Source organism: Acinetobacter sp. YH16032 (assembly GCF_013417345.1).
GTDB lineage: Bacteria > Pseudomonadota > Gammaproteobacteria > Pseudomonadales > Moraxellaceae > Acinetobacter.
Genome location: NZ_VPEE01000004.1, coordinates 57,672 through 115,342, shown reverse-complemented (window position 1 = coordinate 115,342; position 57,671 = coordinate 57,672). Strand labels below are relative to the sequence as shown.

52 protein-coding genes and 9 tRNA genes (1 of these 61 only partly in view) are annotated in these 57,671 nt (G+C 38.9%); 26 read left to right on the top strand and 35 right to left on the bottom strand.

Annotation, left to right across the window (positions count from 1 at the left end):
* Positions 1-124: 124 nt before the first annotated feature.
* Positions 125-1,312 (bottom strand): 2-methylaconitate cis-trans isomerase PrpF, encoded by a 1,188-nt coding sequence (prpF, locus tag FTV32_RS04920; protein WP_180028094.1) that lies wholly within the window; start codon positions 1,310-1,312, stop codon positions 125-127.
* Positions 1,313-1,634: 322 nt separating this feature from the next.
* Between prpF and FTV32_RS04915 the strand changes: the two genes are divergently transcribed.
* The 5 genes from FTV32_RS04915 (at position 1,635) to FTV32_RS04895 (ending at position 7,818) form a co-directional block, all read left to right on the top strand.
* Positions 1,635-2,984: an amino acid permease gene (locus FTV32_RS04915; protein ID WP_180028093.1), complete on the top strand. Its 1,350-nt coding sequence runs from the start codon at positions 1,635-1,637 to the stop codon at positions 2,982-2,984.
* 70 nt (positions 2,985-3,054) lie between these two features.
* A tRNA-Arg gene (locus tag FTV32_RS04910) sits at positions 3,055-3,130 on the top strand.
* A gap of 218 nt (positions 3,131-3,348) precedes the next feature.
* The gene (locus FTV32_RS04905; protein WP_179998572.1) at positions 3,349-4,635 is read left to right on the top strand and encodes an OmpP1/FadL family transporter; all 1,287 of its coding nucleotides are present in this window, start codon (positions 3,349-3,351) and stop codon (positions 4,633-4,635) included.
* A gap of 335 nt (positions 4,636-4,970) precedes the next feature.
* Positions 4,971-6,335, top strand: a complete 1,365-nt coding sequence (locus FTV32_RS04900; RefSeq protein ID WP_092767002.1) for an OmpP1/FadL family transporter — start codon at positions 4,971-4,973, stop codon at positions 6,333-6,335.
* Between the two features lie 295 nt (positions 6,336-6,630).
* Positions 6,631-7,818 (top strand): OmpP1/FadL family transporter, encoded by a 1,188-nt coding sequence (locus tag FTV32_RS04895; protein WP_180028092.1) that lies wholly within the window; start codon positions 6,631-6,633, stop codon positions 7,816-7,818.
* Positions 7,819-7,870: 52 nt separating this feature from the next.
* Here the strand turns inward: FTV32_RS04895 and thrH are convergent, their stop codons facing one another.
* A complete protein-coding gene (gene thrH / locus FTV32_RS04890; protein WP_035269809.1) occupies positions 7,871-8,488 on the bottom strand; it encodes a bifunctional phosphoserine phosphatase/homoserine phosphotransferase ThrH in 618 nt (205 codons plus the stop codon).
* Positions 8,489-8,686: 198 nt separating this feature from the next.
* Between thrH and FTV32_RS04885 the strand changes: the two genes are divergently transcribed.
* Entirely contained in the window at positions 8,687-9,421 is a 735-nt protein-coding gene (locus FTV32_RS04885) for a phosphoadenylyl-sulfate reductase (RefSeq protein ID WP_035269807.1), read from the top strand.
* A gap of 166 nt (positions 9,422-9,587) precedes the next feature.
* A complete protein-coding gene (locus FTV32_RS04880) occupies positions 9,588-11,042 on the top strand; it encodes a wax ester/triacylglycerol synthase family O-acyltransferase (RefSeq protein WP_180028091.1) in 1,455 nt (484 codons plus the stop codon).
* A gap of 52 nt (positions 11,043-11,094) precedes the next feature.
* Here the strand turns inward: FTV32_RS04880 and FTV32_RS04875 are convergent, their stop codons facing one another.
* From FTV32_RS04875 to FTV32_RS04850, 6 genes are all read right to left on the bottom strand, one after another.
* Positions 11,095-11,262, bottom strand: coding sequence for a PA1571 family protein (locus tag FTV32_RS04875; protein ID WP_171076802.1), 168 nt, complete (start codon positions 11,260-11,262; stop codon positions 11,095-11,097).
* A 136-nt stretch (positions 11,263-11,398) separates the two neighbouring features.
* On the bottom strand, positions 11,399-12,853 hold the full coding sequence (rng, locus tag FTV32_RS04870) for a ribonuclease G (protein WP_035269804.1): 1,455 nt from the start codon (positions 12,851-12,853) through the stop codon (positions 11,399-11,401).
* A gap of 51 nt (positions 12,854-12,904) precedes the next feature.
* Complete coding sequence (locus tag FTV32_RS04865; protein WP_180028090.1) at positions 12,905-13,471, bottom strand: Maf family nucleotide pyrophosphatase; 567 nt, start codon at positions 13,469-13,471, stop codon at positions 12,905-12,907.
* Positions 13,459-13,953 carry a rod shape-determining protein MreD gene (mreD, locus tag FTV32_RS04860; RefSeq protein WP_092766998.1) on the bottom strand — a complete coding sequence of 165 codons (495 nt, stop codon included), beginning with the start codon at positions 13,951-13,953 and terminating at the stop codon, positions 13,459-13,461. Before mreD ends, FTV32_RS04865 begins: the two co-directional genes overlap by 13 nt.
* On the bottom strand, positions 13,940-14,797 hold the full coding sequence (mreC, locus tag FTV32_RS04855) for a rod shape-determining protein MreC (RefSeq protein WP_180028089.1): 858 nt from the start codon (positions 14,795-14,797) through the stop codon (positions 13,940-13,942). Before mreC ends, mreD begins: the two co-directional genes overlap by 14 nt.
* A gap of 30 nt (positions 14,798-14,827) precedes the next feature.
* A complete protein-coding gene (locus FTV32_RS04850) occupies positions 14,828-15,874 on the bottom strand; it encodes a rod shape-determining protein (protein ID WP_035269793.1) in 1,047 nt (348 codons plus the stop codon).
* A gap of 133 nt (positions 15,875-16,007) precedes the next feature.
* Here FTV32_RS04850 and gatC point away from each other — a divergent pair, with 133 nt between their 5' ends.
* From gatC to gatB, 3 genes are read left to right on the top strand one after another with little or no spacing between them, the layout of a single operon-like run.
* Positions 16,008-16,322, top strand: coding sequence for an Asp-tRNA(Asn)/Glu-tRNA(Gln) amidotransferase subunit GatC (gene gatC, locus FTV32_RS04845; RefSeq protein ID WP_180028088.1), 315 nt, complete (start codon positions 16,008-16,010; stop codon positions 16,320-16,322).
* 45 nt (positions 16,323-16,367) lie between these two features.
* Entirely contained in the window at positions 16,368-17,846 is a 1,479-nt protein-coding gene (gene gatA / locus FTV32_RS04840) for an Asp-tRNA(Asn)/Glu-tRNA(Gln) amidotransferase subunit GatA (RefSeq protein ID WP_180028087.1), read from the top strand.
* Positions 17,846-19,321, top strand: a complete 1,476-nt coding sequence (gene gatB, locus FTV32_RS04835; protein ID WP_180028086.1) for an Asp-tRNA(Asn)/Glu-tRNA(Gln) amidotransferase subunit GatB — start codon at positions 17,846-17,848, stop codon at positions 19,319-19,321. The genes gatA and gatB overlap by 1 nt, the downstream gene beginning before the upstream one ends.
* A 42-nt stretch (positions 19,322-19,363) precedes the next feature.
* On the opposite strand, the gene FTV32_RS04830 is transcribed toward gatB, so the two are convergent.
* On the bottom strand, positions 19,364-20,113 hold the full coding sequence (locus FTV32_RS04830; protein ID WP_180028085.1) for a hypothetical protein: 750 nt from the start codon (positions 20,111-20,113) through the stop codon (positions 19,364-19,366).
* A gap of 370 nt (positions 20,114-20,483) precedes the next feature.
* On the opposite strand from FTV32_RS04830, the gene FTV32_RS04825 reads away from it, so the two are divergent.
* Complete coding sequence (locus FTV32_RS04825; RefSeq protein ID WP_180028084.1) at positions 20,484-21,383, top strand: NADP-dependent oxidoreductase; 900 nt, start codon at positions 20,484-20,486, stop codon at positions 21,381-21,383.
* Positions 21,384-21,520: 137 nt separating this feature from the next.
* Here the strand turns inward: FTV32_RS04825 and FTV32_RS04820 are convergent, their stop codons facing one another.
* Positions 21,521-22,006 carry a hypothetical protein gene (locus FTV32_RS04820; protein ID WP_257227585.1) on the bottom strand — a complete coding sequence of 162 codons (486 nt, stop codon included), beginning with the start codon at positions 22,004-22,006 and terminating at the stop codon, positions 21,521-21,523.
* 307 nt (positions 22,007-22,313) lie between these two features.
* Between FTV32_RS04820 and salA the strand changes: the two genes are divergently transcribed.
* From salA to FTV32_RS04805, 3 genes are all read left to right on the top strand, one after another.
* Positions 22,314-23,621 (top strand): salicylate 1-monooxygenase, encoded by a 1,308-nt coding sequence (gene salA / locus FTV32_RS04815; RefSeq protein WP_180028083.1) that lies wholly within the window; start codon positions 22,314-22,316, stop codon positions 23,619-23,621.
* A 61-nt stretch (positions 23,622-23,682) separates the two neighbouring features.
* Positions 23,683-25,047: an MFS transporter gene (locus tag FTV32_RS04810; protein ID WP_180028082.1), complete on the top strand. Its 1,365-nt coding sequence runs from the start codon at positions 23,683-23,685 to the stop codon at positions 25,045-25,047.
* Between the two features lie 123 nt (positions 25,048-25,170).
* On the top strand, positions 25,171-26,061 hold the full coding sequence (locus tag FTV32_RS04805; RefSeq protein WP_373683302.1) for a LysR substrate-binding domain-containing protein: 891 nt from the start codon (positions 25,171-25,173) through the stop codon (positions 26,059-26,061).
* A 69-nt stretch (positions 26,062-26,130) separates the two neighbouring features.
* Here the strand turns inward: FTV32_RS04805 and sbmA are convergent, their stop codons facing one another.
* The 4 genes from sbmA to FTV32_RS04785 form a co-directional block, all read right to left on the bottom strand.
* Positions 26,131-27,330 carry a peptide antibiotic transporter SbmA gene (gene sbmA / locus FTV32_RS04800; protein WP_180028080.1) on the bottom strand — a complete coding sequence of 400 codons (1,200 nt, stop codon included), beginning with the start codon at positions 27,328-27,330 and terminating at the stop codon, positions 26,131-26,133.
* Between the two features lie 165 nt (positions 27,331-27,495).
* Positions 27,496-27,834 carry an FKBP-type peptidyl-prolyl cis-trans isomerase gene (locus tag FTV32_RS04795; RefSeq protein ID WP_180028079.1) on the bottom strand — a complete coding sequence of 113 codons (339 nt, stop codon included), beginning with the start codon at positions 27,832-27,834 and terminating at the stop codon, positions 27,496-27,498.
* 38 nt (positions 27,835-27,872) lie between these two features.
* Positions 27,873-28,403 carry a YaeQ family protein gene (locus FTV32_RS04790; protein ID WP_035268360.1) on the bottom strand — a complete coding sequence of 177 codons (531 nt, stop codon included), beginning with the start codon at positions 28,401-28,403 and terminating at the stop codon, positions 27,873-27,875.
* Positions 28,404-28,505: 102 nt separating this feature from the next.
* Positions 28,506-29,507: a GTP-binding protein gene (locus FTV32_RS04785; protein WP_180028078.1), complete on the bottom strand. Its 1,002-nt coding sequence runs from the start codon at positions 29,505-29,507 to the stop codon at positions 28,506-28,508.
* 581 nt (positions 29,508-30,088) lie between these two features.
* Between FTV32_RS04785 and FTV32_RS04780 the strand changes: the two genes are divergently transcribed.
* Together FTV32_RS04780 and FTV32_RS04775 are read left to right on the top strand one after the other, a co-directional pair.
* Positions 30,089-30,319 carry a hypothetical protein gene (locus tag FTV32_RS04780; protein ID WP_035268355.1) on the top strand — a complete coding sequence of 77 codons (231 nt, stop codon included), beginning with the start codon at positions 30,089-30,091 and terminating at the stop codon, positions 30,317-30,319.
* 354 nt (positions 30,320-30,673) lie between these two features.
* Positions 30,674-30,898, top strand: a complete 225-nt coding sequence (locus FTV32_RS04775) for a hypothetical protein (protein WP_180028077.1) — start codon at positions 30,674-30,676, stop codon at positions 30,896-30,898.
* 31 nt (positions 30,899-30,929) lie between these two features.
* Here FTV32_RS04775 and FTV32_RS04770 read toward each other — a convergent pair whose 3' ends face one another.
* The 5 genes from FTV32_RS04770 to FTV32_RS04750 all read right to left on the bottom strand — a co-directional run bounded on the left by FTV32_RS04770 (position 30,930) and on the right by FTV32_RS04750 (position 36,096).
* Positions 30,930-31,445 carry an acyl-CoA thioesterase gene (locus FTV32_RS04770; protein WP_179998589.1) on the bottom strand — a complete coding sequence of 172 codons (516 nt, stop codon included), beginning with the start codon at positions 31,443-31,445 and terminating at the stop codon, positions 30,930-30,932.
* A 170-nt stretch (positions 31,446-31,615) separates the two neighbouring features.
* Positions 31,616-31,795, bottom strand: coding sequence for a hypothetical protein (locus FTV32_RS04765; protein WP_035268348.1), 180 nt, complete (start codon positions 31,793-31,795; stop codon positions 31,616-31,618).
* A gap of 153 nt (positions 31,796-31,948) precedes the next feature.
* Positions 31,949-32,944: a patatin-like phospholipase family protein gene (locus tag FTV32_RS04760; RefSeq protein WP_180028076.1), complete on the bottom strand. Its 996-nt coding sequence runs from the start codon at positions 32,942-32,944 to the stop codon at positions 31,949-31,951.
* Between the two features lie 131 nt (positions 32,945-33,075).
* A complete protein-coding gene (gene gltS, locus FTV32_RS04755; protein ID WP_180028146.1) occupies positions 33,076-34,323 on the bottom strand; it encodes a sodium/glutamate symporter in 1,248 nt (415 codons plus the stop codon).
* A 510-nt stretch (positions 34,324-34,833) separates the two neighbouring features.
* Positions 34,834-36,096, bottom strand: a complete 1,263-nt coding sequence (locus FTV32_RS04750) for a DcaP family trimeric outer membrane transporter (RefSeq protein WP_180028075.1) — start codon at positions 36,094-36,096, stop codon at positions 34,834-34,836.
* A 376-nt stretch (positions 36,097-36,472) separates the two neighbouring features.
* On the opposite strand from FTV32_RS04750, the gene FTV32_RS04745 reads away from it, so the two are divergent.
* The 5 genes from FTV32_RS04745 (at position 36,473) to FTV32_RS04725 (ending at position 43,772) form a co-directional block, all read left to right on the top strand.
* A complete protein-coding gene (locus FTV32_RS04745; RefSeq protein ID WP_180028074.1) occupies positions 36,473-37,180 on the top strand; it encodes a nitroreductase in 708 nt (235 codons plus the stop codon).
* Between the two features lie 146 nt (positions 37,181-37,326).
* Positions 37,327-39,501: a YccS family putative transporter gene (gene yccS, locus FTV32_RS04740; protein WP_180028073.1), complete on the top strand. Its 2,175-nt coding sequence runs from the start codon at positions 37,327-37,329 to the stop codon at positions 39,499-39,501.
* A gap of 101 nt (positions 39,502-39,602) precedes the next feature.
* Positions 39,603-40,163 carry a YcxB family protein gene (locus tag FTV32_RS04735; protein WP_035268336.1) on the top strand — a complete coding sequence of 187 codons (561 nt, stop codon included), beginning with the start codon at positions 39,603-39,605 and terminating at the stop codon, positions 40,161-40,163.
* A gap of 155 nt (positions 40,164-40,318) precedes the next feature.
* On the top strand, positions 40,319-42,889 hold the full coding sequence (locus tag FTV32_RS04730; RefSeq protein WP_180028072.1) for a PepSY domain-containing protein: 2,571 nt from the start codon (positions 40,319-40,321) through the stop codon (positions 42,887-42,889).
* Positions 42,890-43,061: 172 nt separating this feature from the next.
* Positions 43,062-43,772: a YdcF family protein gene (locus tag FTV32_RS04725; protein WP_373683298.1), complete on the top strand. Its 711-nt coding sequence runs from the start codon at positions 43,062-43,064 to the stop codon at positions 43,770-43,772.
* 5 nt (positions 43,773-43,777) lie between these two features.
* On the opposite strand, the gene FTV32_RS04720 is transcribed toward FTV32_RS04725, so the two are convergent.
* The 11 genes from FTV32_RS04720 to FTV32_RS04670 all read right to left on the bottom strand — a co-directional run bounded on the left by FTV32_RS04720 (position 43,778) and on the right by FTV32_RS04670 (position 46,353).
* Entirely contained in the window at positions 43,778-44,248 is a 471-nt protein-coding gene (locus FTV32_RS04720) for a DUF2750 domain-containing protein (protein ID WP_035268330.1), read from the bottom strand.
* A gap of 76 nt (positions 44,249-44,324) precedes the next feature.
* Positions 44,325-44,400: transfer RNA gene (locus tag FTV32_RS04715), tRNA-Val, on the bottom strand.
* A gap of 92 nt (positions 44,401-44,492) precedes the next feature.
* Positions 44,493-44,569, bottom strand: a tRNA-Asp gene (locus tag FTV32_RS04710).
* Between the two features lie 51 nt (positions 44,570-44,620).
* Positions 44,621-44,696 (bottom strand) — tRNA-Val (locus FTV32_RS04705).
* Positions 44,697-44,719: 23 nt separating this feature from the next.
* Positions 44,720-44,796: transfer RNA gene (locus tag FTV32_RS04700), tRNA-Asp, on the bottom strand.
* 13 nt (positions 44,797-44,809) lie between these two features.
* Positions 44,810-44,885: transfer RNA gene (locus tag FTV32_RS04695), tRNA-Val, on the bottom strand.
* A 22-nt stretch (positions 44,886-44,907) separates the two neighbouring features.
* A tRNA-Asp gene (locus tag FTV32_RS04690) sits at positions 44,908-44,984 on the bottom strand.
* Between the two features lie 49 nt (positions 44,985-45,033).
* Positions 45,034-45,110 (bottom strand) — tRNA-Asp (locus FTV32_RS04685).
* A gap of 22 nt (positions 45,111-45,132) precedes the next feature.
* Positions 45,133-45,208, bottom strand: a tRNA-Val gene (locus tag FTV32_RS04680).
* 212 nt (positions 45,209-45,420) lie between these two features.
* Positions 45,421-45,948 (bottom strand): cell wall-recycling L,D-carboxypeptidase ElsL, encoded by a 528-nt coding sequence (gene elsL / locus FTV32_RS04675; protein ID WP_180028070.1) that lies wholly within the window; start codon positions 45,946-45,948, stop codon positions 45,421-45,423.
* A gap of 36 nt (positions 45,949-45,984) precedes the next feature.
* Positions 45,985-46,353, bottom strand: a complete 369-nt coding sequence (locus FTV32_RS04670) for a YbaN family protein (RefSeq protein ID WP_035269059.1) — start codon at positions 46,351-46,353, stop codon at positions 45,985-45,987.
* An 84-nt stretch (positions 46,354-46,437) separates the two neighbouring features.
* Here FTV32_RS04670 and FTV32_RS04665 point away from each other — a divergent pair, with 84 nt between their 5' ends.
* The 3 genes from FTV32_RS04665 to dapE all read left to right on the top strand — a co-directional run bounded on the left by FTV32_RS04665 (position 46,438) and on the right by dapE (position 48,849).
* A complete protein-coding gene (locus tag FTV32_RS04665) occupies positions 46,438-47,298 on the top strand; it encodes a DUF1853 family protein (protein ID WP_180028145.1) in 861 nt (286 codons plus the stop codon).
* A 126-nt stretch (positions 47,299-47,424) separates the two neighbouring features.
* The gene (locus FTV32_RS04660) at positions 47,425-47,577 is read left to right on the top strand and encodes an entericidin A/B family lipoprotein (protein ID WP_092766976.1); all 153 of its coding nucleotides are present in this window, start codon (positions 47,425-47,427) and stop codon (positions 47,575-47,577) included.
* 138 nt (positions 47,578-47,715) lie between these two features.
* Complete coding sequence (dapE, locus tag FTV32_RS04655; protein WP_180028069.1) at positions 47,716-48,849, top strand: succinyl-diaminopimelate desuccinylase; 1,134 nt, start codon at positions 47,716-47,718, stop codon at positions 48,847-48,849.
* 72 nt (positions 48,850-48,921) lie between these two features.
* Here dapE and FTV32_RS04650 read toward each other — a convergent pair whose 3' ends face one another.
* The 5 genes from FTV32_RS04650 to pilG are packed head-to-tail and all read right to left on the bottom strand — an operon-like array spanning position 48,922 to position 55,972.
* Positions 48,922-52,980: an Hpt domain-containing protein gene (locus tag FTV32_RS04650; RefSeq protein ID WP_180028068.1), complete on the bottom strand. Its 4,059-nt coding sequence runs from the start codon at positions 52,978-52,980 to the stop codon at positions 48,922-48,924.
* Positions 52,981-52,987: 7 nt separating this feature from the next.
* A complete protein-coding gene (locus FTV32_RS17725; RefSeq protein WP_180028067.1) occupies positions 52,988-54,607 on the bottom strand; it encodes a methyl-accepting chemotaxis protein in 1,620 nt (539 codons plus the stop codon).
* 34 nt (positions 54,608-54,641) lie between these two features.
* Positions 54,642-55,196: a chemotaxis protein CheW gene (locus FTV32_RS04640; protein WP_180028066.1), complete on the bottom strand. Its 555-nt coding sequence runs from the start codon at positions 55,194-55,196 to the stop codon at positions 54,642-54,644.
* Positions 55,193-55,567, bottom strand: coding sequence for a response regulator (locus FTV32_RS04635; protein WP_035269071.1), 375 nt, complete (start codon positions 55,565-55,567; stop codon positions 55,193-55,195). The genes FTV32_RS04640 and FTV32_RS04635 overlap by 4 nt, the downstream gene beginning before the upstream one ends.
* A gap of 18 nt (positions 55,568-55,585) precedes the next feature.
* Complete coding sequence (pilG, locus tag FTV32_RS04630; protein WP_035269072.1) at positions 55,586-55,972, bottom strand: twitching motility response regulator PilG; 387 nt, start codon at positions 55,970-55,972, stop codon at positions 55,586-55,588.
* A 276-nt stretch (positions 55,973-56,248) separates the two neighbouring features.
* Between pilG and FTV32_RS04625 the strand changes: the two genes are divergently transcribed.
* Both FTV32_RS04625 and FTV32_RS04620 read left to right on the top strand, forming a co-directional pair.
* Positions 56,249-56,893 carry a hypothetical protein gene (locus FTV32_RS04625; RefSeq protein ID WP_257227584.1) on the top strand — a complete coding sequence of 215 codons (645 nt, stop codon included), beginning with the start codon at positions 56,249-56,251 and terminating at the stop codon, positions 56,891-56,893.
* 34 nt (positions 56,894-56,927) lie between these two features.
* Positions 56,928-57,671 carry the 5' portion of an efflux RND transporter periplasmic adaptor subunit gene (locus FTV32_RS04620; protein WP_180028065.1) on the top strand. Its footprint extends 378 nt past the window's final position, so the window shows 744 of its 1,122 coding nt (coding positions 1-744); it begins with the start codon at positions 56,928-56,930; its stop codon lies off the right edge, out of view.

The window sequence follows — 57,671 nt, the reverse complement described above, 5'->3', positions numbered from 1 at the left end:
AATTGTCATAGTCGCAATTATTTATGAGTGAATCGCACTGTTATGAATGCTTTCAGGCTAATTTAGTATACTTATCACATATTTTAAGCGCGTAAAAAAACCACTCGAAAGTGGTTTTTTCATATTAAAACGTATCGCCAGGAATTCGCACCCATCCTTCCATGAGTACTCGAGCACTGCGACTCATAATGGCCTTTTTTACAGTCCATTGATCATTAATTTTCTCGGCTTCAGCGCCCACTCTGAGTGTTCCAGAAGGATGCCCAAATCTGACTGATTTTTTTTCACCACCACCTGAGGCTAAATTGACTAATGTTCCAGGAATTGCAGCGGCGGTTCCAATCGCTACAGCTGCGGTTCCCATCATGGCATGGTGTAGTTTACCCATTGATAAAGCACGAACCGTCAAGTCGATCTCATCAGCGTGTACTGCTTTTCCGCTAGATGAGATGTAATTTTTAGGCGCAGATACAAATGCAATTTTAGGTGTATGCTGACGTTGAACCGCTTCATCAATATGCTGAATAATACCCATCTTTACAGCACCATAAGCACGAATTTTTTCAAACTTGGCCAAGGCCTCGACATCATTATTGATATGATCCTGAAGTTCAGTTCCTTCATACCCTAAGTCTGAAGCACACATAAAAATAGTTGGAATACCCGCATTAATCAGCGTCACCTGAAAGCGACCAATATCTGGGACTTCCAGCTCATCAACCACATTTCCTGTGGGAAACATGGCAGCCCCATCCTCTCCATCATCTGCGGGATCTAAAAATTCTATTTGCACCTCTGCAGCTGGAAATGTTACCCCATCAAGCTCGAAATCACCTGTTTCCTGAACATGACCATTTGTAATTGGGACATGCGCGATAATCGTTTTCTGGATATTGACCTGCCAAATCTTTACCGTACAAATCCCATTCTCTGGAATCTTTTCTGCACTCACGAGACCATTTGAAATCGCAAATGAGCCTACTGCTGCCGTAAGATTGCCACAGTTGCCACTCCAATCGACAAATGGTCGATCAATCGCAACCTGTCCAAAAAGATAATCTACATCATGATCAGATTGAGCGCTTTTAGAGAGAATGACTGTCTTGCTGGTACTAGATGAAGCACCACCCATTCCATCGATTTGTTTGCCATAAGGATCAGGGCTTCCTATCACACGTAATAAGATCTGATCTCTTGCTTTACCTGGAACTTGAGCTTCTTTGGGTAAATCATTTAAGTTAAAGAAAACACCTTTACTCGTTCCTCCACGCATATAAGTGGCTGGAATTTTAATTTGTGGTGTTGAACTCATAGCTCATTCCTTCTCTTTTAATATTTGTTATCAATCGTGATTTTTAGTTCAACACAGTATAAATGATTTTTTATGTGAACATGAGCACTTAACACTATGGTATGAATTTCCATCAATTACGATAGATTAAATTTAATTCACTCTCACAAAAACAAATTCTAATAAAATTAAATGATTGATTAAAAAATAATTAAATCATTTTCCTATAATAATTTTATTTTATTTAAATCATAAAAAACATTCATGAACGCTGACGTACTAGGCTAATGCAATTTGATCTATTACAATCTTGTAACTTATTTCAATCGTCGGGCTGAATACTTTGAATAACAAGTCTTCACAACTTCAGCGTGGCTTAAAGAATCGTCATATCCAATTAATCGCTATGGGTGGTGCAATTGGTACAGGCTTATTTTTAGGTTCCGCACACGTGATCCAATCTGCCGGCCCATCTATTATTTTGGGTTATGCAATTGGTGGTTTAATCGCTTTTTTAATTATGCGCCAATTAGGCGAAATGATTGTTCATGAACCTGTTGCAGGATCATTTAGTCATTTTGCAAATAAATATTGGGGTAAGTTTCCTGGATTCCTAGCAGGTTGGAACTATTGGATTCTTTATATTTTGGTCGCGATGACCGAATTAACAGCTGTTGCAAAATATATTAACTATTGGTGGCCTCACATTCCTGCTTGGTCATCAGTTCTTTTCTTCTTTATTATCATTACCTTAGTTAACCTCTGTAATGTTAAATTTTATGGAGAATCAGAGTTTTGGCTGTCTATTATTAAAGTAGCAGCTGTCGTGTCGATGATTATCTTCGGTCTATTCTTGTTGTTTACAGCAGGATCTGACTCTACTGCATCCTTCAGTAATCTTTGGACTCACGGTGGTTTCTTCCCTCATGGTTTTGAAGGTTTATTCTTCATGTTGGCCTTCCTGATGTTTGCCTTTGGTGGTATTGAACTGATTGGTATGGCGGCAGCTGAAGCTGAAAATCCTGAGAAAACGATTCCTAAAGCAATCAATCAAGTTGTTTTTCGTATTCTGATTTTCTATGTTGGGTCGCTTACAATTCTTCTTTCTTTAGTTCCATGGAATCAACTGCAACTTGGTGGTCTAGATAAAAGTCCATTCGTAATGATCTTCAGTCAACTGGGTATTGATTGGGCTGCTCACCTGCTCAACTTTATTATTTTGACTGCTGCGCTATCGGTATATAACAGTGGAATGTACGCGAATAGCCGTATGCTTTTTGGTTTAGCAAAACAAGGTAATGCCCCTAAAATTTTTGAAAAAACCAATAAACAAGGTGTACCTGTTCCTGCGGTATTGTTGTCAGCAGTGTTAATTTTCGGATGTGTTTTATTAAACTATTTCGCACCTGAAGATGCTTTAAGTAATTTAATTTATATTGTTGTTGGTGCTCTAGTACTTAACTGGGCGATGATTGCGTTGACTCACTTGAAATTTAAGCAAGCGATGAAACAGTCGAATACCACGTCTAAATTTCCTGCTTTATGGTCACCAGCGAGTAACTATTTAGTTCTTGGGTTTATTCTTGTCGTGCTTTACATCATGTGGACTCAGGGCTTAAGCGGTGCTGTGATCATGATTCCGATCTGGATTATCCTGATGTTGGTATTATTTAAATTACTTTACCGAAAATAGTAAGACGCATTAAAAAAGTTATTGCTAAGCAATAACTTTTTTTCAAAAATTTATTTGATCAGATTAGTATGCGTCCTTAGCTTAACTGGATAGAGCAGTTGCCTCCTAAGTGACCGGCGTGGGTTCGAGTCCCGCAGGGCGCACCATTTTCTGAGATTAATACACTTATCAACAAATTGACCCAAAATAAAAAAATAATGTCATTTCAGTCAAATTTTTGTTGCATCTCATTACCTTTATGATATGTTGTTTGTAGAGTAAAAAATAAACATTTTAGCATAAATCGTTTATTTATCAGCTCTTAAGGAAATAACTAAAAAAATTCTATTAAATTAAAAATTCACATTATCTAAGGATAGATAACATGAAATTAAAAACCATCAGTGCATCTGTATTATTTGCTTTATTACCGATTTCTGGGGCTTATGCAGCCGCAATGGATCGCTCAGGTCAATCGATAGGAGCATTTTTACAACCAAATAACTACTTTGAAGCTGGTATCTCCATTATTGACCCTGATGTATCTGGAAAAAATCAATTGGGTCCAATTAGTGATATGGGTGATGATTATTATTTTCCAAGCGCAGCTTTGAAATTACAACTTAACGAAAATTTCTCTTTCGGTATTCTATACGATCAGCCATTTGGGGCATCTGCAACTTATACAGATGGTATGATTCCTGATGATGGAGCCTTAGGTAATCGGCCACTTGCAGGCACTAATGTAAAAGTTAATTCAAATAACATTACTGCTCTTTTCGGCTTTCAACCTAATGAACAATGGAACTTTTATGCAGGCGGTGTGTATCAAGATGTGAGAGGCAACTTAACACTATCTAGTATTGGTTATAATTCAACTTTTAAACGTGATGAAGGCTACGGTTGGTTAGCAGGAGCAGCTTTTCAAATACCAGAAATTGCATTAAAAGTGTCTTTGACTTATAGATCTGAAATTGATCATGAGCTTGACACTACTGAAAATTCAAATTTAGTCGTTGGTGTAATTAACAATCAAGTTGCAACAATTGATGGACTAGTGGCATTAGCAAACGGAACACTTACATTTGAGCAAGTGGTAAGTTCTCTGCCTATTTCTGCAGAAGATAAAGCTCAAGCATTAGCAGCAAATAGTTTACGAAACAAACTACTTAATTCTGATTCAGAAAAAACTAAAATCTCCACACCTCAATCCGTTAATTTAGATTTCCAAACTGGCATTATGGCTAATACAGTTGCTTTTGCGAATGTACGATGGGTCGAATGGGGTGGCTATGGTATAGATATTGATAAATTTGGAAGTATTACCCAATTATTATCAGGTCAACGACAAAATATTATCGATTATGATAAAGATCAATGGTCTGCCACAGTTGGTGTTGGGCGAAAAATTAATGAAAAATGGGGTGGTGCTATTTCTGCCGGCTGGGATTCAGGTGCTGGTAATCCTGTAACTGCACTTGGTCCAACTGAAGGTTATTGGAATGTCGGATTAAGTGCACAGTTTAGTCCTACTCCAGCAACTTTTATCGGTGGAGGCGTCAAATATTTTTGGTTAGGAGATGCTGAAGCTCGTTCTGTTGGCAAATATGTCGGTAATTTTGAAGATAACAATGCTTGGGCATATGGCCTAAAAATGGGTTATCGTTTCTAAACTCTATTCATTTTTTGAAGAGCACTTAAGTGCTCTTTTTTATTTAATCATGAATGCCGTTGACTGACTGTATAGTTCATTTATAAATTAACGATAAGATACTGTCATTCAAAATTAAATAATTCATAAATTCAATAATTTATATAAAAATAAAATTCCTATTATTTTTATCAGAATTAAAATTCAATTATAAATTTATTTCCTTAGAGTATTTACTCTGATTCTTAATGTGTTATTTTGTGAACATAAGATTTAGGATCAGTTTAAGATAACTAATCCTCAATTCAATTGGAAAATACAAAATAATTCATTGAAGAAGATCAGGGAAAATTCAAGTGAAATTAACAAAATTATCAGCTGCTGTATTATTCGGTTTAGCATCATCAGGCACTTTTGCTGCTGCATTAGATCGTTCTGGACAATCTATTTCATCATTCCTTCAACCAGGAAATTACTTTGAAGCTGGTATCTCAATTTTAGATCCATCTGTCTCTGGTAAAGATTTATCGGGTAATCATACTGGAGATATGGCTGGTGATTACTACTTCCCTACCGCAGCTTTAAAAATACAAGCGACTGATAATATTTCAGTGGGTCTTTTATATGATCAACCTTTTGGTGCAGATGCTGAATACACAGGAACAAATAATTTTGTCGCTAGCCCAGCCGATGGTGTATTACCTGGAACTGCTTTGACAAATGGATTACCAGTAGTGACTGCTAATCCAACAGGAAGCTTTAACGGTATACCTGTAATCACAGATCCATCTACTGGATTACCAGTTGCAATCGGTTTAGGAACTCAAATAACTGGAAACACATCTGTCGAAGTTGATACTCAAAACTTATCACTGATTTTAGGCTACCAACCTACAGAAAATTTTAACTTTTATGGTGGTGCAGTCTATCAAACAGTTAAAGGTAACGTAAAACTTCGTGGTTCAGCATATAGCTTATTTAATGGTTATGATGCTGATATTCCTGAAGACAATGCCTTTGGATGGTTAGCTGGCGCAGCATATCAAATTCCTGAGATTGCGCTTAAAGCATCGATTACTTATCGTTCCGAAATTGATCATAAAGTCAATGTTAATGAAAGTATTCCTCTCATTGCGCCTCTAGGTTCTTTACTAGTGGCTTCTGGAGCATTACCAGGTTCAGCTTTAGCAGGTCTTAATTCATCTGGTGAAACTAAAATCACTACACCACAATCTGTAAATTTAGATTTACAATCTGGCATTATGGCTAACACGGTTGCTTTCGCTAATATCCGTTGGGTAGACTGGTCAAGTTTCTCTATACGCCCTCATAAATTTGGTCAATTATCAGAGCTTGCTGGTGGACTATTACCATCTTTGGGCAAACCTAATGGATTTAACCTAGTTGATTATTCTAAAGATCAATGGTCTGTAACAACAGGTGTAGGTCGTAAATTTAACGAGCAATGGGCTGGTAATGTTTCAGTTGGATGGGATTCAGGTGCAGGCAATCCTGTAACGACACTTGGACCAACAGAAGGTTATTGGAATGTAGGTTTAGGTCTTCAATATAGCCCTACTCCAGCTACGTTTATTGCAGGTGGTGTTAAATACTTCTGGTTAGGTGATGCTGATGCTCAGACAGGTGCACATAGCGCAGCAGGAAAGTTTGAAGACAATGACGCTTTAGCTTATGGTCTTAAAATCGGCTATAAATTCTAATCATTCATCAATAAAAAAAGACCACAATCATGTGGTCTTTTTTTATTTTTATACAAGTATAAATTAATTGTCTGTTATATCATCATTTAAAATAAGAAAACGACTCAAACTACAATTCCTTTTTTGCTCAATAATACTTTTTAAAAACATGGACATAATTATTTAATCTCATAACTTGATGATGAAGCAATATAAATTTGATTATATTTCAATCATTTCCGAGTATTTACTCTTTTTTTATTTATGTTATTTTTCATGCAATTTTTTCGCCATATGGCATTCATGGATGAACATCATGAAATTTAAAGTACTTTCATACTCAGTCTTATTATCTACGCTCCCATTAACTTCAATTTACGCCGCAGGATTAGATCGTTCAGGTCAGTCGATTTCAGCATTTCTCCAATCAGGTAATTATGCAGAAGCTGGCATTTCTGTTTTAGATCCCACCGTTAAAGGTTCTTCCACAGTGATTAATAAAATCACTGGTCAGGATTTAACAGGCGAAAAAATTACCGATATGGGCAGTGATTATTATTTTGTAAACACTGCTCTTAAACTACAGATTACTGACCAAGTTTCTTTAGGATTAATTTACGATCAGCCTTTTGGTGCAGATGCATTATACGATGCTAAAAATCAATCATTTGGCAATAGTTTAAGTGGTACATCAGTTGAAGTTAAGACACAAAATTTAACTGCACTCATTGGCTATCAACCCACTGAAAATTGGAATTTTTATGCTGGTCCAGTATGGCAAACAGTTGAAGCTGATATCAATTTAAAAGGTAGTGCATACCAAGTCTTAAATGGCTATAACATCCATGTAGACCAAAAAGAAGCTTACGGCTGGATTGCAGGTACTGCATACCAAATTCCAAAAATTGCATTAAAAGCATCTATCACTTATCGCTCTGAGATTAAACACAAAGCTCAGTCGAATGAAACCTCGCTCCTTCCACTTTACGCCGATGCATTAAAAAAGCCTGAGTTTAATAGATTAGATAAGATCGCTGCAGTAACTGAAGCAGTTACTCCACAATCTGTAAATATTGATTTACAGTCTGGAATTGCAACAAACACTTTGGCGTTTGCTAACCTGCGTTGGGTTCATTGGGATCAATTTACGGTTACACCTAAATTACTTGGATTAGTTGGACAGGACCTCATTTCGTATTCCGATGATCAGTACTCTGCAACCTTAAGTGTTGCACATAAATTTAATGATCAATGGGCAGCAACCACAACTGTAGGCTATGACTCTGGAGCTGGAAACCCTGTAACCACTTTAGGTCCAACTGAAGGTTATTGGAGTGTAGGCTTAGGTGGTCAATTCAACCCATCACAGCAAAGCTTTATTCAAGCTGGTGTTAAATATTTCTGGTTAGGCGATGCAACTGCTCAAACGGGTGGCATAAATGTTGGAGAATTCAGCAACAATTATGCATTAGGTTATGGCATGAAAATCGGGTATCGATTCTAACAATTGTTATAAAAAAAGGACGCTAAAGCGTCCTTTTTTTCAAAGTAATAACTTAGGCTGGAATATCACGTACAGAAGCGTTGCGGATCGCTTCTTTCAATGCAGCATAACCATTAATCGCAGGAAATTGTGGGAATTCTGCAATTACATTATCTGGCGCATCAAATAAGAAACCTTGATCTGCTTCACCGAGCATCGTGGTATCGTTATACGAGTCGCCTGCAGCAATTACACGGAAATTTAAACCGTGTAAAGCTTGCACTGCTTTACGTTTTTGATCAGGTTGACGTAGTTTATAATTTGTAATCATACCATTTTCGTCAGTTTCTAATTTGTGACAGAAAATCGTAGGCCAACCTAACTGCTTCATCAATGGATGAGCAAATTCATAGAATGTGTCAGATAAAATGATGAGTTGGAAATGAGTACGTACCCACTCAACAAACTCCTTAGCGCCTTCAAACGGTCCCATATCTGCAATAACAGCTTGAATGTCATTTAAACCTAAACCATGTTGTTTAAGAATATTTAAACGCTGAGTCATGAGCACATCGTAGTCTGGAATATCTCGAGTTGTTGCTTCAAGCTCTTTAATTCCTGTTTTTTTTGCAAAATTAATCCAAATTTCAGGAACCAAAACGCCTTCAAGATCTAGACAAACGATTTCCATGATACTGCCCTCAGCATTAATAAAATTTGCAATATCATAGCCGAAGATTGTTGAATATCGATGTAATTTTTTAAATCTATTTTATTCATAAGTATTTATTTTTATTTCATAAGATAAATCTATGAATTCAACTAAAATATACATCAAATATTTTAATATAGGACTTGTTGTTTCCAAGCCTATATCGCCAGGATTCTCATGACTACCATTCCAAGCATAGATTTAATTGATGCACTTGCATCAGAGTATGAAGATAAATCCCCTTCGGAAATTATAGCCTTAGCTTTAAATCAAACAGGTGAAATTGCCATTTCATTTTCAGGTGCTGAAGATGTTGTATTGATTGATATGGCTGCAAATTTAGGTAAACCTTTTCGCGTGTTTAGTCTTGATACAGGTCGCTTGCATTCAGAAACTTATCAATTTATTGAGACTGTTCGTAAGCACTATAATATCAACATTGAAATATGTTTCCCGGAAGCTGAAGCTGTTCAGAATCTGGTCAACGAAAAAGGACTGTTTAGCTTTTATCAAGATGATCATAAAGAGTGTTGTGGTATCCGTAAGGTTCAACCTCTTCGTAAAAAGTTAGCAACACTTGATGGTTGGATCACGGGTCAACGTAAAGATCAAAGTCCGGGTACACGTACTGAAATTCCAGTGATTCAAGCTGATCTAGGTTTTTCAGGTGAAGGTAAACAACTCATTAAATACAACCCTTTGGCGAATTGGACGAGTGCTGACGTTTGGAATTATATTCGCATGATGGAAATTCCATATAATCCATTGCATGAAAAAGGTTTTATTTCAATTGGATGTGAACCATGCACGCGTCCAGTACTTCCAAATCAGCACGAGCGTGAAGGTCGTTGGTGGTGGGAAGAAGCAACGCATAAAGAATGTGGTTTACATTCAGGTAATTTAAAAAAGTAAAAACTGTCTCACAAAGTTTTAAGCCACTGATTTAAAGTGGCTTTTTTGTACTGGCCATTCATTAAAAAAATTTATGCCCCCTCCAACAAATACGTCTATACTGATCTCTTGGATTGATAATTCTAAAAAACAATTTTAGAAATTTGCAGTGAGGCAAACCTAGACTATGCGCCCATTACACCCGCTTGATTTTATTTTCTTATCTTTGGAAAAAAGACAACAGCCCATGCATGTTGGCGGATTATTTTTATTTGAAATTCCAGAAGATGCGCCACCAACCTTTATTCAAGATTTAGTGGCAGATATTCGCAACTCAAAATCTATTCCAATTCCACCGTTTAATAATAAATTAAACGGACTGTTTTGGGACACAGACACTGAATTCGATCTTGATCATCACTTCAGACATATTGCTCTACCACATCCTGGTCGTATTCGTGAGCTACTCACCTACATTTCCCAAGAGCACAGTTCATTAATTGATCGAGCTAAGCCATTATGGATGTGTCATATCATTGAAGGCATTGAAGGGAATCGTTTCGCCATGTATTTCAAAATACATCATGGGATGGTCGATGGTATTGCAGGCATGCGTTTAATTGAAAAATCACTCTCTCATGATCCAAATGCAAGAAGTATCGTTCCGCCATGGTGTGTTGAAGGTCCGCGTGCTAAGCGACTTAAAACACCTAAAGTAAGCCGTGCAAAACAAATCTTGTCTAATTTGAAAGGTCAAGTGCAGTCTACACCGGGTGTATTCAAAGTGCTGTCTGAAACTGTCTTTAAAGATATGGGACGTAATCCGGACTATGTATCTAGTTTTCAAGCCCCAAGTAGTATTCTGAATCAAAAAGTCAGCTCATCACGTCGTTTCGCTGCTCAGTCATATGAGTTTAAGCGTCTCAACCATATTTCAAAATCACTGGGTGTGACCATTAACGATATTGTGCTTGCGATTTGTTCCGGTGCTTTACGTGAATATTTAATCAGTCAAAGTGCTTTACCAGAAAAACCATTAATCGCTATGGTTCCTGTCTCCGTTCGTACGGATGATTCAGATATGTCAAATCGTATTACGATGATTCTGGCGAACTTAGCGACACATAAAGCCGATCCATTAGAACGACTCGATCTTATTCGTCGTAGCGTAATGAATGCGAAACAAAAATTCAAACGCATGACTTCAGATCAGATTCTCAACTATAGTGCCTTCGTATATGGTCCTGCAGGTTTAAATATCATCTCTGGTTTAGCACCTAAACGTCAGGCATTTAACCTCGTTATTTCTAACGTACCAGGACCTAAAGAGCCGCTATATTGGAACGGAGCACGTTTGGACGCACTTTACCCTGCTTCTATCGTACTTGATGGTCAAGCATTGAATATCACAATGACCAGTTATATGGATAAATTAGAAGTCGGTTTAACCGCATGTCGAAATGCTTTGCCTAAGATGCAAAATTTATTGACCCATTTAGAAGATGAGATTCAACGATTTGAAAAAATTGTGGGTCTACCTGAAGATGAAAAACCGCAGATTATGAAAAAGGCTACTAAGCGTAGTACAGCAAAGAAACAAGTAGTAGCGGATATAGAAATTGCAAATGAAAAACCAGCTTAAGGCTGTATATTTCGATATTTACAAAAAAATTAAGGGGCTTTAAAAAGGCCCCTTAATTTTTAATATTACGACACTGCTTGATTAATTGCTGACAGAGCGAAACGACCATCGCTTGTGTAACTCGAACTTCTTGACCTTGATCGTTGAGCATCAAGCAAGCGCTTTTGTTTGAATCCACAATTTGACGATGGCTACCCGCTAATTGTTCCGTTAAATTCATGCCCACTTTGACCTCACTTTGCTAAGACAACATCGCTGTCTTTGGCTATTCGATTTGATTTCTTAAGTATTGAGAAATCGAGATCGAATGTAAAATCTCAGTTGTAACAAGTGTTTAACGATATTCTGTTACAATTTCAATTCAAAATGATATCGTATTGCTCTTGCGTGTATAAATTTTCGACTTGGAACTTAATGACACGTTTCACAAAATGCTCTAAATCAGAGACGGCCGCAGCTTCTACGGTTAATAATCGATCCACAACCGATGGATGCGCAACGACAGTAAAGTCAGTCTGAGACTCAAAATCTCGAGCATATCTTAATATCTCTCGAAAGATTTCGTAACAAACAGTCTCGGCACTTTTCACATAACCACGTCCCTGACACGTTGGACAAGACTCACATAACAAATGTTCAAGTGATTCACGCGTCCGTTTACGCGTCATTTCTACTAAGCCAAGCTCAGACACTTGGGTGATTTTAGTTTTTGCATGGTCACGTTCTAAGACTTTTTCAAATTGCTTAAGCACTTCATCACGGTGTGAGGCCTCTTGCATATCAATAAAGTCAATAATGATAATTCCACCTAAGTTGCGCAGTCTGAGTTGACGCACAATGACTTGTGTCGCTTCCATGTTGGTCTTAAAGACGGTGTCCTCAAGAGAGCGTCCACCTACATATGAGCCTGTATTGACGTCAATAGTGGTCATGGCTTCCGTCTGATCAATCATCAGATAACCACCAGACTTTAAAGCAACACGTGTTTGCAATGCTTTTTGAATATCCGTTTCAACATTGTATAAGTCGAATATCGGACACTCACCAGGGTAGTGTTTCAGACGATCAACCATATTTGGTACAAACTCAGCCACAAACTCTTGTAGCTTGCCAAACACTTCTCTTGAATCGACTTGAATTTTTACCGTATCTTCATTTGCCAGATCACGGATGATACGTTGAGGAAGTGGCAGCTCTTCAAAAATAAGAGATGGAACCACGACACTTTTTTGTTTGCGCTGAATAAATTCCCAAAGTTTTGCCAAATACGCCATATCTTGCGCAATAGCGGCCTCTTCGATCCCCTCTGCTGCAGTTCGGACAATGACAGAACCAGGTAACTTATGTTCAGCTTGAATCCGCTCAATGATCGAACGTAAACGATCACGCTCTTCTTCTGATTCGATTCGCTGCGACACGCCAGTATGATGTCCATAAGGCATCATCACCAAATAGCGAGAAGGAATGGAAAGATCAGTACTTAGACGCGCACCTTTTGTGCCTAACATATCTTTCATAACCTGCACTGTCAGAATCTGACCCGGTTGCAGAAGATCAAATACATTTGGCGTCGGTTGATTACGAGGCCAAATCATGTCATTGATATGTAAAAAAGCAGTACGAGATAAGCCAATGTCTACAAATGCCGCTTGCATACCAGGCAATACACGGACCACTTTGGCTTTATAAATATTCCCGACTAAACCACGTTTAGCGTTGCGTTCAACAAATAGTTCGTTGACCGTCCCATTTTCAACTAACGCCACCCGACACTCCATTGGGGTGACGTTAATCAACAACTCGTCAGACATAAAAAACACTCAAAACATTATAAAAATTTTTTAAAAGGTTAATTTAGTGCCTTAACCATTTTTCAATATTTGATTCAGTAACTGTGATGTTTCATGTAAAGGCAAACCCACCACATTGGTGTAACTACCTTCAATACGAGGAACGAACTTTGCGGCGATTCCTTGTATTGCGTAAGCCCCTGCTTTTCCTACAGGTTCCCCAGTTGACCAATATTCTTCCATATCATGATGACTGAGTGATTGAAAATCAACCTTTGTGCTCACTACCGTACTTATTGTTTTATGTTGTGAAGCCACACAAAGGCCACTGAGAACTTCATGCTGACGCCCTGACAAGGATTGCCAAATTTCAAACGCATGTTGCTTCGAGTCAGGTTTGCCAATAATTTGCCCATCTAAACTGAGGCTTGTATCTGCGGCAATGACCACCGCATCTGGAAATTGTGCTAAAACAACCTGAGCTTTTTGTTCTGCCAAACGTCGAACATAATCATGCGCTTGCTCACCATCATGTACAGACTCATCGATTTCTGGACTAAAAATATCAAATTTCAGTCCAAGCTGTGCAAGCAGCTCTTTACGCCGAGGCGAGCTCGACGCCAGAATTAAATTCGCCATTTTCTAAGCAAATAATACAAGATGGGCCAAGTTAAAATACTGCTCATTAGTGGCTGCCAATGACGAGTAATCGAAAATTGCATATCGGAAATAATTTGTGCAAAAAGGACATAAATCAAATGTGCCAATATAGCAACACTAGCGATTGCCCAAGTATTTCCAAACGTCATTAAACGGCGTTCACGCACAAACCAACGGATGGTAAATGTTAGTAAAACGAAGCTTAACGCATGTAATCCAAGGGGTGCATCAAGCAGTAAATCGGTAAATAATCCGACTGCAAAAGCAAACCAAACGCCACACCATGTCGGTTGAAGCAAGATCCAATACACCGTAATCATCAACATGATCAGCGGTCGCCATCCTGCCAATGTATAAGACAGAGGATACACCACCAACACCGAACCAATAATGATTGAAAGCACGATGATCCATAGAGGATCACGTGTTTTAACTGATGATATTTTTTTAGCGCTGAGCATGAGGTTGCTCCATGGCTAATGAGTCTGAGAACAGTACCACCACATAGTGTCCACCTGCCAATTGAGCTGCAGGTTTCACGTCTATCTGCGCAAACTCACCGGTATTTTCACGTTTAACTTTGGACACTGTTCCGACCAAATAACCCGCAGGAAAATGTTGTCCTAAACCTGAACTATACACCTTGTCCCCGACTTTGACGTTAGCGCTGGTCGGTACATATTCCATTTTCAAACGACCTAAATCACCAGTGCCTGACACAATGGCACGCATCCCAGAGTTTTCAAGACGTACCGATAGGGAGTGTTCTTTATCTGACAATAACATGACACGGCTACTGTGCGGATAAACATTGATGATCTGCCCCATGATACCGTTATCATCCAACACCGTTTGCCCGACACGCAGTTGGCTCGCAGCACCTCGGTTAATGATAATGATATGACGTAACGGATCAGCATCTGTGCCGATCACCTCAGAGATTTCCATACGACCGTCAATGATCAAAGGCGTATCCAATAATCCACGTAAGCGCGTATTTTCAGCGGAGAGTTCTGAGAGTTTTTGAAGGCGAACCTGAGCCTGAAGCAGCTCTGCCTGCATCGCAGTATTCTCACGACGCAATTGCGCTTCAGACTTGGTTTGTTGACTGAGCCATTCTTTCGATAAAACGGGATAACTTGCGATGGCATAAATGGGATTGTATGCCGCGTACAAGACATCTCTTGCTGGTTGAATCAAGTGTGGGGCGCGCCAATTAAACATTAACACGAACAAACACACGATGACTGCAATGATGAAAGAGCGAAAAGATGGCGGTTGTCTTGAAAACAGATTCGGTTGCACCGCCTCGTCCTTAAATTAAATTACAGAAAATTAACCAACAAACAGCATGTCATGGTTCGGGTTGTCAAAGAGTTCTAAGACTTTACCACCACCACGTGTTACGCAAGAAAGTGGATCTTCAGCAACTACTACTGGCAAACCTGTTTCTTGTGATAATAACTTGTCTAAGTTACGTAATAACGCACCACCACCAGTCAATACAATACCGCGCTCCGCGATATCTGATGACAACTCAGGAGGTGTTTGTTCAAGCGCAGATTTCACTGCAGAGACAATGCTTTGCAATGGATCAGTGATTGCTTGAGTAATTTCATCAGAAGTCACCGTAATTGCGCGCGGAACACCTTCCGCCAAGTTACGACCACGAACTTCGATTTCTAGCACTTTGCCATCTTCATCCGGAAGTGCCATACCCACTTCTTTCTTGATGGTTTCAGCTGTCGTTTCACCAATGACGCAACCGTGTGCTTTACGAACATAATGAATAATTTGTTCGTCAAAAACATCACCACCAATGCGCAATGAATCTGCATAGACACAACCTTGCAATGAAATGATTGCAATTTCAGTTGTACCACCACCTACGTCTACGACCATCGAACCACATGCTTGCTCAACTGGCATGCCTGCACCAATCGCTGCTGCCATTGGCTCTTCGATTAAACGTACATCACGTGCGCCTGCATTGAATACAGCCTCACGAATCGCACGACGCTCAACCAAAGTTGATTTACATGGCACACACACCACAACACGCGGCGCTGGTGGGAAAAGACGCTTTTCATGCACTTTACCAATAAATTGGTTTAACATGGTCTCAGTGACTTCGAAATCCGCAATCACGCCATCTTTCATTGGACGAATTGCAGAAATATTCGCAGGGGTACGACCAAGCATTTGCTTAGCATCCAAGCCAACAGCGGCAACTATTTTTTGTGAACCACTGTGACGAATTGCCACAACAGTCGGTTCATTTAATATAATGCCCCGTCCTGGCGCATAAATTAGTGTATTAGCGGTGCCTAAATCTATGGCTAGATCTGGCGAAAACAAGCCAATTAGTCGTTTTAGAATCACGGGTCGTTCTCAGTTCAACGTTATATAGACGTAAGATGGCAACTTTAACTAAATGTGATGCTTTGGACAAGTCAATCGCTTATTATAACGCATGATATTTTGAATATTTTTATTACTGATTAGGTGAGACAGCATGTCAGCATCAGATGCTCAGCAATCTGCAGATTTAAATGCACAAACCGTTTCAAGCATTGCACACTTAGCACGCTTGTCTTTGGATGACACTCAATCTGCTGAATATGCTCAAAGTTTGAATAAAATTTTAGGAATGATGGAAACCTTGAAAGGCATTGATACCGAAGGTGTTGAGCCACTTAAGAGTCCATTTGACCATCCGCAGCCATTACGTGAAGACGCTGTGTCTGAACAAAACCATCGTGAAGACTATCAAGCCGTTGCACCAGCTGTGCAAGACGGTTTGTATCTCGTTCCACGTGTAATTGAATAATTGTTCAGTTTTGCCCTATTTAAATTTTAGTTAAGAATTTTTCTCATGACAGATTTACATCGCTTATCGGTTCGTGAACTTATCGATGGTTTAGCAACCGCTAAATTCTCTTCACGTGAATTGACGCAACATTATTTAAACCGTATTGAAAAAATTGATGCGCAAGTCAAATCTTATGTCACTGTGACTGCTGAACAAGCATTGGCTCAAGCAGACGCAGCTGATGCAGCGATCAAAGCAGGTACAGCGACCGCTTTGACTGGTTTGCCTATTGCGCATAAAGATATTTTCTGTACGCAAGGCATTAAAACCACGGCTGGTTCTAAAATGCTAGACAACTTTGTCTCTCCGTACGACGCAACCGTTGTAGCGAAAGCTAAAGCTGCGCGCCTAGTGACTTTAGGTAAAGTGAACATGGACGAATTTGCCATGGGTTCTACATCAGAGTCATCTTACTTTGGTGCAACGGCGAACCCTTGGGCGCTTGACCGTGTTCCGGGTGGTTCTTCAGGTGGTTCGGCTGCGGCAGTTGCAGCTGACCTTGCACCGTTTGCGACTGGTACAGATACAGGCGGTTCAATCCGTCAACCTGCATCGTTCTGTGGTCTTACAGGCTTAAAACCAACCTATGGTCGTGTATCACGTTTCGGTATGATTGCCTATGCATCATCACTTGACCAAGGCGGTCCAATGGCACGTTCGGCAGAAGACTGTGCGTACCTTATGAACGTGATGGCAGGTCATGACGCAAAAGATTCAACTTCTGTACAAAAAGATGCTGATGATTACGTTGCAAACTTGAACGGCACATCTGTAAAAGGATTACGTATTGGTATTCCAAAACAGTACTTTAATGTTGAAGGTTTAGCTACTGACGTTAAAGCTCGTGTTGAAGAATCTCTAAAAAAATTGGAAGAGATGGGCGCAACGCTTGTTGAAATTGACCTCAACATGACTGAGGCATATGTTCCAACCTATTACCTGATTGCCCCTGCTGAAGCATCTTCTAACTTGTCACGTTTTGACGGCGTACGTTATGGCTACCGCTGTGAAGATCCAAAAGACATCATGGACCTATACAAACGTTCTCGTTCTGAAGGTTTTGGTGCTGAAGTTCAACGCCGTATCTTGATTGGTACTTATGCGCTGTCTGCAGGTTATTACGATGCGTACTATGTCAAAGCACAAAAAGTACGTCGTTTAATCCAACAAGATTTCTTAAAAGCATTCGAGTCTGTTGATGTGATTGCTGCGCCTTCTGCGCCGACAACGGCGTATAAGATTGGTGCAAACCTTTCTCCAGTTGAAATGTACTTGGGCGATATCTATACCATCGCGGTCAACCTTGCAGGTCTTCCTGCGATTAACGCGCCTGTTGGTTTTGATCAAAATGATTTACCTGTTGGCTTACAGTTGATTGGTAACTACTGGTCAGAATCTCAATTGTTGTCTGTGGTGCACCAATACCAACAAGCAACTGATTGGCACACCAAACGCGCTGCAATTGCTGAGGAGAATGCATAATGGCGAAGAACAATGCAAAACCTAAGTCAAATTTGATTGATGGTTGGGAAGTCGTTATTGGTATTGAGATTCACACTCAACTTGCGACTAAATCTAAAATCTTCTCAGGTTCTTCAACTGAATTTGGTCAAGACCCAAATACACAAGCGAGCCTTGTTGATTTGGCAATGCCGGGCGTACTGCCTGTATTGAACAAAGAAGTGGTTGATCTTGCGATTCGCTTTGGTTTGGGTATCGATGCTTACATCGACCAAGCATCTGTATTTGCACGTAAAAACTATTTCTACCCTGACTCTCCAAAAGGCTATCAAATCAGCCAAATGGACAACCCGATTGTGGGCTTGGGTCATATCGACATCCAACTTGAAGATGGTACAGTTAAACGCATTGGCGTGACACGTGCGCACCTTGAGGAAGATGCAGGTAAATCGATTCATGACCAATTTGAAGGGATGTCAGGTATCGACTTAAACCGCGCAGGTACACCACTTCTTGAGATTGTATCTGAACCAGATATGCGTTCGGTTGAAGAAGCTGTTGCCTACATTAAAGCGATTCACACCCTTGTGCGTTGGTTAGGCATTTCTGACGGCAACATGGCAGAAGGTTCTTTCCGTGCCGACTGTAACGTGTCTTTACGCCGTCCGGGTCAACCATTTGGTACACGTTGTGAATTGAAAAACTTGAACTCATTCCGTTTCATTGAACAAGCGATCAATGTTGAAATTGAACGTCAAATGGAAATCTTGGAATGGGACGGTACCATCGACCAAGAAACGCGTTTGTTCGACCCTGTGAAGATGGAAACACGTTCAATGCGTTCGAAAGAAGAAGCGAACGATTACCGCTACTTCCCTGACCCTGACTTATTGCCTGTGATTATTGCAGACGAGCAAATTGAAGCGATTAAAGCGACCATGCCTGAGCTTCCTGCTGCACGTCGTGCACGTTTTGTGGCTGACTTTGGTGTCACTGAGTACGATGCTCACGTTTTAACACTGACTCGTGAAATGTCAGAGTTTTATGAAGAAGTCGTAAAAGCTGCGGGCGGTGCTGCACAAGGTAAGATTGCTGCAAACTGGGTGATGGGTGAATTCTCCGGTGCTTTGAACAAAGCTGGCTTAGAGTTGGCTGACTCGCCTGTAACAGCTGAGAAACTTGGCGGCATGATTGCGCGTATTGTGGACAACACCATTAACGGTAAGATCGCAAAACAAGTGTTCGGCTTTATGTGGGAAGAAGGCAAAACTGCGGACGAGATTATTGCGGAAAAAGGCTTGAAACAGGAAACTGATACAGGCGCAATTGAAGCGATCATTAAAGACGTTCTTGCTGCTAACGAGAAAATGGTTGAAGAGTATAAATCTGGTAAAGAGAAAGCCTTTAACGGTCTTGTTGGTCAAGTGATGAAAGCAGCGAAAGGTAAAGCCAACCCTGCGCAAGTCAATGAATTAATGAAGAAATTGATTGGTTAATCTGATCTTTCTTTAAAAGAAAACCCGCGAAAGCGGGTTTTTTTATTTCCAAATTTTTTGCAACCAATTTGGAATACTAATGACATCTTCCTCAAAAATATTTTGGGGAACGCTTTTCCAAAAATTAGTAATAGATTCTTCAAAAATATCGAGATGCTTATTCTCAAATTCGACATTGGTATGATCTAAGTACTGCAACTCAGTACTGTAATTTTTATTCGAAGAAGCCAACGGATCAACGATATACTCTGGATATTTTTGTTTTAACTCTTCAAATGAATTCCCATTTCCATGTTTATATACATTTACAAGAACTCTGCATGTATCTAATTTTTCAAAAAATGGTTCCGAGTAGATATCCCAACCAAAATCTTTGAATAGGTCAAAAATTTGCTTAATATTTAAAGACCATATTTTTTCTCTTAATTTTTTAGCTCCTCTCCAATGTCGCATCTCATTAATAAGCCATTCACGAAGCTCTTTTTCCCATTTATGAAACATTCCAGACAGAATACTAAAAAGAACATTTTTGTGAAGCTCTTGCAAATTAAGATAAAAGTCTACCATTTCATCGTTAGCTTGCTCATAAATTTCAGCAGGATCATGGAAATCAGGATCAAAATAATTTTTTGAACGTTTATCTAACCATTCTTCTACGTATCTTTCTGACTCTTCCTCAATATTATCAAATTTTAGCAATAATCTAGATTTTGCTTGCTCAACATAAAATTGGTGACTTTCAATAATACTTTGTCTTTGTGGTTCCCACATTTGCAATAAAATCTCAGACATAAACACCCTCAAACTTCTTATATTTGTTGTATTAAATATATGCTTGTTTCAAAAAACAATATGACCAACTAAAAGTAGCCATATCGGCAAACTTGAAGACTTAGAATGTATTCAACTTTCAAAGTCTTTGTTTATACGTGATTAATTCCCTCACTCCCTTGCGCAACAATGTTGCTCATCCCATAGGGAGAGGGAGCTTTCATTGCGAATCATATAACAACATGAATTTAATATTGGATGTTCCTTCTCCTTTCAGGAGAGGGTTAGGGAGAGGTAAAAAGAAAACACTGTCCTATTTTTAGCGCTTCACCCCACCCGTTCTTCTTCCCATAATAAAAACAACAAAAAGATTCAGCAAAAGTGAATAACCATGAATAGCACAATTCTCCTCGCACACGCATACGGACAACCCGAAGTCCTCGAACTCACAGAACAAACCTTAGCACCACTTTCATCAGACATGGCACGCATTCAAGTCAAAGCCGCTGGCATAAACCCCATTGATGCACGTCGTATGACAGGTGAATTCAAACATGCACAACTCCCTCAAACCTTTGGAACTGAGTTTGCAGGGGTAATCTTAGACGTAGCTGAAAACAGTGCATGGAAAGTCGGTGACGAAGTACTGGGTTCTGATGGAGCATTTACCCATGCAACCGTGATAGATGTTCCCCTCGCCAATTTAGTCGCAAAACCTAAAAATCTGGAATGGTCAATTGCAGGCTCGATTGCAGGAGCAGCTCAAACTGCGATGACCATTTTAGATGAAATTGGTCCAATGCAAAGCTTATTGGTACACGGTGGGTCAGGCGGTGTGGGTTCAATCACCATTCAATTGGCTGTGAGTCGTGGCATTACCGTCGTAGCAACGGCATCTGCAAAAAACCAAGACTATATCCGCAGTTTAGGGGCGATTCCTGTCGTGTACGGCGAAGGTTTAATTGAGCGTCTGAAACAAGTCCACCCAGATCAATTTGATGCTTCGATTGATATGGCAGGTAACGAGGATGCCACTCAAGCCTCATTGGCTACAGTGAAAAATGGCGGATTTATGGGCACGATTGCAGGGCGCAAGCTGTCATCTGCTAAAATTCAAGCAGTATGGGTTAAACGTAATGTTTCCAATTTAAAACACGTGGTGGAAAGCGTTGCAAATAACAGCTTCAATTGGACAGTCAGTCGTGAATATCCTTTTACAGAAGCACAGCAAGCCTATCGAGACATTTTAGAGGGACATACGCAAGGTAAAAGTGTACTGTTATTCAAATAATTTCTATGCGTACAATGTGAAAAGGCAGGATATCATCCTGCCTTTTCTCTAGTTTGAATTATGATATTGAGTAACTCTATCCTACATTCATTAATCGCTAAATTATGTATATTCTTACGATTGATTGAAATTCGAGATTAACGAGTGATCCCAAGCTTGTTCCAAATATCTGGGGTGAGGAATGTTGTCACCAATTTATTTAAATCAATATAACGCACCACCCCTTTCAGCTGATTATTCACTTCAGGGTTTTTAATGATTTCCTCCCCTGCACTACGACCCAGTGCTTGGAAACTTTCACCAACAGCTTGAATACCCTCAGCTTGAATCACCGCTTTGGTCTGTGTTGAACATTGCTCTACGATCACACGTTGCAAGACTTGCGCTAACTTTTGATCCAATGCAGTACGTTGCTCAGCACTGACATTACTAAAGCCTTTTAAATCAGGATGAGTAGACAGTGCTGAATATGTCCACTGTAGTACTGTCGTTTTATCAGCAGCAGTCGTCGACTTGACCAAACAATCACTCAATTGATCTACAGCTGGTCCCGCATTCGAAAATGTCGATACGCCCATGATCAAAGCCGATGCACACAGTGTACGTAAAGCAGTTTTATTCATTTTTAATGTCATCACTTAAACTCAATTTTCATCGTTGTCATTATGTTTTTGTTGTATCACATCCTGAACGCATTTCCCTACAGATACACTGTAAAACAAGTAAGCACATGAAAATTTAGGTAGTAAATTTGCTAAATCATGCACATGAATGATCATATATTGACAATAAAGCTTCAAAACCAGTGGGAATAGACGTCAAATTCAAACTATCAATTTTTTAAATAGTTTTCACCAAAATATATAAATTGGATAAGTAGTTAAAAATCAGTAATGATCTTATTCAGGGCAAACAACTCGGAATTGAATCATGGAAAGAAAAATTAAGATTGCGCTCATTGGTGGTGGTATTGCTGGATTAGCTTTAATGACCAACCTGGTAAAAAATAAAAAATTTGATGTGCATTTATATGAGTCAGCAGCACAGTTTTCAGAAATTGGCGCAGGCATTTCATTTGGTGCCAATGCTGTTAAAGCAATTGAACTTTTGGGCTTGGGTGAAGAATATCACGCCATTGCGGATACAGTTGCTGCGCCTTATCAAGACATCTGGTTCCAATGGCGTAATGGCTATACGGATGAATACCTATCGGCTTCGATCGCACCTCAAGTCGGTCAATCTTCAGTGCATCGTGCTGATTTTTTAGATGCACTTATTCCATTCGTTCCTTCACAAAATGCACATTTCAATAAACGTGTGCAATCTGTTGAAGCTTCGAGCGCTGGAGTTCGTTTAACATTCCAAGATGGTGAAGTGGTTGAAGCAGATTACGTGATTGGTTGTGATGGTATCCATTCTGTTGTGCGTGATCATGTATTAGCATCGCATCAACTTCCAAAGGTTGATCCTCAATTTTCAGGAACATGGGCTTATCGCGGCATTATCAAGTATTTAGATTTTAAACAAGTCATTGCAGAACTTGGACACGATCCTGAACTTGCAGATGTCCCACAAATGTTATTGGGGAAAGACAAACACATATTAACTTTCCCTATTCGTAAAGGTGAAGAAATCAATATTGTTGCCTTTAAGTCAGATCGCAAGAATACAACTCTGCCAGAAGGTACCCCTTGGACACGACCAACAACCAAAACTGAAATGCTGGCTGATTTTGCGGATTGGAGTGAGAGCTGTCGCGCATTACTGAACTTAATTGAAAAGCCTACCATCTGGGCCCTTCATGAGATTGAGCCACTTAAGACTTATCAGAACAGCGAACACAATGTCATTTTGATTGGTGATGCAGCACATGCGATGTTGCCACACCAAGGAGCTGGTGCTGGTCAAGGTCTTGAAGATGCTTTAATTCTTTCTGCATTATTCAAACATCTGGAACATCACTCAGCGCAAATCTGCACTGAAGACCTTGCACAACTCTCTCATGTCTATGAGCAACTGCGCAAAGAGCGTGCCATCCGTGTACAAAACACGTCACGCGAATCTGGTGAGATTTACGAATTATATTCCCCCCTATATCCAGACTTTAACAGTGTAGGTCAACATTTGGCACACCGTTTTGATTGGTTATGGCAACACGATTTAGAAAAAGACGTTGTACTCGCACAACAACGCTTAGGCCAAGCAATAGAGAAACATCTCGTGGCTGAAGCCATATAAATACGCGTAAAAAACGTTAACAGGACTGTTATCAACCGATTCATTGACCAGGGAGGTCTCCATGAATACGTTAAATGCAAATGAAATTATTGATCATGCCAAACTCAAAGCCATTCACTGGCGAGTCATTTTACTCAGCGCATTGATTATTATTTTTGATGGCTATGATTTAGTCATTTACGGTGTGGCATTGCCTAAACTCATGCAAGAATGGGCAATCGATCCAATGACGGCGGGCTTCTTAGGAAGTCTTGCCCTCTTTGGCATGATGTTTGGAGCCATCATTTTTGGCAGTATGAGTGACAAACTTGAAAAATATGGCTTTAGCCGTAAAAAATTGATTGCAGTTTGTATTGTCATTTTTAGTGGTTTTACCGTGATGTGTGGCTTAGCGAGCAATCCTCAAGAGTTCGGAATCTATCGCTTTATTGCTGGCTTAGGTCTAGGTGGTGTAATGCCGAATGTTATTACACTAATGACAGAGTATGCGCCTAAGCGTTTACGCTCCACCTTAGTGTCATTGATGTTTAGTGGTTACGCTGTAGGCGGAATGTGTTCTGCCATTTTAGGCATGTGGCTAGTACCGCAATTTGGCTGGAAAATCATGTTTATGATTGCAGGTATTCCACTCATTCTATTGCCAATCATTTGGAAGTTATTGCCTGAATCCATCGATTATTTGGTTCGTCAAAATAAACATAAAGAAGCGGCTCATATCTTAGAACAAATTGACACAAATCTAAGAATCCCTGCTGATATGCGCATTAGTCTGCATCAAGAAAACCAACAATCGTCTAAATCACCAGTGAAAGACTTATTTACTGAAAGTCGTGGAGTAACCACTGTTCTATTCTGGGCAAGTGTCTTTATGGCATTGGTATTGGTATACGCGCTTGGTAACTGGTTACCTAAACTGATGATGGAAGCTGGCTACAACCTCTCAACCAGTTTAGTGTTCCTATTTGCGCTCAATATTGGTGGTATGCTGGGTGCAATCTTTGGTGGTTTTTTTGCTGATAAATTCAGTTTACCTAAAGTTCTTTGCACCTTGTTTGTGAGCGGCGCAATTTCCCTATTCTTATTAAGCTATAACTTACCTACCATGGTGCTTTACTTCTGTGTAGCAGTCGCAGGTGCAGCATCGATTGGCGGACAAATTTTATTGTTGGCTTATATGTCACAATATTATTCATCTAACATACGTGCGACAGGTCTAGGTATGGCACTTGGCGTAGGTCGTTTAGGCGCGATCTTGGGTCCGATCTTATGTGGATGGTTACTCAGCCTTAATTTGCCAGTTCAATATAATTTCATTGCCTTATCTATCCCTTGTATGATTGCAGTGATCAGTGTGACTGCGATCCATCTGCGCAATAAAAAAATTGCAGGTGCAGCAAACGGCGTTAAAAACGTGGCTTATGAGTAAATGATTCATCAACAACATGTAAGTCATTAAAAATAAAAGAGAGAGTTAACTCTCTCTTTTTTTGTTACAGTGGTTATTCGATATAGCGACTGTCTCTAAATATTTACAAGGAATGTAAAGTTGATCGATTTAAGTCTGATTAAAGTTTTTATTATTATTTATCAAACTCAAAATATCAGTCACGCCGCAGAACGTTTGAATCTCAGTCAACCTTCCGTCACCTATAATTTAAATCGACTGCGGAAAATGCTGAATGATCAGCTTTTTGTACGTGACAAGTTTGGTGTTAAACCCACAAAGCTTGCACAAAGTCTTTATCCAAGTTTCTACGAAGCAATTGTTAAAATTGATATGGCAATTGATTCTGCCAAGCATTTCGACCCGCTAACCTCTTCAAAAGTATTTCGTTTAGGCATTTCTGATTTAGGAGAAATTTGTTTACTTCCCTCGCTGATTGAATATTTAGAACAACATGCTCCCAATATCAAACTTGAAATTGAGGAAATTCACTCAGAAAAAGTAGAGGAATGGCTGGTTGAAGGCTTTTTGGATGTGGCTGTTTTTAATAGCAGTCACACCATTATGCCCAAAATTGAATCTCGAAATTTGTTTGAGGAACGTTATGTCTGTATCGCTAAAAAAGAGCATCCGCGCATACAGCAAAAGCTCAGCATGGACGCGTATTTATCGGAAAAACATGTTGCGATCAAATCGAGTACTGGTCATATTGAAATTGATCAGCGTTTAAAAGAACTTGGTCATTCTCGTCAGATCATGCTTGAAGTCCCCCACTTCAGTGTTTTGCAGAACGTGGTAAAACACTCAGAACTTCTGGTTACTCTGCCTTCGAGAGCCGCGAAGGTTTATCAACAGCATACGGATATTCAAATTTTTGAACTCCCTTTTGAAGTTAGCTCATTCAATGTCAGTGTTAACTGGTATAACCATAAGGATGACTTAGACGCACGTAAGTGGTTTTGTAAGATTCTAAAAAATATTTTCAGCACGCTCTAAGTTCCCACTCAGACATAAAAAGGCTCGTATATACGAGCCTTTTTTAATAATTTAAATCCATGATGGACACTACTTATCCAAAATAGATTCAAATGCTTTTAGACGTTTACGGATAGAAAGTAGCTCAATAATCGTTTTCCACGAACTCACCAAATATTGGAATGACTCACGAACACGATTGAATACACCCATAATTTGTTGGATCAATCCCAGTGTCAACAGGCCTGCTGCAATCGCGGGGAACAACACAAATAACATATACAGATTATCCAGTTGTCCATACCAACGTGCAAACAAATTGAAATAGGCATAATGGAAATACAATTTAAAATAGTTAGCACGAATATTCTTAAAAAGTTGTTTTAAGGTTGCAGGTTGCGCACGATTTTCATGGTCTTCGCCGTATACCAACTCTTTACGATATGCCGCTTCCACTTTTTGATTATTAAATTCTAATCCTGGCAGTTTCATACCCACCACCATTAATAAGACAGTTCCAAATACCGCCCATCCAATCGCTGCCCATACTAAAGAATATTGCAACTCACCAATAAATGGTAAAACAGGCACTTTCGCAGACAATGCAAATAATAAAGGAAGAAAGGCAATTAACATCAGTACTGCACGGACTAACTCGACCCCTAAATCCTCAACGATCGTTGCAAAACGCATGGTGTCTTCCTGTACACGTTGCGAAGCACCTTCGATATGACGCAATTTCTCCCAATGCTGAACATAGTATTCGTTCATTGCTGTACGCCATCTAAAAATATAGTGACTGGTAAAGAAAGCGCTGATGACGCCTGATGTCACTGAAATACCGGCCAAGCTGATAAAGGTCCATGATTCCGCATAGAGTTTATCCACCTCACCACCACCAGAATTTAAAATCTGTTGAATAGAATCCCAAAATGGTACATACCATGCATTCACAGCAACGCTGACTTGTACTGTTAACCAAATATTAAAAAGGATAAATGCAGATCCCCATACTGACCAACGCTGCCACGGATTGTCTGATTTTATTTTCCAAAACAGTGCAAATAAGGCGGTCGCCACCAAGAACCATAGATAGAACCACAAAAATTGCGGTGACCAAAAACGACTGATATTAATCGCAAGTTCAGCTTCTGCATAACCTTGAGGAAAACCTAAATATTCGCCCCATTGTTTTCCATCCGCAAAAAACCATAAAGCGAGATTAATAAAAAACCATAAGACGACAGAGAGAAAAAACCACTTTGGGTTCGGAAAAAATGACTTAAACATTCAGCGCTTATATCCCTAATTTTGTTTGAATGAATTTTCTGAATAGTAATCCTAATTCTGCTGAGTCGGTGCGTTTTTTAGAAATTTTTTGTTATATCTATTGCATGCTCAGCATTGTTGTAACATAAAAAAGCCCCGCAATGCAGGGCTTTTCATCGACTTTAATTAATCGCGAGTTTTTACATCGTACAACTCAATTTCAAAGATTAGATTAGAATTGGCTGGGATAATATTCCCCATTTTACGCTCACCATAAGCCAAATGTGCAGGCACAATCAGTTTACGCTTACCCCCAATTTTCATTCCAATAATACCTTGATCCCAGCCTTTAATGACACGACCTGTACCAATCACAGTCTCAAAGTAATTACCACGGTCTAATGATGAATCAAACTTCGTACCATCTTCCAACCAACCAGTATAATGCGTGGTAATTAAAGCACCTTTTACAGCCTCTTTACCTTCACCTACCACCAAGTCAATAATTTCTAATTCAGCCGTCATGTGCTTACTCCAAATTTAATCGTTAAAATCTTAGTGGCTTACTGTAATTGAGTCCACTCAATCTCAGCTTGACCTTGATCTGAAATCAATGTCCACTCGCCATCCATCACATTCAATTGCAGTTGCATTGTACGTTCGCACAATGCTTGGATTTGTGCCGTTGTTTTTTCACTGAGTTGCCAGATTTGCACATTTTTCAATGTTTTCAATTTACTGTTGCGCTTATACCATTCATCCACTGATGATCCATAAGTGACCACCGCAACTTCCTTACAACGCGCACTCGCTTTTTTTACTTTATCTTCGTCTGGACTACCCACTTCAATCCATTTTTCTAACTGACCTGTTAAATCTTTCTGCCAAAGTGCTGGCTCATCAGTTTCAAATAAATCTTTAGTAAATTCTAAATGCTCATCTGCAAAACGAGCATATGCCAATACTCGAACCATCAAACGTTCAATCGTTTCCGACGGATGTAGAGCCATCGTTAACTGATAGTCGCCATATTGATGAACATCCATATTGGCTATGTTTAAATCTGCTTTATAAATCGTCGCTTTTAACGCCATAAGGGGTATCCTCAAATTTGGTGCTAAGCATACCCGATTCAGCGTACATTGAGAAAATGCTTTTCAATCCGTCTGTATTCTGAGTTGAATGATCTAACGATTTTATTGATCATCGATTCGCGCCTTAAGAATTGATTGCTCTAAATGCTCCCAATCTTGATTCTGCTGGGTTATCACTTCAATCCTATTATCAGTATTCTCTTCGCCTGATTTGTAATTGAATTGATCAGGATTAAAATTGAATGTCATCCAACCTTGGTTGGTATTGAAGATGCCTTTAATACGTACCCAGTGTTTTAGCTCACAAAGGATGTCTAATAATTCATAAAAATCAAACTGCCAACGTTTTGGAAGCTTCCATCCTGCCACAATATACCCTTGAGCCTGTTCGACGTAATGATATGGAAGTTGCTTTACAGCTGGCATTTCCTCCTCAGCTTTGAACTGTCGCTGAACCTTGAATAAGGGTTGCATTGAACGCTGAATTCCCACATAAGGATAATCAATTTGTTCTAAGCGAATATTGCCTTGATCAGCTTCAAGCCAATGTGGAATATAAGCTAAATATTGTTGTTTTAAACCAGCCAATTGTTTTCGATCCATGTCATTCATGTCCGAAGCATGAGACACAACCACAACTTGAGCCGCTTTTAACTGATCTTGATATAAACTCTGCCTCATCCAATCAGAGTCATGTAAACGAGATCCATCAATCACTGTTACTACAGAACGCATCGCAACTAAATGTTGCCAATGTGGTTCAGTCAGTTGTTCAACCAACTGTGCAGGATGACCCAACCCTGTCGGCTCTATAAATAGCCGATCTGGTTGAGATTCTTGTAATAACCGAGACAATGCAATTTGCATTGGCAATTGACTTGTACAACACAGACATCCACCCAATAGCTCTTTGATTTCATAGCCATCATTATTTGGCAATAACTGTTGATCAACGCCAATTTGACCAAACTCATTCATCAATACAGCCCATCGCTCATTTTTAGGTTTAAATTTGAGAAGTTGTTGTAAAAGCGTGGTTTTCCCTGCACCTAAAAAACCTGTAATGATATGTGTAGGCACTGACTGAGTTGCAAGTACTTTCAAAATGGATCTCTGAATTTGAAGAGGTGTACGGATTCTTGTCGGAATTTATCTAAAAAACAAGTCTAGGATAATTTTCCTCATAATTTATATGAATGCATGAATTCAAAAGACTAAATGATTGGAATTGAATAGGATAAGTGAACTGTTGAATCAAAATTGAAAATATGTAAATCTATTTCACAGATCATTACTCTGAATTTAATTCAAAACTTCAATTTTGATTTTCTAATCGAACCTTTTCAAATGTAAAACTACGTAAAAAAATTGCTGTTTTTTTCTTCACCAAGACATATTTTTTGACAACTTTATGAGGCATATTGACTCTCATTGAGACAAAAAAACTACATTGCACCTTGGTTTGTTAGTCGTTCGTTAACTATCATGTTTCACTTTGTTGCATTGATTGCCCAATTGAGCTTCTGGACTTAGGATGAATTTCGTTGACTCGCTAACCGTATTAGATGCGATTCAGCTTTTAACATTTTACGCGATGATCTAGATTTAATTTCATATTCGCTTCTCTCCTCGGAAAGCTTATGACATTAAATTCTAATTTATTTTATTGAATAAGGATGCCACTCATGAATTTAGTTAAAACTTTATTAGCAACTACACTTGCCTTCACAGCTTTCTCAACATTTGCTGCAACAGAAGCAAAAGATGAAAAAAAACAGGAAGTGTTGATTTCTTCTCAAGAACAACCAGTAAATGCTGAAACTACTGCTGCTGGTCAACCAACAGCTGCTCAACCGGGTACAGAGGTTGCAGCTGAAGAAGGTACTGAAGCTCCTGTAGCTCAACCTGCTCAGTAATTAATCAAAAATAAATTGACTAAATTTTAGACCAAGTCTTCCCCCGATGGCTTGATCTGATTAAAAAGTAGAGCTTTGCTACAGCTCTACTTTTTTTATGCCTGTTTTTTTTGAATAATTCTCTATAAATTACGATAAACACATATACACAATTATTATAAAACGATATAAATGACAAATAAATCACATATTTTAACCAAAAAGCCAATTTAATTCTAAGCACGTGACATGAAAATGAAGAAATTTCTTGGGATCGCGATACTCAGCCTATGGCTGGTTGCATGTTCCAAACCTTTACCAGAGGATAAACTGGATTAAGTAGGACATTGGATTAGCGCGGACAGTCGTGTTCAATTGAATATTACTGCTAATGGTCGTATAGAATATAGTAACAATCAGCTCAGTAAAAAAACCGCCGTTTCAGCTCCAATTAAACAGTTTTCAGATACTGGATTTGAAACAGGTTTAGGTCCTATCAACACGAAATTTATTGTCACTCGTCAACCCTACAAGGATGCACAAGGCAACTGGTACATGATTGTCGATGGACATACCCTCGCCAAGCTACAAAATCCATAAAAAAAGACTTCACCATGTGAAGTCTTTTTTCTTAAACCGATTTCTTATATATGCTGCAAGAAGGATGATGATTTTCATTCAAACGAGCAATTTTACGATGCTCAGCAGCTTCAAAACGACAGCGTTTCCAGTCATTATCTAGGTTTAGCGGTGGAATTTGTTTTGGTTTCCCATTTTCATCCACAGCGACCATTGTGAAATAACAACTATTGGTATGTCGTACCGTACGTTTTTGAATATTTTGTGCTTCAACGCGGATCCCAATTTCCATTGAGGTACGCCCCACATGATTCACACTGGCTAAAAAAGTCACCAACTCACCCACGTGGATTGGTTCTTTAAAGTTCACTTTATCAACAGATAAAGTTACCACATAAGAACCTGAATATCGACTTGCACACGCATAAGCAACTTGGTCAAGCAGCTTTAAAATTGTTCCACCATGTACATTACCTGAGAAATTCGCCATATCCGGCGTCATTAATACAGACATCGTTAATTCAGACTGATCATCTGCAAGCGGTAACGCTTGGTTAAATTCGGACATAAATATTAGAACTCAATCATGACAGGAGATTTAATACACTATTATAACTTTTTTCTTGATTATAAAATGTTTAAATCAGAAACAAACTCCAATAATTTCAAGGCTTGATAGCTTAAAAGTATCAGAGGAAATCGTTCGCTCTCAGAAGCTATGATAAATTTGCTTAAAATTTATTCATCTTTGACTAAACGAAGCATCTCAGCAGAAATATTATCGTATTTTAACTTTAACGATGCTTGATTCTTGACTTGGATTTCATAGGTTTCATCATAGTTAATTCGTATTATTTCGAATGTAATATCTGAATTTGACGCTAAATAAACAATTTGACCAACTTGAAAAACTGACACACTACACCTTAATTTATATTTCATCTTTTTAAGGGTTAGATAAAGTACTAACCCTCATTTTTATCACCCCAATATACCAATAATTCAATTTATAACAATGATTTTACTTATTTTTTTTATATATTTTATGAGATAATTAAGATCTGATTTAATTTAGCAATTTAAACAAACAGCTCTTTTACTATCATCATGGGCAGGATATTGATGAGCATCATATTGTCCTATCGTCCGATGACGTACCTGATCTAATAAACTAACCTTATTCAATGCTGCAGTTATACCTGCTTGAATCGTATTTTCACGACCCTTAACATCAAAGATATGTGCTTTTTCTCTTAGATCTGGCTGTATCACAATATCTGCATTTTTTAGCTCGTTATACGCGATCTTATTTTGCATAATATTTATATTTTGATTAAACATCCCCCACACATTCGAGGTCTCCGTGTGCTCTGGCTGGGCCAAAATATCAACAGCAATGACAATATCTGCCCCTAATTCTCTCGCCACATTGACTGGCACAGGGCTTACTAAACCGCCATCAACATAATCCTTATCAGCAATTTTAGCTGGAATAAACATGCTTGGAATAGAGATAGAAGCTCTCACTGCTTGCCCAGTATTACCATAGTTAAATACTGTTAAATTTCCATTTTTTAACTCTGTTGCCACCACATACATTGGAATAGGAAGCTGTTCTAAGGGCATAAAGTCCACTTGTTTATTGACATAGTTCTCAACCTTAGCGCCATCAAAAAAGCCTTGAATACCAATGTTAAAATCACGTACATCATTGACTTGCATATTTAATGCAACTTCACGCAACGATTTTGCTGATTTTCCACTGGCATATATTGACCCGACTATACTCCCTGCGCTGGTACCAACAATAAAATCAGGCTTGATTCCACGTTGCTCTAAAACTTCAATGACACCAATGTGTGCATAACCTCGCGCTCCCCCACTCCCGAGCACCAATGCAATACTCGGAGCATCAGTTTTCTTATGCTTATTTTTAATGATATGAGATGAAGCATCCACCAAAGGAGTAGACACTGATTTTGAAAGCTGAGCTTTGGTTACAACCTGTTGACAGCCTTGTAAGCCAATCAAAGATAAGAGGGAAATCAGGAGTACAAACTTCTTCATTGCATCAGAAATTAAAAATCTAAACTGAATGAAAGCATATCATTGACAGGTCGTCTGTATGAATTTTTTATGACAAAAAGCCCCAGATGAGGGGCTTTTTGTAAATGACACTTTCTTAAAAAATCTTCAGATTAAGCAAAGAATTTTAGAATCATCTGAATCACTGTTGCGTTGATTAAATCAACAAAGAAGGCGCCACATAAAGGTACAATTAAGAATGCTTTATGTGAAGGACCATACATATTTGTAATCGCCTGCATGTTTGCAACTGCTGTTGGTGTTGCTCCCATACCGAAACCACAGTGACCTGCTGCAAGAACTGCTGCATCGTAGTTTTTACCCATCACACGGAAAGTGACAAATGCTGCGTACAATGCCATAGTTAAGGTTTGAGCTGTTAAGATCACAACCAATGGGCCTGCAAGATCAGCCAATTGCCACAACTTAAGTGAAAGAAGTGCCATTGCTAGGTATAACGATAAAGAGGCATTACCAAATACATCAATTGCACGATCGAAGATTTCCACTTTCATGAGACCTTCGAGGATGTTACGCAGGATAACACCACCACCTAATGCCCAAACGAAAGTTGGAAGCTCAAACCAAGTGCCTTTACTATAACCTGTCATAAATTCAGCAAATGCCAAACACGCAGCAAATAAACCTAATGTGGTAATCGCATTGTCCGCAGTGATTAAACGAACTTGATTACGGTTTTCAAAAGGCACAAACTCGCCTTGATCATTCGGATTTGCAATTGCATTCGCATCACGTGTGTCTTTTTCAACCGAATTAGTCACTGGTGATGAAAGCTGGTGCTTATTAATCAATAATTTCGCTAATGGACCACCAATCAAACCACCAATAATCAAACCAAATGTCGCACTTGCCATACCCAGTGCTAAAGCACCTTGAATACCATGCTCGACTTCTAAAATCTCACCCCATGCACCAGCAGTACCATGACCACCCGTTAAGGTAATAGAACCTGCAATTAAACCAATAAGTGGATCAATACCAAGCAACGTTGCAAGGCTCATACCGACAAAGTTTTGTACGATAATAAATGATGCGACACAGATCAGGAAGATCACCAGACCCATACCACCTTCTTTGAGTTTGGCGAAGTTTGCACTTAAACCGATAGAAGCAAAGAACACCAGCATAAAGCTGGTTTGCAATTCACTACTCGTGGTGATGCTGTATCCCCACAGATTATGAACAATTAAAGAAACTATGGCAGCAACCAAACCACCGGCTACAGGTTCTGGGATATTATATTTTTTTAAGAAGTCGATTTTGTTGACAAGAAAACGGCCAAGCAATAAAACTATTACTGCAGCAATTAACGTGTAAAAAGCGTTAAAAGTAAATTCCATCATTAATTCTCAGCAAATACAGATGACTGTTAATTCATATTATGCTTGTTTTTTAATCAATAAGATTTATATCGAATCTCACATCCAAAAATAAACATATCCTTATTCAATATTGATTATCTAAAAGAATAGATAAAATTTTTAATTGAGTAACAATATATTAATTCCTCGATTTCATTGGATTCAATCTTGTTAATAAAAAACATACACTTTTCAAAATAAATCAGTAGCACAAAACGCACTCTATTCTTAGACATGCGTTCTGCTTGATACAATTGATTTATGGCTCAAACAAACACTTAAATATGTTTTAGTGAACTTAAAATGATTAAGAAATTCCTGATGATCAGGACTGCTCACTGTTTAAGCCGAACATTATGCACTTTTTTTTATAATTCGCATTACTTTTGTTTATTCAATCAGCAAAATTCAGACATTCTTTAGTCTGAACTGATGAATGACAAGTGAATAAAAAAACCGAGACTATGCTCGGTTTTTTATAAATCATGCTTAGAAGCTGTATTTCGCCATTAGACCTACACGGTCATCATTATAGCTCTGACCTGCGAAAGTCTCACGCTTACCATTAATATATTCAACACCTAGATCAACAGGTTTCACAGGTGTGTAAATGAAGTTAATCCAGGCTTGTTGAACAGTTTCATTTGCACTTGGGTTAGTTTTAGCATATCCCGTGCTGTCATCAGCATAGTGTGCGCCATAAGCCAGTGTTGAGCGTAACTGAGGTGAGAACTTATATGTAGCACCAAGTTGCGTTGCAATAAACTCATTTTGTTCAATATTGTTATTTGCATCGACAACATAAGCACTATTTGAGCCATATAAATAGTTGCTGTTCCCTTTTACATAAGACACGTCAGCAGATACTTTGAGTGGTTCGCTAATTTGGTAATTTGTACCGATCGCTACACCAAAACCAGTCTTATCATCACCAGCTTTATCAGACTTATAATTTTCAATTAATGCGCGAGCTGAAGCATTACCTTTACCCTCTGCATAAGCTTGCGTGACTTTTGCAGTTAAAGTTGGTAAACGATACTTAATTGTATCACCTGATGAATTACCTTCTTCAGCAGCTACGAATAATTGAGTCGTAGGCGCTAATTTATGAGACCAACGTACTTGCGGTAAACGGTTTGTTCCGCCACCAATGTTGGTACCAAAATCGATCATTTCTGGTGCATGATTTGACAAGAAGTTTGAAGTAGTTTGACCGAATAACCAATTATTCAGTGTTAAATATGCATGGCGAATACGTAAACTTTCATCTGTTCCAGCAAAGTCCACTTCTACCTTACCGCCAACATCAGCTCCTTCTACTTTAGATTTGAAATCTAAACCAAGACGTGTTGTTTTAGCCGTTGCACGTAATTTATCTTCAACAGATTTTGGATCTTTATCACCGCCACGCCCAACGTTACCAACGCTGTTAAAGTCATTGTCAGCACCTTCAATGATATAGTTCGCATCCCCACGTACAAAACCATACAGATTCACTTCAGCACCCGCTTTAGTTTTCAAGTTTGTAGGGGCTGCTGCTACTGGTTGAGCTTTAACTTCAGCCAATTGTACTTGTTGCTGTTGTTGTACTTGTTGTTGCTGTTGAATTAAAGCTTTTAACGCTTCAACTTCTTGGCGTAATTTTTGAATTTCATCTTTTTCAGTCGCTGCTTGTGCGGTAGAAACTGCAAAAGTTGCAACTGCGATTGCTAAGCTTTTCTTTAAAAATGTTTGATTTTTTGATTGACTCATTAAAAATCTCCAATTATTTCATCTTGCATCCGTGCATATATGCTTGGTCAACCTGCTGAATCCCAATCACAACGTTTGATTAATTTAAAATAATCAACGATGCACTAAACTGCTTTTTTAAAAATTTGATGAATTGATTAAAATAAATACGTAACATAATGTGTATTCGTTGTAACTTAATCTAGCAACTTATGTTTCATAATTAAATGTTTTTTATTGTCAAAACCAATTTTCTCAATCACAATTTCTGATGATGAATTGAAAAAAGTTTATATCTGTATAATTTATAAAATCTTTATTTAAAAGCATATCCAAAATTATACCTTAGTCGTAGAGACATCATGGATCATCCAAAATTATTCAAATAGGAGTTGCAATGTCCACAAAACATACTCAAGCCGTTGATGAAGTGATCACTGGACGCCAATCCATACGTGCCTTTTTAGATCACCCCGTAGACACAAAACTTATCCAAGAAATCTTAGAAGTCGCATCAAGAGCACCTTCTGGCACAAATACTCAACCTTGGAAAGTCTATGTGGTGACAGGCGGACGTCGTCAACGTTTAATTGATCAAGTTTGTCAAGCACAAATGGAACTTTATCAAAACCCTGAACTTGCTCAACAATACACCGAGACTTTTGCTTATTATCCAGAAACATGGATTTCCCCGTATATCGATCGTCGTCGTGAAAATGGTTGGGGACTTTATGGATTGCTGGGCATTCAAAAAGGTGAAAAGGATAAGATGGCTGCACAACATCTTAGAAACTATCAATTGTTTGATGCACCTGTTGGCATTTTCTTTACCGTGGATAAAGCCATGGGCATTGGCTCTAAAATGGATATTTCCATGATGATTCAAAATGTTATGCTAGCAGCAAAAGCACGTGGTTTAGACACATGCCCTCAAGCGGCATGGAATCATTTTCATAAAATCGTTACTGATGTTCTTGAAGCTCCTGCCAACGAAGAGCTCGTTTGTGGGATGGCTTTAGGCTATGCCGACACCGATGCGCTTGTAAATACGTTTAGAACACCTCGAGTTCCAGTTGAAGATTTTGCTGTTTTCTTGGAAGACTGATTTTTTAAGGATTAAAACACTCATCCAGTTTGAGTGGTTTAATAAAGACAAACAGTCAATTTCAAGCATATAATCCCAATTTAAATTAGATGAATATTCAACTAATATTCATCTATCCCTATCCTATATTTATAAAGGGTTCTGGTTTGAACAAATGGCTGATTCAGCTTAAAAAAGCAACCTATAATACTTCATTCATGTATAACCTGCGGATGATTGTGGCTTTCGCAGGTACCGCGTTTATTCCCTATCTGTTAGATCAGCAATTAATGACGATCCCATTAACATTAGGGGTTGTTGCTGCTGGGCTGAGCGACATCGATGATCGCTTCTCAGTACGTATCATGAATCTGATTTATACCTATATTGGGTTCTTTATTGCGGCAGCTTCTGTTCAACTGTTATTCCCATATCCTGTGCTTTTTGCTTCAGGCCTGATCATCTCTTGTATTGGTCTCATTTTACTAGGCTCATTAGGCAGACGTTATGCCACCATCTCATATGGTTGCTTAGTAATTTCTGTATATGCCATGCTAGGTGTTGATATTTTTGACGAATGGTACATGCAACCCAGTCTTTTGGTGATTGGTGCCATTTGGTATGGGATCTTGTCTACGCTTAGTTTCTTGCTTTTTCCAGCTCGACAAGTTCAAGATCAACTCTCGAAAAGCTATTCTTCACTCGGTGATTTCCTTTTTGCTAAATCCAATCTCTTTGATGTGGATATGACAGCGAATAGCTACCAAAAAAGTATGATCAGCTTGTCGCTGGAAAATGGGAAATTAGTAGGTATCTTCAATGATATGAAAACCACACTCCTTACCCGATTAAAAGGAGATCGTGGTCAAAGTGATACCCGTCGCAGCTTACAATATTATTTTATTGCACAGGACATTCACGAGCGAGCTGACTCGGCACATATTGATTATCAACAATTAACCAAAGCCTTTGAACACAGTGATATTTTATTTCGCTTCCAACGCATTTTGACACTGCAAGCAAAAGCCTGTAAAGATTTAAGCGAAAGCATCTTAAATCGCACAACTTACCAGCATAATCCACGTTTTGAACATGCATTTAGTAATCTCAGAAAGTCATTAGAAAAAATCCGTGATGAACAAAAACATGATCTTATCTGGGTCAATGCTCTTTTTGCCTTACTCCAGAACTTAAAAGCCATCGATGCTCAATTACGAAACCTTGAAACTGAACGGCATATTAAATTTGATCGCACTAAACATTTAGAAAACCAACTTAAAGATGACGATCTAAAAGGTTGGGAAGATATTGTTTCTCGTATCAAACAAAATTTAACACCTGAATCCGTTCTCTTTCGACATGCGATTCGTGTTTCCATCGTACTTTTCATCGGATATGTTTTTGTTCAAGTCACCAATATCGAATACGGTTATTGGGTACTGTTAACAGCCCTATTTGTTAGTCAACCAAACTTCAACGCCACAAAACGTCGACTCAGACTCAGGATCATGGGAACACTCGGTGGCATTATTCTTGGTTTTGCAATTCTGTATTTCGTTCCTTCTGTCGAAGGTCAACTCTTATTATTAATTGTGAGTGGCGTCCTATTTTTTGAATTACGCAGTAAGCAATATGCTCAAGCCACTGCCTTTATTACGATCTTAGCCTTAATTAATTTCAATTTGGACGGTTTAGGTTTCCAAGCGGCATTTCCTCGAATGTTAGATACTTTAATTGGCTGTGCATTGGCATGGTTTGGGGTGAGCTTTATTTTTCCTGACTGGAAATTCAGACGACTCCCCCATTCAATCAGACGTTCACTTGAAGCTCAATGCCAGTATCTTACTGAAGTCGTCCAACAGTACCATCATGGACGTAATAACAGTTTGAACTACCGTGTAGTCCGCCGCACTGCACATAATCGTGATGCTGATGTTGCATCGCTCATATCAACATTAGCAACAGAACCTGATTTTGATCCAACACAAAAAGCTTTAGCATTTGAGTTCCTCTGTCTCAATCATACATTTATCAGCTATATTGCTGCGCTAGGTGCACATCGTGAAAAAATTCAAGATCAGTCAACATTAGAACTACTTCAACAAGCGTTAAATGATATCCAAGGTGCTTTTTTGCGAGATGAATTCCCTGAGCTAAATCTGACAAATTTGGAGTCCGCGATTCGTGAACGTTTGAATAAAGATGATCAGGATTCACATAAATCATTGATTGTTTTACAGCAACTTTCTTTAATGCTTGGTGTATTAAGACGATTGAGTACCTTAAAACAAAGTTTAAGTCATGAACATGATACTCAATCAAGCGCATTGGCATCACTGTAAATGTTGAATTTTCAAGGCAGTAAATTAGTACAATATACTCCCTGATTGTATTAATTTAATGCTAAACTCTGCTCAGATATACACATTTTGTTAACGAAACTATGACTGCAAAAAACTTATACGCCTACACTTTACAACCCGTTCCTTACGAGGTTACTGAAGCTGAACAACGCCATGCGCAACTCGCAATCTGGCGCAGCACAAATAAAATTGGAACTAAAGCTTGGGCTATTATGGGTGCAATTACTGCGCTTGCAATTTTGGGTCTAATTTTTATTAAAAATTACTCTACTGTATTTTGCTGGGTGGCTTTAGTCTGTGTGCTGACATACTTTTTAGTGCGAAAGTTTGGACTAGAATGGTACGCTAAACGTAAAATGAATGAGTTTCCAGTACAAGAAATTACTGGAATTAAATTAGGTGTTCAGCCTCATGGTATCGTGATGCGTCAAAAAATGGGACTACAAGAAGGTGTAGGTTCAATTGGTTGGAAAGATATCTATGAGTGGTATAACACGCCAGATTTCATTTTGGTGAACTTTAAAGTTAAAGGTCAGCAAGGCGCTTATATCTTGCCAAAACGAATGAACAGCAAAAATTTCTCTTTCGAGACCATCCGTAAACATCTAAAAGAAAGCGTTGGTGAGCCAAAATCACTGTAAATACGGCTTTATATTAAAACCTCCAACTTTGGAGGTTTTTTTATCACAATTTTTTATATGAGAATGAGAATAAATATTATCTTCAAATACATTCCACTTTTTTTGAGTTAGGTTATAATCGCACCATTCAAAAATTCCAATTCACTCAGACCCTTATGTTCAAGAAAATATTTTTCCAGTTACACTGGTTTTTCGGAATAACAGCAGGCCTTATTTTGGCACTTATGGGTGTCACTGGGGCGATATATTCTTATGAGCAGCAAATTATCAAGCTGATCAATCAGGAAAGTTATACAGTTGTTGCTGAACAACGCCCAAAATTAACACCAGCTGAAATTTATCAACATTTCCAGCAGGAGCATCCTGATCTTAAAATCAATAGCATTACAATTGCTGCTCAACCTACTGACTCATCGAGTATCAATGTTGCGAAAGAAGGCGAACGTCGTGGTTTGACCATGATGATCAATCCCTACAGTGCTGAATTACTACCTGAAATTAAAGGTCGAAAATTCTTCGCATTCGTACAACAACTACATCGTAACTTGACAGTCGGACCAGTTGGAAAACAAATTACCGGTGCATGTACACTGATTCTTATTTTCTTTGTCCTCAGTGGCTTATATCTACGTTGGCCGAAAAAACACAGTTTCAAACAATGGTTTTCAGTTAAACCCAAATTAAAAGGTCGAAACTTTATTTGGGATTTACACGCAGTCGTTGGAACATGGGTGGCCATTTTCTATCTCATGTTGGCTTGCACAGGTTTATATTGGTCATATGACTGGTGGCGCAACGGCATGTTTAAAGTGCTTGGTGTTGAGCGCCCGCAACCCCAAATGCAAGCGGGAGGTCCTGGTTCAAATGCTGGACCAAATGCTCAACGTGAAGGACGTGAAGAGCGTAAATCACTCCAAACAGAACAGATTCACTTTGCGCTCAACCAATCTTGGTCTACTTTTAATCAACAGTTTAAAAATCAATTTTCTTCCGTAACCTTCACCATTCCTAAACGTGCAAACGGTGAATTAGAACTGAGTTTCGTTGATCCTGTTCCGCAACATGAACGTGCTCGTAACAAAGCGACTGTCGACTTAAATACGAATCAATTGAAAGATGTTGAATTGTACGAAGACAAAAAGCTCAATGAAAAAATCATGAGCAGCATGTTACCTGTACACCGTGGCAGCTTCTTTGGTCCTATTTACCAGTTCTTCGCGATGTTAGCTGCACTCGCTATGCCGTTATTCTTTGTGACGGGTTGGATGCTCTACCTCAAACGCCGCAAGCAAAAACAATTGACCCGTGAAGCGAAGCAAAATTTAGCAGTGGTTGATGTTGATCCAAATGTCAAACCTTGGCTCATCGCTTATGCAAGTCAAACTGGTGTATCCGAGCAATTGGCTTGGCGTACAGCTTCAATTCTGCAAGCAGCACGCCAACCCGTCACTGTTAAATCAGTGCAAAGCCTGACCACTAATGAGCTACAAACAGCATCTCAAATTCTAGTGGTCGCGAGTACTTACGGTACAGGTGAAGCTCCAGACTTAGCTGCAAGCTTTGAAAAGAAATTGATGTCTCATCCACTGAATCTAAGTCATGCTCAATTCGCAGTTATGGCACTTGGTTCACGTGAATATCCTGACACTTATTGTAGTTTTGGTCATCGTATTTATGACTGGTTCAATGCATCTGGTGCAACTCCCCTCTTTAATGTGATTGAAGTGGACAATGCCAATAACCAAGATATTCAAAATTGGACAGATGCACTCGCACAAGCTGCTCAATTGGAATTAGCAACACTATCTATTGATAAAGTCTTTGATCAATGGAAACTTCAAAAACGTACACTGCTTAATCCAAACAGTTTGGGTCAACCAGCTTATAATTTAGAGCTTGAGTCTGATCACGACGCGATCTGGCAAGCTGGAGATATTGCGGAAATTCAACCCGGCAATAGCATTGAACGTATTCAAGCATTTTTACAACAGCACAACTTAGATGAGGCTTTAGTTCTCGCAACTACAGGTCAAACCTTAGTTGAAAGCCTGTGGAATAAAAATTTAAATAGCGAGATTCAGCCATTTGCTACAGCTGAGGAACTCGTTGAGCAGCTTGAAAATTTACCTACTCGTGAATATTCGATCGCAAGTATTCCAACTCAAGGCATGATGCGCTTGGTGGTACGTCAACAACGTGATGAACAGCAGCAACTCGGCTTAGGCTCAGGCTGGTTAACACATCATGTTGCGGTTGGTGCTCAGGTACAACTTCGTATTCGAACCAATGAATCATTCCATTTAATTGATGATAATCGACCGATTATCTGTATCGGTAACGGGACAGGAATCGCAGGGCTAATGAGCTTAATTTCAGCTCGCGTACGTTTGGACTACACTGACAACTGGCTCATCTTCGGTGAACGCCAACGCGAACATGATTTCTTTTATAAAGAAACAATCGAAGCTTGGCAAAATACAGCGATGTTAAAGCGTATTGATCTTGCGTTCTCTCGAGACCAACCAGAAAAAGTCTATGTACACCATATTCTGCGTCAAAATGCGGATGAAGTCGTTAAATGGATTCATCAAGGTGCTGTCATCTATGTGTGCGGCAGTATCAATGGTATGGCAAGCGATGTTGATCTAGCTTTAATTGAAATCTTAGGTGAAACTACTGTAGATGAATTAAGACAAGCTGGTCGCTACCGTAGAGACGTTTACTAACAAGGTTATTATGATCAAAACCGAGCACGATTTTTATTTAATCTGCTCGGTTTTTTTATGCGATATACTTTTTCTCATTTCCCACTAGTGATGACATCGAATGTATATAAGGATTTTAAAATTTTTCGCTTGGTTAATAGCATTGATACTATTAATCGATGGAATCATTTTAATGAGTCAAAATAAAATTCATTTGGGTACTGTACTTCCAGCATTTATTGGCATAATGATTATTGTATGTCTGTTTTTTAATAAGAAAATCCAACTCTACCGTTTGAATCATTCTAACTTTAACTTGTTTTGGAAAATGGGATGGACAATTTTTTCCATCTGGTTAATCAGCTTGGCTATTTTTTTTAATTTTTTAGCTAAATCAAATCATTCCCCCATCATGAATACACCACCTGATGCGATTATTATTTTGGGTAGTGGTTTAATCAATAACCAACCCTCCCCAACGCTTCAGGCTCGATTAGACCAAGGTGCAACGATCGCCGCTCAATATTCCAGTAGTTCTATTATTGTAACTGGCGGTTTAGGTTTTGATCAGAAAATTACTGAAGCTGCAGTGATGAAAGCATATTTGATCGACAAGTATCGTATTCACCCACAGCGTATATTTGAAGAAAGTCAAAGCACCAGCACCGAACTCAATCTAAAAAACAGTGTTCCGCTGCTAAACAGAATAGGCTTAAACCAAGATAGTCATATTGTGGTTGTCACCAGTGATTTTCATACCCCACGTGCTGCAGCCATTGCCCGATTTCAAGGTTATACCCAAATCACATCAGTCAGTGCTGAAACTCCTTTAACCACACGATATAACGCATGGCTTAGAGAATATTTTGCTTATATTAGTGGCTGGATCTTAAAAGAATACTAAATTTTTTATTTATCATGTATTCGGATTTTTCGAGGAGAAGGAACCCCTTCTCTATTTAATTTTTCAGGTTGATCGATCGATAACTGGTATAGATAAGCTTTTAGGTCAATTAGAAATTGTCGCCCCGATACCAAAACATTTTGACCTTCTGGCATCAAGTTCAGTGACAAGTGAGTATTATGTTGTCGAATATAAGGAACAACTTGTTCAATAAATGGTATCAGTTGGATTTCCTCCACATGATATTTTTCCCACTTATCACGAACCAATAATTGTGCCATTCCTTTACTTTGCCAAACAGCAAGCGTGCGCTGACCAGATGGAGTGGAGCACAATGCCCAACCATCATTATATAAACTATAAACTTTAGCCTGAGCTACAATTGTTTCCATAAATTGTTGGTATTGTTCTTTTGGAGAGACAACTGTAGAGGCAATAGAGGTACTTGAAGGCTTACGCTGGTATGGATTTCTCATAATTCTATTATAAACATGAATTCATCATATTTTATATAAATTATAGAAACTTAAAAGACTTTTTATAGAAAGAATATGGTGGGCGCTGACGGGATCGAACCGCCGACATTCTGCTTGTAAGGCAGACGCTCTACCAACTGAGCTAAGCGCCCTTGAGGAATAAAAATAGCACCGCTATTTTTAAGATGCAAGAAAGAAATCTTGCTGATTTAAACCATTATATCTAGACAAGGGATCTAGAAAATGGCGCAGCGGACGGGACTCGAACCCGCGACCCTCGGCGTGACAGGCCGATATTCTAACCAACTGAACTACCGCTGCAACGGCAACTGCTTACGCAATTAGGGTCATATAAGCTTTTCAGCTTGAATATGGTGGGCGCTGACGGGATCGAACCGCCGACATTCTGCTTGTAAGGCAGACGCTCTACCAACTGAGCTAAGCGCCCTTATTAGGCTTTGATTTTTAGGATGGCGCAGCGGACGGGACTCGAACCCGCGACCCTCGGCGTGACAGGCCGATATTCTAACCAACTGAACTACCGCTGCATCACAAAAAATCTGGTGGGCGCTGACGGGATCGAACCGCCGACATTCTGCTTGTAAGGCAGACGCTCTACCAACTGAGCTAAGCGCCCTTAATAAGGTCATTACATAAAATGGCGCAGCGGACGGGACTCGAACCCGCGACCCTCGGCGTGACAGGCCGATATTCTAACCAACTGAACTACCGCTGCACTTATGTAATATCTCTATTAAAGTACAAACAATCTATTAAGCTTAAAGTGGCGCAGCGGACGGGACTCGAACCCGCGACCCTCGGCGTGACAGGCCGATATTCTAACCAACTGAACTACCGCTGCACTAAAACTTAACGTAAAGGCTTGGTGGGCGCTGACGGGATCGAACCGCCGACATTCTGCTTGTAAGGCAGACGCTCTACCAACTGAGCTAAGCGCCCTTTACAACTTCATCGTTTGTGTGGTGCATTATAGAGAATCCTCAGATACTGTCAAACGCTTTTCTACAGGTTTCTCAGTTTTTCAGTTTGAATGATTAAAAAATAGATCATTTCTCTTAAAAAATCGCTTTTTTGTCTATTATTTGCCTGATTAGAGATATGTTTTTATTTTTATTCAAAGTTTTGATCACAACACATTTTACGATTCTGATTTAAATTTGATCCAATTCGATCTCTTGTTCTGAAATATAGACTAAAGCGCCTTCGTCAAATGTATCAAATAGCTCAATGACATCTGCACTGTGCATTCGAATACATCCATGTGATTTAGGAAGACCTAAAGGTTCTGACTCTGGCGTACCATGAATATAGATATATCGATTATAGGTATCACAACCCTCCCCTTGATTAAAACCAGGTTCTAAACCTGCTAACCAAAGAATTCGCGTTAGAATCCAGTCACGTTCTGGAAATTGCTTGCCAAGTTCCACATCATAGATCTCCCCAGTCCAAATACGTGCTTTAAAAACAGCATTGATTGGGTGGTCATCGCCAATTTTTTGTTCAATGCGATGCCATCCTCTTGGGGTTTTACCTGAATTTTCCTGTTCACCTATACCGTTCAATCCAGTAGACACCAAATAGCTTTTTTTCATACGTGGGACATATAGAACTTGTTTCGCCATATCAATCAGGATATCCGCCTGACTTAGGGTATAACTTTCAAGATTTGGGTTCATACAAAACTCAGCGTTAAATTATTTTTAATCATTTATTTAAACAATATTTTTTGATTCAGGTCTTAACCACAACCAAATCGCGACAATTAGCATAGTGAGATTCGTAAAAATTTTTACTAAATCAGGAGCATTGGTATAAAGCATAAGAATACCGCTGATCAACATCATCATCGAGGCGAGCCATTTTGCTTTGCGTGGAACCGTGCCATGCTCACGCCAATTTCGCAGTGTTGGTCCATATTTAGGATGATTGAGTAGCCAATCATCAACCTGTGGCCAACCTTTTGAAGCAGCCCATGCGGCAAGAATTAAAAAGACTGTGGTTGGCAATCCTGGCAACAGCGCACCAATAAAACCTAGAGTCACAAAAATAATGACCAAGCTCCGCCAAAACACGATTTTCATACCGCAACTCATTCAGTTGAATCTCACTAGTATATATGCTTTTGTGGTAGTGTCTGATTGTAAATTTATTTTCAGTTTTGAATTCTGGTTGGAGTAACGGTGCAATCTGATTTTTATGAGCCATGGCAGAACTTTCATCATGCAATTGTACGTCAACTGGCTTTTGTCATCGCAAGTCCTAATATTATTCGTTTTGCGCCTAAAGAATTAACGATCGTTCATCCTTTTGAAATGCACCATGAACTATTTTGGCAAACTCAGTACGAAAAATATATCTCCAGACTTCATGATCTAGATCAAAACCCACAAGAACTGATTGATTTTATTCAGCAACTTAAAAGTACGCGTCTAGGTTTGCGCTTTGAATATTTAATGTGGTTCTGGCTACAAGATGATCAACGCGATCAAGCTGATTTTTCGCTGTTAGATCACAGTGTTCAAATCATTGACGGCCGCCATACTTTGGGTGAAATTGACTTTGTGATATTAAATCATCACACCCAAGAAATTGAACAATGGGAAGTTGCACTGAAATTTTATTTAGCAGAACAAGACTTTCAACTTCAACATTGGTACGGATTAAATCGAAGTGACACCCTATTTAGAAAGCTCAATCATTTTACGCAAAAACAATTTCAGTTTACTCAAGCCAATACTTATGAAATTGATCGAAAAATTGCGGTGATGAAAGGTCAACTCTACTTTCCGTATCATACCGAACTTCAAACCTTACCCAACTGGGTCAGCCCACATCGTCGTATGGGCACATGGGGACATCAATTTCGATCATCTTTTTATCGACTGGAAAGACAGGAATGGATTTGTCCGAATGCGAGTCAGACTTCAAATGAAGCACATTGGTGGAGCAATGGGCTTTATCACAATGTACAGACAAATCAGTTTTATATGTACCGTCAACCAGCATTAAAGCTTCCTTACGTGTAGTTCGTGTAATAAAAAAATGTATCGAATACAATTAATAACATTCTGATAATAAAACTCTCATATTCTTCTAAATGATTAATTTTTATTCTGATTAAGCATCAAAATAATTTACAATCATTGGAGATAATGATGAAAAAAGTATTAGCCGCTTCATTCGTAGTTGCATTTGTATTAACTGGTTGTAATACATTCAAAGGTTTTGGACAAGACGTTTCAAAAGCTGGGGAAACTGTAACAAATACTGCTGAAAAAACTTCAAACGAAATTCGTAACAACTAATTCGAAGTTGAAGCTAAAAGCCCTATTTTTTAATAGGGCTTTTTTTATTTAAATTTGATTCCCTTGAATGATTAATATTTTGCATCAAATTCAACATACTTTATGATAGTTCGACTTTGACCAATTCGATTTCTTTCCATGACCCAATCTGCAACACTCGATTTAAGCTTACAATTACTTCGCCAACCTTCAGTGACTCCAGTCGATCATAACTGTCAAAATATTATGGCTGATCGATTATCAAAGATTGGTTTTAACATTGAAAATATGCGTTTTGAAGATGTAGATAACTTATGGGCTCGTCGCGGGACTGAATCACCTGTGTTTTGTTTTGCGGGTCATACTGATGTTGTTCCTACAGGCAATCTAGAAGCGTGGAACTCCGATCCATTCGCCCCAGAAATTAGAGATGGAAAGTTATACGGGCGTGGCAGTGCAGATATGAAAACGGCGTTGGCAGCCATGGTAATTGCCTCTGAACGTTTCGTTGCTAAGCATCCAGACCACAAAGGTTCGATTGCTTTTTTGATCACTTCAGATGAAGAAGGTCCATCTATCAATGGAACAGTGAAAGTTGTAGAAACTTTAGAAGCACGCCAAGAAAAAATGACATGGTGTTTAGTTGGTGAACCGTCAAGTACGAATACTTTAGGTGACATTGTTAAAAATGGCCGTCGTGGGTCTCTCAATGCCAATTTAACAGTGAAAGGTAAGCAAGGACATGTGGCCTATCCACATTTGGCAATTAACCCAATTCATACAGCCTCAAAAGCAATTGCTGAATTGTGTGAGACAGAATGGGATCAAGGCAATGAGTATTTCCCTGCAACGTCTTTCCAAATCTCGAATATTTCTGCTGGAACGGGTGCAACCAATGTTGTGCCTGGCACGATGGACTTATTATTTAACTTCCGTTATTCTACAGAAGTTACTGCTGATGAATTAAAAGCACGTACACATGAAATTTTAGATCGCCACGGCGTTGAGTATGATATCGAGTGGACACTATCAGGTTTACCATTCCTTACCCCTGTTGGAGAGCTCGTCAATGCTGCCAAAAAAGCGATTTTGGATGTGACTGGCACGATAACAGAATTATCAACCAGTGGTGGTACATCAGATGGTCGATTTATCGCACCAACTGGAGCTCAGGTACTCGAACTGGGAGTACTTAATGCCACGATCCACCAGATTAATGAGCATGTTGAAATCGCACATTTGGAACCTTTGGCTGAAATTTATGAAAAAATCTTAATTGAGCTATTGGTATAACATTAAAATTTAAGAGCAATGAAATATAAAAAAGGATGCGAATGCATCCTTTTTTAATTCGCTTAAAATACTTCAATCCTGTTTTAAAAGCTGATTGATCTGCTCAATTAACACTGCTTCTTGGAAAGGTTTACCCATATAAGCCGATACACCAAGTTCAAGAGCATGGTGTTTATGCTTATCCCCCACTCGTGAAGTGATCATAACCACAGGTAAGTTCTGCAAATGTGGTTGATTTCTCAGCCATTGCATCACTTCAAAACCATCCATTCTTGGCATTTCAACATCAATTAACATTAAGGCAGGTGTTGAATGCTGTAAATGTTCAAGTGCTTCAATACCATCTGTAGCTGTGACAATCTGGTAACCATAACGCTCAAGTAGTTTAGCTGTCACTTTTCGAACTGTGACCGAATCATCAACCACTAAAATCGTAGGTGCTTCATTGTCATGCTCTAAATTAGAGGGTTTCGACTCTAGATGTATAGACCAATCCTGCTGAGTGAGATATTGAACCACACGATTTAAATTTAAAATTGGGCAAATTTCTCCACTGCCCATAATGGTTACACCGCTGAGATAATCAATTTGATGGATCAGCCCCCCAGTCTGTTTCACAATAATTTGTGAATTAGTTCCTAAGACTTCATCAACGAATAAAGCCACAGGTTGAGACTGGTGCATATTCACCAAAATCACTGGAACTTTTTGGGTTTCTGAATATGGTGAGTTTCTTTTTATATTTTGATTTAACAACACGAAGTCAGCCAAATCGTTTAATTGATAACTTGCTTCATGCACTCTCAACAACTGACCCTGTTGTTTCGCGTGATTAAAATCATGTCTATCAATCATTTCAACACGTTGTATTTGATGTAACGGTAAGGCAAAGAATTGGTCCGCAACTTTTACCATCAATGCTTCTGTAATAATTGAAGATTTAGGAATTCTGATTTCAAAACAAGTTCCTTGTCCTCTTTCCGAAGAAACATGAACATGCCCACCCAGTGCCTGTATTTCACTTTTAACGACATCTAAACCGACACCACGTCCTGAAACGGTTGTTAATTTTGCAGCAGTGGTAAAGCCTGGTCTAAAAATCAATTGTAATATTTCAGTTTCAGAATATTCCCGTTCAGTATTGAGCCAACCAAATTCAACAGCTTTTTGCTTAATCTCTTGTGAATCAATTCCTCGACCATCATCCTTGATCAAAATACTCAGCTCATTGTGATGATTCACCAGTGTCAGTTGCATGACTGCCTGTTCAGGTTTATTTAATTTCGACCGCTGTTCTGCTGACTCAATTCCGTGATCAATCGCATTACGCAGAATATGCTCAAGTGAGGTGATCAACTTTTCAAGAATACTACGATCTAATTCGATGTCTGCATGTTCAATCTGTAACTGAACAGATTTATTCAGATTCATCGAAAGTTGCTTGCATAAGCGTTCAAGACGCATTTTTATCGTCTTGAATGGTACGACACGAGTACGCATCAACGAGTGTTGGATGTTGTTTTGTATTCTTGCCTGCTGAATCAATATACTTTCTGCAGATTGAAGCTTTTCATGCAGAGAGTTTCTGATATCTAACAAGTCTGATGTTGACTCTGATATTGATTTTGAGAGTTGATTAAGTGATGAATATTGATCCATTTCTAAGGGATCAAATCCATGCTCGGCGGAATTATGTGATCTACGTTGTAATAAAATTTGGGATTCTAATTCCCCTTCCATCCGTCTCAATTGTGAAGTAAGGCGCTGAATGGTTTGATCCATTTCTACCAAATTTGACCGATATGATTTTAATTCTACTTCGACTTGCGAACGTTGAATCAAATCCTCCCCAATCAAATTAAGGGTTGCTTCAATTACAGCAGTAGAGACTGAAAGTGTCTCGTTCGCTACGGCAGATTGCACAAACTTTTTCAAATTACCACTCATTGGAGGCGGTAAAACAATCTCCTTAGCGTTAGATGGTTCAGTCTGATGTGAGTTTTGCTGAATGGAAGAAGAGTCAAACTTTAATGAATTATTATGCGTAGTGACTAAATCACTTAAATTGGTTTCAAGGTCCGCTGATAAAGTTGAATGAATACTAAAATCTGAAGACATGTGGTGACTGATATCATTTTGCATCGAATGTACTAAGTTCAGCTTCGAGTCACCACCCTTAAGATTTAAATGTCCAAGCTCAATTAAACCCTGAATAAGCCTTGATGCCTGCTCCACCGGATAATCGACAGACTCAACTTTAATGATATTGACACGCCGTACCAAATCCTGCTGTAAGGCTTTAATCAAAATAATGAAACTTTTTATATCAATTTGACGCTCTGAAATGAGTTGAATATATACAGATTCAAGCTCATGGATTAGATTTGCAAAGTAATCTGCTTGCAACATGTATGCACCACCTTTCAACGTGTGCAATTGCCGCATAATTTTTTGGATACACGTAGCATCTTCTTGATACTCTAACCATGTATTGAACAAGTCTTCGATTTGAGACAAGATTTCTTCCGCTTCCTCGACAAAAAAACCACTTACTTCACGATCTAAGCCCTGTTTTGCTTTCGCTGAATCTTTGAGTGCGTAATCTATATTGAGTAATGTCAGAATTGTGTCATCTAAGGAGCGAGCAGATACTTTGCTCTCCTGCTCTATAGTGGAAATGCAATTCGATTGATTGGAAAAGCTGAAGTATTCATGATTAAGTTGTTTTAAATCACCTAATAGCTGCTGAGAAGCTTCATTATTTTGAGCCAATTTACCTATAGCGAGTTCATCAAATATTTCTAAGAGTTTTTCATGCCCTTGTTGTAAAACTCGGTGGAGATTTGAGTAGGCAATTGAATTCGGTTCTCTTGCAATGTTGAAGTGAATTGAACTCAAAATTCCTGAAATTTTTTGAAGGAGATCAAAATCAACTTTAATGGCAAATTTAGCAATTGAACTGAGTTGTTGACTCAGTAAGCTCGAACGTTCAGTAGTACGTGTAGAGCTAACGAGGTTAGAAATACCATCTTGTACAAAGGTATCGATAAGGAAAACATCTTCTACACCCAAATCTACAATTTTCTTGAGTAATTCTTGTGGATCAAGATTTGGATCGTCCTGTGTAATCTGTTCTGAGAAGTCTCTCAATGCGATTAAAAAAGTATGCTCTAATGCCTGAAACTGTTGTTGTCTCGTTACGTTGTCACCTGTTGTTTGCAAGCTTTCTAAGAAATACTGGATTAAATCAATATACTGCGTTGTGAGCGCTAGCAATTCTTTATTTTTGGTATCAAGAGATGGATTACGTTGTATTATTTTTTCGAATGACTGACTCAATACTTCAATTTTCTCAAGTCCAACAATTGCAGAACTCCCCCTGAGAGAATGGACAACATGTGCAAGCGTATCCACCTGAAATTGTTGATTGGATTTATCCAACATATCTTGCAGGGATTTCAATTGTTCTGAAGCTTCAGCATAAAAACTTTGCAGAACCTCGTTATCCCATATTTGAGTATTCTCAATTGTGGCTGCTGCTGAGAGTGAATTTGAGTCACTCAAACAATGACATTCAATCCTGAAATCTAGATCAAGCGGTGTGAGATGAGCGTTGATCGCCAACAAAGGATGCAATGATTGATCTATGATATTTGAATGTTCTAATTGCCGACCTAAAAGCAATAGAGGTTTAACATCTAATTGAATCGCTTGTTTCACTATTAAACTAGGCACAATGATGTAGCGATATATACGAGAGATCAGCTCAACATACTCAAGGACCAGTTGACTCCATGAACGTTGCTGATCAAGCCTAATATTCAGTATTGTCTCAACGGTCCATGCAAGCTCAGAAACTGAGTTGAATCCAAGCATTCGACCTGAACCCTTTAAGGTATGAAAATTACGGCGCAATGCTTGCCAAATATTTACCTGTTCTAAATCATTCGATAAGACTTGAAAGTTTTCTGATATTTCTAGAAGTAATTCCTTAAGCTCTTCAGCAAAGGTGGTAATAAGCTCCTCATCTTCAAAATTTAATTCATCCTGAGGAAGCTGCATATCTATATATGCACGATAGAGTGCTTCTGAAAGATATAATTGTATTTTATTAGGATTATTATTTTTCATGGCTCAATCACTCAGGTAATTTAAAGTTTGCAACTGATTTCCTTAAAGAATCAGCCATTTGAGTGAGTTCTGCTATCGATTGAGCAGTATCTAAGGTTGAAGCATGATTTTCTCGTGTGACATCTTGCACAAGCGACATTGTTTTCGCAATTTGCCCCGCAGCAGCTGACTGAACTTTTGAAGATGCTGAAATATTCGCAATCAGTTGAGCCAACTGTTTTGAAATCAACTGAATATCTGCAAGTGCTGCTCCTGCATCTTGAGCAAGTCCAGTCCCCTTAACCACCTCAGAAGTTGTTTGCTCCATAGAGCGAACGGCCTCATGCGTATCTAATTGAATATTTTTTACTAATATCTCAATATGTTTGGTCGCAGCAGTTGAACGTTCAGCTAAACGCTGCACCTCATCAGCAACACCAGCAAAACCTCGTCCAGCATCGCCTGCCATTGCGGCTTGAATGGCTGCATTTAATGCCAACAGATGCGTTTGCCCTGCAATGTCTTCAATGGTTGCAACAAAGTTTCCAATCTCTTGAGAAGATTCACCCAGCCTTTTAATTTTTTTAGATGTTTCTTGAATCTGCCCTCGTATTTGATCCATTCCATCTATTGATCGTTCAACCACTTCTCCCCCCTTCGCTGCGATAAGTACCGCGCGCTGAGCAACTTTTGCAGATTGCGCTGCATTTTCAGAAACGTGATCAATTGAGTCTGCCATGTCATGAATGGCGAGCGATGTATTTTGGATTTCACGAGCTTGCAGCTCTGAAGATTGAGCCAATTGTGAACTCATATGCTGAGTTTGATGAATATATCGGGTAACTTGTTGAGAAGCCTGATTAATTCTCATCACCAAATCACGTAAATGATCTATCGCTACATTAATTGAATCCGCGATTGTCCCCGTAAAATCTGCAGAAACCGCAGCATATTTGGTCAAATCGCCTTCAGCTAAATCACCAATTTCATCTAAAAGTCGATAAATCGCGGTTTGATTTTTCTTATCTTTATCCACCAGTTCCATTAAACGCAAACGATCTTCTTGGCTTCTTAAAATAAAAAGTTTAATCACTGCAAAGGTGAAGCTCGACAAACTAATCAACAATAAAAGTGACAGTAAAATCAGTAACCACGTCGAACCTGTGCGAATTTCATTGAGAGCTACTTGAATTTTTTGTAACTGAGATTCCGTGATATTGCTTTGAGACTCTAACCACAGTCGATCTACTTCATTTAAAGCTGGACTATAAAAATAAACTGATTTTACATTTTCAAGTTGTGAACTAAAAATAAGCTGAGAGTTTTTGAGAATCTGTAATGTGTAATCTGTAGGATTATCCTCAAACTGTTGAGTCTGAATAATCATCATTTGATTGAGATATTTCAGTTCCCCCACCCCACGACTTTGCTCCACCGTGCGCGGGAGATTAAACATGAGAAACAATAAAATCAGAAAAGCACAAACGAGGCTAATAATAGCCATGATTAAATAAGACTTCGTTTGGGCAGATTGCCCAAACAGCTCTGAAAACTGTTCAAGTTTTAACTTAAGTGAAGCTTTCCATCCCTGTGTGTTGGAATCTGAATCATTCACATTCCGACTGGTCTTTTTTAACCGTAAACTCACTCAGCTCCCCCAAAAAACTATTGCTGACTAGACGTTAAATTGAATTAGATGTGAACATGTGCTTTAGGCGATCATGCTCATATAGCTGACTCATCATCAGCACAGCTACAGGTGTTGAATGATCGAGAAAATAACCTTGGCAAAATGATCTATATGGTTCTGCGATCAAATCCGAACCGGCGCTAAAGGTATTATTCTTATAATGTTTTACACCGAGGACTTCATCCACAAGTAATCCAACACAGTCTTGCCCCACGTTAAAACATAAAATTTTAACATTAGCGTGTAATTGTGTGGTTTTACTCAGAGCAAATTGCTTTAGATCCAATACGGACAGTACTCGACCTCGCAAATTCGCCAAACCTAAATACCACGGCGGCGTAAGTGGTAATGAGGTAATGCTCAGTAAAGGGCTAACCTCCGCAATATCACCAAGTGGGGTAATAAATTGCTGCTGCTCAATTTTAAAACATACACCAGACCAGAGGTCCTGATTTTGCATATCACGGTACTCATTTGCTTGAGCCGAATTAGCATTACTGGCTTGCGTTAACCAGTGTTGTTGATCACTTTCATCTTGAATGATCATGCTGTGCCTGTATTTAAATATTGCTGAATGACATCAAGTAATCTTGATTCATCTACAGGTTTGATCAGGTAGTCGACAGCGCCTTGTCTTTTGCCCCAAATTCGATCCGTATCCTGATCTTTGGTACTGACAATGACAACTGGAATATGCTTCGTTACATCAGCTCTTGCAATTTGCCGAGTTGCTTGAAATCCATTCACACCAGGCATCACCACATCCATAAGTACAAGATCTGGTTGCTCTGCTTGCGCTAAGGTAACACCATCTGCACCATTGGTTGCTTCTAGCACTTCATAGCCATTTTTGGACAGAATTTCTTTAAATCTAAACATTTCTGTTGGAGAGTCATCTACCACTAAGATACGTGTCATATTTTATTTTCCCAGTACTTAACGTGAAGCGACAAGTTTACGAATCGCATTCAATAGCTCATCTTTACTGAATGGTTTCGTGAGGTATTCATCAGATCCAACAACTCGTCCTTTTGCCTGATCAAACATACCATCTTTACTGGATAACATGACCACTGGAATATGTTGGAAATTTTGTGAGTTTTTTAACAGTGCGCACGTTTGATACCCATCTAAACGTGGCATCATAATATCTACAAAAATAATATCAGGTCGAGTTTCAGCAATTTTAGATAATGCTTCAAATCCATCTACTGCAGTTACAACGTCATATCCTTCACGCTGTAATAAAGTTTCTGCGGTCCGACGAATCGTTTTTGAATCATCAATGACCATCACTTTAATATTTTGCAGATTATCATCCATTGAATGATCCTTCCTGAGATGAGATTTAAAGAAAAATGAAACGCTTAATTTAGAGAATAACCATTATTTTCTAACATAACATTACATTGATTTTCAATGCAGTTGAGTACTCGCGGAGAGATTGTGTCACAAAGCTTCATAGAATTTAAGGGTGAATCAGATTAAGCGTAAATTATTTAACGGTTTATATTTATAAATTTACCAGAACCACATAAAATGCTTGTTATTAAAAGCAAAAATTAAAAAATTGAATTGATATCACGGGGGCCAATTCCAATGTTTAATCTATCGCACAAATCAAGAATTGGGTTAAAGCATCTTCATCATAAAACATTCTTAGTGATCATGATGACATTTGGTTTATGTATCAGTGAAGCAATTGCTAATACCACAGTGACCAAACCGTCTTGGTATCGTTATTATGATAAAAATGGCGTAGCTAATATTAGTAGTTCGGTAACACCAGAGCATATTCGTCACGGTTATGAAGCACTTGACCGTAATATGCAAGTGATTAAAAAAAATCGACCTTATGATGCCGATAAAGAACAGCAACAAAGTGCTGTACGTACGCAACAAGCCAAACAACATGAACAAGATCTACGCTTAAAACGCGCTTATGGTTCTAGTAAAGTGGCTGCGAACAAACGTGATGATATGTTGAAAAACATCAACAAACAAATCACCTTTCAAAAACAACAGTACCAACAACTGGAGCAAGATCGAATATTGTTTAAAAAGCAGGAACAGACCTATATCAAGAAAGGGAACCCTGTCCCTAAAAACTTACAAGATCGAATCACTTATAATGCACAGAATATGAGTAATATCCAAAAAAATATTGAATCTTTACAAACAAACTATCGAAATACTCAGTCACAATACGACAATATTATCAAGCGCTTAAAAACTCTTGAATAAAGAAGAGTTTGTCTGAATGGAAAGGAATTATCACATGCCGAATGCGACTCGACACAGCAGTCAGTTTAAGAAATATCTCGTATTGGGAACGCTGTGTACGAGTTGTCTTTTAGCCGCTTGTCAAAAAAATGACGAAAGTGTACAGCCAACCTCATCTACCCCTCAAAAAATTGAATTAATACAACAGGACTTAGTCAAAGTTGAAAATGGGGTCTCAAATCTGAAATTTGCTTTCACAGGCACCATACGCGCTGTGAATCAAAGTACAATTCAAGCGCAAGTGACTGCCACTGCTAGTCAAGTCTCTGTACAAGTCGGTGAAAGGGTGAGTAAAGGACAAGTCTTGGTACGTTTAAATAATCAAGATAATGCAGCCCGACTCGCACAAGCTCGCGCTAATCTTGCTTCCGCACAAGCGCAGGCACAACAAGCTGCAAATATGGTCACTCGAAAAAAACGACTTTATGAACAAGGATTTATTTCTAAGGTTGAATATGAACAAAGTCAAGTGGAGCATAAAGCTCAACTCGAAACTGTACGAGCTCAGCAAGCAAATGTGGATATCGCACTGAAAGCCGATGCTGATGGATTAATTCGTAGCCCCATTTCTGGCGTAATTACCAAACGTCAAGTCGAACCTGGTCAAACCGTTTCAATGGGTCAAACATTATTTGAAATCGTAGATCCACAAAAATTGGAGATTCAAGCAAAACTCCCTGTCGAATCTCAACATGCGCTCAACATTGGAAACAACATTGAATATAAAATTCAAGGGACT

Bases quoted from the DNA above. Each gene is read 5' to 3' on its own strand.
- FTV32_RS04720 (WP_035268330.1), bottom strand. From the start codon at position 44,248: ATGAGAAATCCATACCAGCGTAAGCCTTCAAGTACCTCTATTGCCTCT.
- dapE (WP_180028069.1), top strand. From the start codon at position 47,716: ATGACCCAATCTGCAACACTCGATTTAAGCTTACAATTACTTCGCCAA.
- FTV32_RS04825 (WP_180028084.1), top strand. From the start codon at position 20,484: ATGAATAGCACAATTCTCCTCGCACACGCATACGGACAACCCGAAGTC.
- prpF (WP_180028094.1), bottom strand. From the start codon at position 1,312: ATGAGTTCAACACCACAAATTAAAATTCCAGCCACTTATATGCGTGGA.
- FTV32_RS04750 (WP_180028075.1), bottom strand. From the start codon at position 36,096: ATGAGTCAATCAAAAAATCAAACATTTTTAAAGAAAAGCTTAGCAATC.
- salA (WP_180028083.1), top strand. From the start codon at position 22,314: ATGGAAAGAAAAATTAAGATTGCGCTCATTGGTGGTGGTATTGCTGGA.
- FTV32_RS04905 (WP_179998572.1), top strand. From the start codon at position 3,349: ATGAAATTAAAAACCATCAGTGCATCTGTATTATTTGCTTTATTACCG.
- FTV32_RS04735 (WP_035268336.1), top strand. From the start codon at position 39,603: ATGACTGCAAAAAACTTATACGCCTACACTTTACAACCCGTTCCTTAC.
- gatB (WP_180028086.1), top strand. From the start codon at position 17,846: ATGGCGAAGAACAATGCAAAACCTAAGTCAAATTTGATTGATGGTTGG.
- mreD (WP_092766998.1), bottom strand. From the start codon at position 13,953: ATGCTCAGCGCTAAAAAAATATCATCAGTTAAAACACGTGATCCTCTA.
- FTV32_RS04650 (WP_180028068.1), bottom strand. From the start codon at position 52,980: ATGAAAAATAATAATCCTAATAAAATACAATTATATCTTTCAGAAGCA.
- FTV32_RS04635 (WP_035269071.1), bottom strand. From the start codon at position 55,567: ATGACACGTATCTTAGTGGTAGATGACTCTCCAACAGAAATGTTTAGA.
- pilG (WP_035269072.1), bottom strand. From the start codon at position 55,972: ATGGATGATAATCTGCAAAATATTAAAGTGATGGTCATTGATGATTCA.
- FTV32_RS04745 (WP_180028074.1), top strand. From the start codon at position 36,473: ATGTCCACAAAACATACTCAAGCCGTTGATGAAGTGATCACTGGACGC.
- FTV32_RS04730 (WP_180028072.1), top strand. From the start codon at position 40,319: ATGTTCAAGAAAATATTTTTCCAGTTACACTGGTTTTTCGGAATAACA.
- rng (WP_035269804.1), bottom strand. From the start codon at position 12,853: ATGTCTGACGAGTTGTTGATTAACGTCACCCCAATGGAGTGTCGGGTG.
- FTV32_RS04770 (WP_179998589.1), bottom strand. From the start codon at position 31,445: ATGTCCGAATTTAACCAAGCGTTACCGCTTGCAGATGATCAGTCTGAA.
- FTV32_RS04795 (WP_180028079.1), bottom strand. From the start codon at position 27,834: ATGACGGCTGAATTAGAAATTATTGACTTGGTGGTAGGTGAAGGTAAA.
- gatA (WP_180028087.1), top strand. From the start codon at position 16,368: ATGACAGATTTACATCGCTTATCGGTTCGTGAACTTATCGATGGTTTA.
- thrH (WP_035269809.1), bottom strand. From the start codon at position 8,488: ATGGAAATCGTTTGTCTAGATCTTGAAGGCGTTTTGGTTCCTGAAATT.
- FTV32_RS04895 (WP_180028092.1), top strand. From the start codon at position 6,631: ATGAAATTTAAAGTACTTTCATACTCAGTCTTATTATCTACGCTCCCA.
- FTV32_RS04780 (WP_035268355.1), top strand. From the start codon at position 30,089: ATGAATTTAGTTAAAACTTTATTAGCAACTACACTTGCCTTCACAGCT.
- FTV32_RS04660 (WP_092766976.1), top strand. From the start codon at position 47,425: ATGATGAAAAAAGTATTAGCCGCTTCATTCGTAGTTGCATTTGTATTA.
- sbmA (WP_180028080.1), bottom strand. From the start codon at position 27,330: ATGTTTAAGTCATTTTTTCCGAACCCAAAGTGGTTTTTTCTCTCTGTC.
- FTV32_RS04790 (WP_035268360.1), bottom strand. From the start codon at position 28,403: ATGGCGTTAAAAGCGACGATTTATAAAGCAGATTTAAACATAGCCAAT.
- FTV32_RS04880 (WP_180028091.1), top strand. From the start codon at position 9,588: ATGCGCCCATTACACCCGCTTGATTTTATTTTCTTATCTTTGGAAAAA.
- FTV32_RS04725 (WP_373683298.1), top strand. From the start codon at position 43,062: ATGAGTCAAAATAAAATTCATTTGGGTACTGTACTTCCAGCATTTATT.
- gatC (WP_180028088.1), top strand. From the start codon at position 16,008: ATGTCAGCATCAGATGCTCAGCAATCTGCAGATTTAAATGCACAAACC.
- FTV32_RS04810 (WP_180028082.1), top strand. From the start codon at position 23,683: ATGAATACGTTAAATGCAAATGAAATTATTGATCATGCCAAACTCAAA.
- FTV32_RS04640 (WP_180028066.1), bottom strand. From the start codon at position 55,196: ATGATCATTCAAGATGAAAGTGATCAACAACACTGGTTAACGCAAGCC.
- FTV32_RS04760 (WP_180028076.1), bottom strand. From the start codon at position 32,944: ATGAAGAAGTTTGTACTCCTGATTTCCCTCTTATCTTTGATTGGCTTA.
- FTV32_RS04885 (WP_035269807.1), top strand. From the start codon at position 8,687: ATGACTACCATTCCAAGCATAGATTTAATTGATGCACTTGCATCAGAG.
- gltS (WP_180028146.1), bottom strand. From the start codon at position 34,323: ATGGAATTTACTTTTAACGCTTTTTACACGTTAATTGCTGCAGTAATA.
- FTV32_RS04865 (WP_180028090.1), bottom strand. From the start codon at position 13,471: ATGGCGAATTTAATTCTGGCGTCGAGCTCGCCTCGGCGTAAAGAGCTG.
- FTV32_RS04820 (WP_257227585.1), bottom strand. From the start codon at position 22,006: ATGAATAAAACTGCTTTACGTACACTGTGTGCATCGGCTTTGATCATG.
- FTV32_RS04875 (WP_171076802.1), bottom strand. From the start codon at position 11,262: ATGAATTTAACGGAACAATTAGCGGGTAGCCATCGTCAAATTGTGGAT.
- FTV32_RS04830 (WP_180028085.1), bottom strand. From the start codon at position 20,113: ATGTCTGAGATTTTATTGCAAATGTGGGAACCACAAAGACAAAGTATT.
- elsL (WP_180028070.1), bottom strand. From the start codon at position 45,948: ATGAACCCAAATCTTGAAAGTTATACCCTAAGTCAGGCGGATATCCTG.
- FTV32_RS04625 (WP_257227584.1), top strand. From the start codon at position 56,249: ATGTTTAATCTATCGCACAAATCAAGAATTGGGTTAAAGCATCTTCAT.
- FTV32_RS04670 (WP_035269059.1), bottom strand. From the start codon at position 46,353: ATGAAAATCGTGTTTTGGCGGAGCTTGGTCATTATTTTTGTGACTCTA.